43 protein-coding genes (2 of these 43 only partly in view) are annotated in these 57,671 nt (G+C 65.3%); 19 read left to right on the forward strand and 24 right to left on the reverse strand.

From position 1 onward, the window contains the following. From ACNFH5_RS15205 to ACNFH5_RS15215, 3 genes are all read right to left on the reverse strand, one after another. A protein-coding gene (locus tag ACNFH5_RS15205; protein ID WP_416747202.1) for a TonB-dependent siderophore receptor crosses the window boundary here: on the reverse strand, positions 1-1,568 show its 5' portion. 844 nt of this gene lie to the left of the window's left edge; the window shows 1,568 of its 2,412 coding nt (coding positions 1-1,568); its start codon is at positions 1,566-1,568; its stop codon lies beyond the left edge, outside the window. Between the two features lie 439 nt (positions 1,569-2,007). Continuing rightward, positions 2,008-2,943: a FecR domain-containing protein gene (locus ACNFH5_RS15210; protein ID WP_416747204.1), complete on the reverse strand. Its 936-nt coding sequence runs from the start codon at positions 2,941-2,943 to the stop codon at positions 2,008-2,010. Further along, positions 2,943-3,446 (reverse strand): sigma-70 family RNA polymerase sigma factor, encoded by a 504-nt coding sequence (locus ACNFH5_RS15215; protein WP_416747206.1) that lies wholly within the window; start codon positions 3,444-3,446, stop codon positions 2,943-2,945. The genes ACNFH5_RS15210 and ACNFH5_RS15215 overlap by 1 nt, the downstream gene beginning before the upstream one ends. 258 nt (positions 3,447-3,704) lie before the next feature. Between ACNFH5_RS15215 and fusA the strand changes: the two genes are divergently transcribed. Continuing rightward, entirely contained in the window at positions 3,705-5,813 is a 2,109-nt protein-coding gene (gene fusA / locus ACNFH5_RS15220) for an elongation factor G (RefSeq protein ID WP_416747208.1), read from the forward strand. 306 nt (positions 5,814-6,119) lie between these two features. On the opposite strand, the gene ACNFH5_RS15225 is transcribed toward fusA, so the two are convergent. Next, entirely contained in the window at positions 6,120-7,595 is a 1,476-nt protein-coding gene (locus ACNFH5_RS15225) for an ATP-binding protein (RefSeq protein ID WP_416747210.1), read from the reverse strand. Positions 7,596-7,822: 227 nt separating this feature from the next. Between ACNFH5_RS15225 and ACNFH5_RS15230 the strand changes: the two genes are divergently transcribed. The 10 genes from ACNFH5_RS15230 (at position 7,823) to ACNFH5_RS15275 (ending at position 16,536) form a co-directional block, all read left to right on the forward strand. Next, entirely contained in the window at positions 7,823-8,974 is a 1,152-nt protein-coding gene (locus tag ACNFH5_RS15230) for an acyl-CoA dehydrogenase family protein (RefSeq protein ID WP_416747213.1), read from the forward strand. Between the two features lie 37 nt (positions 8,975-9,011). Further along, a complete protein-coding gene (locus ACNFH5_RS15235; RefSeq protein ID WP_017516776.1) occupies positions 9,012-9,383 on the forward strand; it encodes a hypothetical protein in 372 nt (123 codons plus the stop codon). A 3-nt stretch (positions 9,384-9,386) separates the two neighbouring features. After that, positions 9,387-9,887, forward strand: a complete 501-nt coding sequence (locus ACNFH5_RS15240) for a nuclear transport factor 2 family protein (protein WP_416747215.1) — start codon at positions 9,387-9,389, stop codon at positions 9,885-9,887. Next, entirely contained in the window at positions 9,884-11,035 is a 1,152-nt protein-coding gene (locus ACNFH5_RS15245; RefSeq protein ID WP_416747216.1) for an amidase, read from the forward strand. Before ACNFH5_RS15240 ends, ACNFH5_RS15245 begins: the two co-directional genes overlap by 4 nt. A 10-nt stretch (positions 11,036-11,045) precedes the next feature. Beyond that, positions 11,046-12,329, forward strand: coding sequence for an aromatic ring-hydroxylating oxygenase subunit alpha (locus ACNFH5_RS15250; RefSeq protein ID WP_138216521.1), 1,284 nt, complete (start codon positions 11,046-11,048; stop codon positions 12,327-12,329). Beyond that, on the forward strand, positions 12,326-12,823 hold the full coding sequence (locus ACNFH5_RS15255) for an aromatic-ring-hydroxylating dioxygenase subunit beta (RefSeq protein WP_416747217.1): 498 nt from the start codon (positions 12,326-12,328) through the stop codon (positions 12,821-12,823). The genes ACNFH5_RS15250 and ACNFH5_RS15255 overlap by 4 nt, the downstream gene beginning before the upstream one ends. Positions 12,824-12,833: 10 nt before the next feature. Then, positions 12,834-13,574: an SDR family NAD(P)-dependent oxidoreductase gene (locus tag ACNFH5_RS15260; RefSeq protein WP_416747218.1), complete on the forward strand. Its 741-nt coding sequence runs from the start codon at positions 12,834-12,836 to the stop codon at positions 13,572-13,574. Positions 13,575-14,213: 639 nt separating this feature from the next. Next, on the forward strand, positions 14,214-15,164 hold the full coding sequence (locus ACNFH5_RS15265; RefSeq protein WP_416747220.1) for a PDR/VanB family oxidoreductase: 951 nt from the start codon (positions 14,214-14,216) through the stop codon (positions 15,162-15,164). Between the two features lie 299 nt (positions 15,165-15,463). Next, positions 15,464-16,168 (forward strand): ferric reductase-like transmembrane domain-containing protein, encoded by a 705-nt coding sequence (locus ACNFH5_RS15270; protein ID WP_416747222.1) that lies wholly within the window; start codon positions 15,464-15,466, stop codon positions 16,166-16,168. Positions 16,169-16,263: 95 nt separating this feature from the next. After that, positions 16,264-16,536, forward strand: coding sequence for a cytochrome c3 family protein (locus ACNFH5_RS15275; protein ID WP_416747224.1), 273 nt, complete (start codon positions 16,264-16,266; stop codon positions 16,534-16,536). A gap of 108 nt (positions 16,537-16,644) precedes the next feature. Here the strand turns inward: ACNFH5_RS15275 and ACNFH5_RS15280 are convergent, their stop codons facing one another. Together ACNFH5_RS15280 and ACNFH5_RS15285 are read right to left on the reverse strand one after the other, a co-directional pair. After that, entirely contained in the window at positions 16,645-17,430 is a 786-nt protein-coding gene (locus ACNFH5_RS15280; protein WP_416747226.1) for a carbon-nitrogen hydrolase family protein, read from the reverse strand. A 92-nt stretch (positions 17,431-17,522) separates the two neighbouring features. After that, positions 17,523-19,205: a flavin monoamine oxidase family protein gene (locus ACNFH5_RS15285; protein ID WP_416747227.1), complete on the reverse strand. Its 1,683-nt coding sequence runs from the start codon at positions 19,203-19,205 to the stop codon at positions 17,523-17,525. Between the two features lie 215 nt (positions 19,206-19,420). Here ACNFH5_RS15285 and ACNFH5_RS15290 point away from each other — a divergent pair, with 215 nt between their 5' ends. Then, a complete protein-coding gene (locus tag ACNFH5_RS15290) occupies positions 19,421-19,870 on the forward strand; it encodes an Lrp/AsnC family transcriptional regulator (RefSeq protein ID WP_416747229.1) in 450 nt (149 codons plus the stop codon). An 86-nt stretch (positions 19,871-19,956) separates the two neighbouring features. Here the strand turns inward: ACNFH5_RS15290 and lysA are convergent, their stop codons facing one another. Next, positions 19,957-21,201: a diaminopimelate decarboxylase gene (gene lysA / locus ACNFH5_RS15295; RefSeq protein ID WP_416747231.1), complete on the reverse strand. Its 1,245-nt coding sequence runs from the start codon at positions 21,199-21,201 to the stop codon at positions 19,957-19,959. A gap of 79 nt (positions 21,202-21,280) precedes the next feature. After that, positions 21,281-22,216: a LysR family transcriptional regulator gene (locus tag ACNFH5_RS15300; RefSeq protein ID WP_416747233.1), complete on the reverse strand. Its 936-nt coding sequence runs from the start codon at positions 22,214-22,216 to the stop codon at positions 21,281-21,283. A 111-nt stretch (positions 22,217-22,327) separates the two neighbouring features. Here ACNFH5_RS15300 and ACNFH5_RS15305 point away from each other — a divergent pair, with 111 nt between their 5' ends. Then, positions 22,328-22,702, forward strand: a complete 375-nt coding sequence (locus ACNFH5_RS15305) for a hypothetical protein (RefSeq protein ID WP_416747235.1) — start codon at positions 22,328-22,330, stop codon at positions 22,700-22,702. A 117-nt stretch (positions 22,703-22,819) separates the two neighbouring features. Here ACNFH5_RS15305 and ACNFH5_RS15310 read toward each other — a convergent pair whose 3' ends face one another. From ACNFH5_RS15310 to ACNFH5_RS15340, 7 genes are all read right to left on the reverse strand, one after another. Continuing rightward, on the reverse strand, positions 22,820-25,912 hold the full coding sequence (locus tag ACNFH5_RS15310; RefSeq protein WP_416747237.1) for an error-prone DNA polymerase: 3,093 nt from the start codon (positions 25,910-25,912) through the stop codon (positions 22,820-22,822). After that, positions 25,909-27,318 (reverse strand): Y-family DNA polymerase, encoded by a 1,410-nt coding sequence (locus tag ACNFH5_RS15315; RefSeq protein WP_416747239.1) that lies wholly within the window; start codon positions 27,316-27,318, stop codon positions 25,909-25,911. The genes ACNFH5_RS15310 and ACNFH5_RS15315 overlap by 4 nt, the downstream gene beginning before the upstream one ends. Before the next feature lie 7 nt (positions 27,319-27,325). Continuing rightward, positions 27,326-27,940, reverse strand: coding sequence for a translesion DNA synthesis-associated protein ImuA (gene imuA / locus ACNFH5_RS15320; RefSeq protein ID WP_416747241.1), 615 nt, complete (start codon positions 27,938-27,940; stop codon positions 27,326-27,328). A gap of 271 nt (positions 27,941-28,211) precedes the next feature. After that, positions 28,212-29,507: an NAD(P)/FAD-dependent oxidoreductase gene (locus ACNFH5_RS15325; RefSeq protein ID WP_416747243.1), complete on the reverse strand. Its 1,296-nt coding sequence runs from the start codon at positions 29,505-29,507 to the stop codon at positions 28,212-28,214. 14 nt (positions 29,508-29,521) lie between these two features. Beyond that, positions 29,522-30,607: a polyamine ABC transporter substrate-binding protein gene (locus tag ACNFH5_RS15330; RefSeq protein ID WP_416747245.1), complete on the reverse strand. Its 1,086-nt coding sequence runs from the start codon at positions 30,605-30,607 to the stop codon at positions 29,522-29,524. A 41-nt stretch (positions 30,608-30,648) separates the two neighbouring features. Beyond that, entirely contained in the window at positions 30,649-32,007 is a 1,359-nt protein-coding gene (locus ACNFH5_RS15335) for a glutamine synthetase family protein (protein ID WP_416747247.1), read from the reverse strand. Positions 32,008-32,216: 209 nt separating this feature from the next. Next, positions 32,217-33,311: a polyamine ABC transporter substrate-binding protein gene (locus ACNFH5_RS15340; protein WP_416747249.1), complete on the reverse strand. Its 1,095-nt coding sequence runs from the start codon at positions 33,309-33,311 to the stop codon at positions 32,217-32,219. Between the two features lie 221 nt (positions 33,312-33,532). Here ACNFH5_RS15340 and ACNFH5_RS15345 point away from each other — a divergent pair, with 221 nt between their 5' ends. Next, entirely contained in the window at positions 33,533-34,306 is a 774-nt protein-coding gene (locus ACNFH5_RS15345; RefSeq protein WP_416747251.1) for a helix-turn-helix domain-containing protein, read from the forward strand. Positions 34,307-34,323: 17 nt separating this feature from the next. Here ACNFH5_RS15345 and ACNFH5_RS15350 read toward each other — a convergent pair whose 3' ends face one another. The 4 genes from ACNFH5_RS15350 to ACNFH5_RS15365 form a co-directional block, all read right to left on the reverse strand. Then, positions 34,324-35,610: an NAD(P)/FAD-dependent oxidoreductase gene (locus ACNFH5_RS15350; protein ID WP_416747253.1), complete on the reverse strand. Its 1,287-nt coding sequence runs from the start codon at positions 35,608-35,610 to the stop codon at positions 34,324-34,326. Next, positions 35,607-36,350: an amino acid ABC transporter ATP-binding protein gene (locus ACNFH5_RS15355; protein ID WP_416747255.1), complete on the reverse strand. Its 744-nt coding sequence runs from the start codon at positions 36,348-36,350 to the stop codon at positions 35,607-35,609. The genes ACNFH5_RS15350 and ACNFH5_RS15355 overlap by 4 nt, the downstream gene beginning before the upstream one ends. Continuing rightward, positions 36,347-37,003, reverse strand: a complete 657-nt coding sequence (locus ACNFH5_RS15360) for an amino acid ABC transporter permease (RefSeq protein ID WP_138520933.1) — start codon at positions 37,001-37,003, stop codon at positions 36,347-36,349. Before ACNFH5_RS15360 ends, ACNFH5_RS15355 begins: the two co-directional genes overlap by 4 nt. A gap of 108 nt (positions 37,004-37,111) precedes the next feature. Then, positions 37,112-37,870 (reverse strand): ABC transporter substrate-binding protein, encoded by a 759-nt coding sequence (locus ACNFH5_RS15365; RefSeq protein ID WP_236174127.1) that lies wholly within the window; start codon positions 37,868-37,870, stop codon positions 37,112-37,114. Between the two features lie 177 nt (positions 37,871-38,047). Between ACNFH5_RS15365 and ACNFH5_RS15370 the strand changes: the two genes are divergently transcribed. The 3 genes from ACNFH5_RS15370 to ACNFH5_RS15380 all read left to right on the forward strand — a co-directional run bounded on the left by ACNFH5_RS15370 (position 38,048) and on the right by ACNFH5_RS15380 (position 45,912). After that, positions 38,048-38,824 (forward strand): IclR family transcriptional regulator, encoded by a 777-nt coding sequence (locus ACNFH5_RS15370; protein WP_416747258.1) that lies wholly within the window; start codon positions 38,048-38,050, stop codon positions 38,822-38,824. A gap of 251 nt (positions 38,825-39,075) precedes the next feature. Then, entirely contained in the window at positions 39,076-40,023 is a 948-nt protein-coding gene (locus tag ACNFH5_RS15375; protein ID WP_416747260.1) for a hypothetical protein, read from the forward strand. A 423-nt stretch (positions 40,024-40,446) separates the two neighbouring features. After that, a complete protein-coding gene (locus ACNFH5_RS15380) occupies positions 40,447-45,912 on the forward strand; it encodes a YadA-like family protein (RefSeq protein WP_416747262.1) in 5,466 nt (1,821 codons plus the stop codon). Positions 45,913-46,126: 214 nt separating this feature from the next. On the opposite strand, the gene ACNFH5_RS15385 is transcribed toward ACNFH5_RS15380, so the two are convergent. The 3 genes from ACNFH5_RS15385 to ACNFH5_RS15395 form a co-directional block, all read right to left on the reverse strand. After that, a complete protein-coding gene (locus ACNFH5_RS15385; protein WP_416747264.1) occupies positions 46,127-50,092 on the reverse strand; it encodes a response regulator in 3,966 nt (1,321 codons plus the stop codon). Positions 50,093-50,134: 42 nt separating this feature from the next. Next, a complete protein-coding gene (locus ACNFH5_RS15390) occupies positions 50,135-51,277 on the reverse strand; it encodes an HD domain-containing phosphohydrolase (protein WP_416747266.1) in 1,143 nt (380 codons plus the stop codon). Between the two features lie 118 nt (positions 51,278-51,395). Further along, positions 51,396-51,962: a cysteine dioxygenase gene (locus ACNFH5_RS15395; protein ID WP_416747268.1), complete on the reverse strand. Its 567-nt coding sequence runs from the start codon at positions 51,960-51,962 to the stop codon at positions 51,396-51,398. Positions 51,963-52,383: 421 nt separating this feature from the next. Here ACNFH5_RS15395 and ACNFH5_RS15400 point away from each other — a divergent pair, with 421 nt between their 5' ends. After that, a complete protein-coding gene (locus ACNFH5_RS15400; protein ID WP_416747270.1) occupies positions 52,384-52,815 on the forward strand; it encodes a DUF1090 domain-containing protein in 432 nt (143 codons plus the stop codon). A gap of 75 nt (positions 52,816-52,890) precedes the next feature. After that, positions 52,891-55,254: a fimbria/pilus outer membrane usher protein gene (locus ACNFH5_RS15405; RefSeq protein WP_416747272.1), complete on the forward strand. Its 2,364-nt coding sequence runs from the start codon at positions 52,891-52,893 to the stop codon at positions 55,252-55,254. 9 nt (positions 55,255-55,263) lie between these two features. On the opposite strand, the gene cobF is transcribed toward ACNFH5_RS15405, so the two are convergent. Both cobF and metE read right to left on the reverse strand, forming a co-directional pair. Then, the gene (cobF, locus tag ACNFH5_RS15410; protein ID WP_416747274.1) at positions 55,264-56,028 is read right to left on the reverse strand and encodes a precorrin-6A synthase (deacetylating); all 765 of its coding nucleotides are present in this window, start codon (positions 56,026-56,028) and stop codon (positions 55,264-55,266) included. A 242-nt stretch (positions 56,029-56,270) separates the two neighbouring features. Next, a protein-coding gene (metE, locus tag ACNFH5_RS15415) for a 5-methyltetrahydropteroyltriglutamate--homocysteine S-methyltransferase (protein ID WP_416747276.1) crosses the window boundary here: on the reverse strand, positions 56,271-57,671 show its 3' portion. It continues 897 nt past the right edge of the window; only the last 1,401 of its 2,298 coding nucleotides appear in the window; the start codon falls outside the window, past its right edge; the stop codon is at positions 56,271-56,273.

Here is a 57,671-nt window from a genome sequence, read left to right on the forward strand (position 1 = left end):
AGGCTCTTGTTCAGTGTCTTGCCGACGATACCCGGGTCGCTGTAGTCGCCGCCGGTCAGGGTGGGCGCGGGCTTGGGCGTCTGCACCGGGTTATAGATGTCGGTGGGGTAGCGCTTGGTGATCATGGTGTAGGCGCTGCGTTGTTCGGCCCAGATGCCGGCGACGCTGAGGTTCATCTGGTGGGTGACCGGCCCGGTGGCGAAGTGGCCGTTCAGGCCCGCCATGGCGCTCTTGTTGTCCTCGTCGTGGGTGGCGTCCATCATGCCGCCGCCCGCGGCGCCGTTGTTGTCGCTGAGGGTCAGGGCCGAGTAGGAGCCGTTCTCGCGGGTGTGCTTGGCGCCGCCGGAGAGGTAGGCAGTCCAGTTGTCGTTGAGGTCGTACTCGGCGCGGAACATGCCGAAGGTGTCTTCGAGCTGCGAATAGCTCCAGGACTGCGCGTAGTTGTCGTCGGCGTCCGGCGCGTGAGGGATGCTGGTGACACCGGTGCCGACGTAGACCACCGGGCGGCCCTGGTTGATGCGCTGCTTCTGGTAGCCGAAGTCGGTGTTCAGGCGCAGGCGTTCGCCACGGTAGTCGAGGTTGACGGTGGCCAGCTTGTAGCGCTGGTTCTCGTCGTCGACGCCGGTCTCGCCCTCGCGCTGGGCGAGGTTGACCCGCGCGCCGAAGCGGTTGTCCTCGCCGAAGCGCTGGCCCAGGTCCAGATGCTCGCCGATCTGGTTGTCGCTGCCGTAGCCCAGGGTCACGCTGCGGGTGGGAGTGTCCTCGGCGCGCTTGGTCTGCAGGTTGACCGCGCCGCCGATGCCGGAACCGCTGGGTGTCACGCCGTTGATGAAGGCGTTGGGACCCTTGAACAGCTCGACGCGCTCCAGCGACTCGGTGCCGATGATTTGCCGCGGGGTGACGCCGTACAGGCCATTGAGCGAGACGTCGTCGGTGCTCAGCGGCAGGCCGCGGATGACGAAGATCTGCGAGAAGTTGCCATAGCCGTTGCCCTGGCGCACCGAGGCGTCGTTGAGCAGCACGTCGCCTACTGTCTGGGCCTGGGAGTCCTGGATGGTCTTGGCGGTGTAGCTGGCGAAGCTGAAGGGCACGTCCTGGATGTCCTGGTTGCCCAGCATGCCCAGTTGCGCGCCACGAGCGACCTGGCCGCCGGCGTAGGCGGGTGGCAGGTCGCCAGGCTGCCGCGCCGCGCCGCTGACGGTGGTGGCGTCCATCTCCAGGGCGCCGCTGTCATCGGGGGTGGCCTCTACGCCATAGCCGCTGTTCTTGCGTACCAGGCGGTAGCCGCTGCCCTGCAGCAGGTGCTCCAGGCCCTGTTCCGGCGCGAAGCTGCCGTTGAGGCCCGCGCTCTGCTGGCGATTCAGCGCCTGCGCTTCGAAGGCCAGCGGCACGCCGGCCTGGGCCGCAAAGCGCGCCAGCACCTCGCCCAGCGGGCCGGGGGCGATGTCGTACTGGCGCTGCTGGCTGGCGGCTTCGGCGGCCAGGGTTGGCAGCACCGCACCGCTAGTCAGTGCCAGGCCGACGGCCAGGGCGAGGGAGTGGGGGCGAAGTCGGGAGCGGAGGAGCATGGAGTGTTCCTGTCGGCAAAAGAGGTTGTCTTCCTCTTCACCGGGTGAGTGCGGAAAAGGTGTCAGGGGTAGGCGAAAACTTTTCAGCCGGCGTTCTTGTAGGAGCGAGCTTGCTCGCGAACCGCCCAACGCCAGTGCGGCCGGAGAGTCTGTTCGCGAGCAAGCTCGCTCCTACAGATGACCGGATATTCGGAGTGGGGCGTGCCCTCACCCCAGCCCTCTCCCAGGGGGAGAGGGAGCAGATCGTGCCGGCTGATGCAGCGGGTCTTATCCTGCACCGAACGGCCCCCTCTCCCTGAGGGAGAGGGCTGGGGTGAGGGGGACGCGCGGGCACAGGGGTAGCCGTTGGTAGGGCGCATAATGCACCAGCGTTATCCGCCGTCGTGGCAGCGGGGCATAACCTGTTCCAGGTTTTGCGCCCCACGCGGGTGCTGGCCATTCACGCCGGCTCCACCGTCACCCAATACCGCGTCATCCGCCGCAGCTTCACCGGCAGCATGTCCGCCAACAGCGCCAGCCCGGCGTCGCTGTCGCCCAGCGGGATCGCCCCGGTCACGCGCAGGTTTGCCAGGCGCGGGTCGCAGCGCAGGAAGCCGCTGCGGTAGCGCCCCAACTCGCCCAGCAGATCGTCCAGGCGCATACCCTGGGCCAGCAGCATGCCGTTCTCCCAGGCGCTGGCGTTGGCGTCCGCCGTCTGCAGTGGCTGGAAGCCCTGCGCGCCGAACACCAGTTGCTGGCCGGCGCCGACCGTCTGGCTCGCATAGCCAGGCAGTTCGACGCTCACTTCCTTGTCGAGCACCGCGACCCGGCACGCATCGCCCAGGTCACGCAGGCTGAAGCGCGCGGCGGAGGTGCGCAGCAGGCCGTGGCGGCTGTCGACGAGGAAGGGACGTGGGTCGGCCAGGGCGTCGACGAGGATTTCGCCTTCGAGCAGGCTCAGGCGCCGCTCGCGGGCGTTGAAGGCCACGTTCACCGCGCTGTCGGTATTCAGGGTCAACTGGCTGCCATCGGGCAGGCGCAGGTGCTTGCGCTCGCCGACGGCAGTGCGCAGGTCGGCGTTCCATTCCGCCCAAGGCATCTGCCGTGCCACTAGCCAGGCGGCCGGCGCCACGGCCATCAGCACGCCCAGGCGGTTGAGCATCTGCCGGCGGCTCAGGCCTGTGCGTTGCAGACTTTGCCGGCCGAGCCCCGGCGGCAGCTGGCGCAGGCCCAGCAGAGCTTCGGCGCGGCGCCAGGCTTCGGCGTGCTGGGCGCTGCGCGCGCGCCATTGTTCGATGGCCTGCAGGTCGGCATTGCTGGCCGGGTGCTCATTCAGGCGCACCAGCCAGTCGGCGGCTTCGCCGAGGATGCCGGGGTCCAGCGGTTGTTCGCGCATCAGGCGACGCTCAGGCAGGCGACAAAACCGGCGCGCATGTAGCGCTTCACGCTGGCCAGGGAAACGCCCAGGCGCTCGGCGATCACCGGGTAGGTCAGGCCATCCAGTTGCGACAGCAGAAAGGCCTCGCGGGTCAGCGCCGGCAGCTCGCTCAGGGCGGCGTCGATGCGCTCCAGCGCCTCGAGGATCAGCTCGCGGGTCTCCGGGCCGGGCGCCATTTCCTCGGGCAGTGCGGCGACGCTGTCCAGGTAGGCGCGCTCGATCTCCTGGCGCCGCCAGCGATCCACCAGCAAGCCCTTGGCAATATGGGTGAGGAGGGCACGCGGACGCTCGCCGAGGTCTTCCAGCGGCCGCCGCAGCAGGCGCAGGAAGGTGTCATGGGCGAGATCGGCGGCATCCCAGGCGTTGCCCAGCCTGCCGCGCAGCCACTGCTGGAGCCAGCCGTTGTGCTCGTTATAGAGAGTGTGCAGATGCTGCGGGGACGGGGTCTCGACGAGAGCCACGATGCGTGCGTCAGATTTTCATTTGAGAATGCCTATCATTTTAGGGTTTTCCCATCGTGCAGTGCAATGCCGGAGCGACGCAGCCGGTCGGACTGCGACATCCGCGCCCCTGCTGCACTGGAATTGCCACGAAGACGCGCTACCTTGAGCCTGTTGCACTCAGAAATTTCTGACGCTGCACTTCCTCTCGCCGTCCCGCGCAGGCAACGGACCCGCAGCAGCAGGCCCGGCAGTCACCCAGCAGATACGGAGCACACCATGGCTCGCACCACGCCCATCGAGCTTTACCGCAATATCGGCATCGTCGCCCACGTCGACGCCGGCAAGACCACGACGACCGAGCGCATCCTTTTCTACACCGGTGTGAACCACAAGATGGGCGAGGTGCACGACGGCGCGGCGACCATGGACTGGATGGTGCAGGAACAGGAGCGCGGCATCACCATCACCTCGGCGGCTACCACGGCGTTCTGGCAGGGCTCGTCCAAGCAGTATCCCAACAAGTACCGCTTCAACATCATCGACACTCCCGGCCACGTCGATTTCACCATCGAGGTGGAGCGCTCCCTGCGTGTGCTCGATGGCGCAGTGGTGGTGTTCAGCGGCGCCGACGGCGTCGAGCCGCAGTCCGAGACGGTCTGGCGCCAGGCCAACAAGTACCACGTGCCGCGCCTGGCCTACGTCAACAAGATGGACCGCCAGGGCGCCGACTTCCTCCGCGTGGTGGCGCAGATCAAGCAGCGCCTGGGCCACACCCCGGTACCGATCCAGCTGGCCATCGGCTCGGAAGAAACCTTCTCCGGGCAGATTGACCTGGTGAAGATGAAGGCCATCGTCTGGAACGATGCCGACCAGGGCACCAGCTACACCGAGGAGCCCATCCCGGCAGAGCTGCAGGCGCTGGCGGACGAGTGGCGCGCGCACATGGTCGAGGCTGCGGCGGAAGCCAACGATGACCTGATGAACAAGTACCTCGAAGGCCAGGAACTGACCATCGAGGAGATCAAGGCCGGCTTGCGCCAGCGCACCCTGGCCAACGAGATCGTCCCGGCGGTGCTGGGCTCATCGTTCAAGAACAAGGGCGTGCCGCTGGTGCTCGACGCGGTGATCGACTACCTGCCGGCGCCCACGGAAATCCCCGCGATCAACGGCACCGACCCGGACGACGAAGAGAAGCACCTGGAGCGCCACGCCGACGACAGCGAACCGTTCTCCGCGCTGGCCTTCAAGATCGCCACCGACCCCTTCGTCGGTACCCTGACCTTCGCCCGCGTCTATTCCGGCGTACTGAGCAGCGGCGACGCGGTGCTCAACTCGGTGAAGATCAAGAAGGAGCGGGTCGGCCGGATGGTGCAGATGCACGCCAACCAGCGCGAAGAAATCAAGGAAGTGCGCGCCGGCGATATCGCCGCGTTGATCGGCATGAAGGACGTCACCACCGGCGACACGCTGTGCTCCATCGACAAGCCGATCATCCTCGAGCGCATGGACTTCCCCGACCCGGTGATCTCGGTGGCCGTGGAGCCCAAGACCAAGGCCGACCAGGAGAAGATGGGCATCGCCCTGTCCAAGCTGGCCCAGGAAGACCCCTCGTTCCGCGTCAAGACCGACGAGGAAACCGGGCAGACCATCATCTCCGGCATGGGCGAGTTGCACCTGGACATCATCGTCGACCGCATGCGCCGCGAGTTCAACGTCGAGGCCAACATCGGCAAGCCGCAGGTGGCCTACCGCGAGGCGATCCGCAAGAAATGCGAGATCGAAGGCAAGTTCGTCCGCCAGTCCGGTGGCCGTGGCCAGTTCGGTCACTGCTGGATTCGCTTCGAGCCGGGCGATGAAGGCAAGGATGGGCTGGAGTTCGTCAACGAGGTGGTTGGCGGCGTGATCCCGCGCGAATTCATCCCGGCGATCCAGAAGGGCATCGAGGAGCAGATGCAGAACGGCGTGCTCGCCGGCTACCCGCTGATCGGCCTGAAGGCCTCGGTGTTCGACGGTTCCTACCACGACGTCGACTCCAGCGAGATGGCGTTCAAGATCGCCGCCTCCATGGCCACCAAGCAGCTTTCGCAGAAGGGCGGCGCGGTGCTGCTGGAGCCGGTGATGAAGGTCGAGGTGGTGACGCCGGAGGACTACATGGGCGACGTGATGGGCGACCTCAACCGCCGGCGCGGGCTGATCCAGGGCATGGAAGATACGCCAGCGGGCAAGGTCATCCGCGCCGAGGTGCCGCTGGGCGAAATGTTCGGCTATGCCACGGACGTGCGCTCGATGTCCCAAGGGCGGGCGAGCTATTCGATGGAGTTCACCAAGTACGCCGAGGCGCCGGCGAACATTGCCGAGGCGATCATCAAGAAGGCCCACGGCTGAGGTTCCTGGCTGAGCCGACAACGGCGCCCGCGGGCGCCGTTGCTTTTGCTTTTTGTAGGAGCGAGCCTGCTCGCGAACCGCTCTGCTTCGTAGGGCGCATAACGCGCCAGCGTTATGCGCCCTACGCTCCTGAACCCACAACGGTGCCAGAGAGCGCCGTTGCTTTTGCTTTTTTGTAGGAGCGAGCTTGCTCGCGAACCGCTCCGCTCAGCTCCGAAGCTCCCGGCAGAATGGTTCGCGAGCAAGCTCGCTCCTACAGGGAATGCCGGCCCTTGGATTTCGGGGGTGTGAAGCGCTAGCGGTCAATCACTCCGCCACCGGCAACCCGAAACAGAACATCGCCCCGCACGGCTCGACGTTCTCCGCCCAGATATCCCCGCGATGCCGCGAGACGATGCTCTGGCACAGCGCCAGGCCGATGCCGTTGCCGCTCACCTTGGAGGTGAAGAAACCATCGAACAAGCGCTCCTTGGCGCCGGCATCGATGCCGGGGCCCTGATCGAGCACGCACAGGCGCGCGCTGTCGCCCTCGCGCGAAGTGCGGATGCGCAGCAGGCGGCGCTCCTCGGGGAGGTTGAGCATCTCCTCGATGGCGTTGAAGGCGAGGTTGAGGATCACCTGGCCGACCAGCACCTTCTCGCAGCTCACCCACAGCGGTTCGTCGCAGCGCTCCAGTACCACGCGCACGTTGCTTGGCTGGGCCTTGAGGCTGATGAAGTAGAGCGTCTCGCCGAGCAGTTCGTTGAGGTCGATGCGCTGCTCGGCCTGCTCCAGTTTCACCACGTACTCGCGCACGCTCTTGATGATCAGCGAGGCGTGTTCGATCTGCCGCACGGCGCTGTCCAGGCCCCAGGCGGCGGAAGCTTCGGCCTTCTGTTCGCGGTCCAGGCGGATCAGCGCGCCCTCGATGAAGTTGCGCGTGGCCGCCAGCGGCTGGCTGAGTTCGTGGGCAATCGCCAGGGCCATCTCGCCCATGGCGTTGTAGCGCGCCAGGTACTCCAGCTTCTGGTCGCTCTGCCGTTGCGCCTGGGCGGCGCGGACCTGCTCGGTGACGTCGCGGAACAGCAGCAGGTGGCCGACCAGGTCGTCCTCGATCTCGATGTAGCGGCAGGTCGCGTGGTGCCAGCGCCATTCGCCATCCAGGCGCTGCAACTGATAGCTGACGGAGTACGGCTCGCGGCTGGGCGGCTGAATCGCCAGGTGGTGTTCCAGGCGCGGGCGCGTGGCGCTGTCGCAGCGGCCGAGGAAGTTGTGCGCCATCCAGTCGTCCTGGCTGCCGCCCAGCAAGGGCAGGGCGGATTCGCTGAGAAAGCGCAGGTTGCCATCCGCATCGAGCACCGCCACGCCTTCGGCGAGGTCCTGCATGAAGGCCTTCAGGCGGCTCTCGAAACGCTGCAGGTCGCGCTCGACCTGCTTCTCCCTGGAGATATCGCGGAACTGCACCATCAGCACGTCGCGCTCCTGCAGGTGCACGCGGGTGGCAACAGCCTCGGAGAGGATTTCCACGCCCTGCTTGGAGCGGTAGCACCATTCGATGGTGCGCTGGCCGGTGCGCGCGGCGCCTTCCAGCCAGCGCAGGCCGACCGAGCGGCGGTACTGCGGCGCCTTGGCAGTCATGTCCGGGGCCTTGAGCGGCACCAGCTCTTCCAGGGTGAAGCCGAGCACGGCCAAGGCGGCGTTGTTGGCCCAGAGGATTTCCTTGGTCTGCGCATCGTGAAGGATCACGCACAGCGGCATGGCCTGGAGCAGGGCGAGGAAGTCGTCGGGCTTGGGCTGGAACATCGAAGCTCGCTCTCGATTGCAGGGACGGGTAGGCAGTGGCGCCTTTATACCGCGCAGCGTAGCGCGAAGGGACTGCGGAGTAACTCGCCGCCGACTAGGGGATTTCCTTAGGCGCGGGGCTGCACGCCCCAATAGTTGGGCGTGCACGGCGGTTCATACACTGGCCCCAACGACGACCGACCCGCATCGAACGGGCCGGCCCTACAAGAACAACCGGAGATGACGCCATGCTGCGTGCCGCCCTCGCCGAACCGCTCGATGCGGACGGCCGTGCCCTCGAATTCCAGCGCGTGCTCGACGAAGTCCGCCAACGCCGCGACGAGTTCGACAGCCGCTCCCACGTTCCCCGCGACATGATCGAACGCTTCCGCGATGTGGGCATCTACCGCGCCGCGACCCCGCGCTGCTTCGGCGGCGACGCGCTGCCGCCGGCACAGTTCCTGCGCCTGGTCGAACGCATCGCCGAAGCCGATGGCTCCGCCGGCTGGGTGGCCAGCTTCGGCAGCGCCAGCACCTACCTCACCGCACTGCCGCGCCACACCCTCGCTGAACTCTATGCCGACGGCCCGGACCTGGTGTTCGCCGGCGGCCTGTTCCCGATCCAGCCGGCCACGCAAGTGGAAGGCGGCTGGCGCGTCAGCGGTACCTGGAAGTTCGCCAGCGGCTGCAAGGGCGCCGATGTGCTCGGCGTCGGCATCGGTATCGGTGGTCCGGGCGGCAAGCCGCGCACCGCGCTGCTGCGTGCCAGGGACGTGGAGATCGTCGAAAACTGGAACGTGGTCGGCCTCAAGGGCACCGGCAGCCACGACCTGAAGCTGGACAACGCCTTCGTCGCGGACGACTGGACCTTCATCCGTGGCGGCGAATCGAACATCGACGAGCCGCTGTACCGCTACCCGACCATCGCCTACGCCGCCCAGGTGCTCGCCGTGGTCAACCTCGGCCTGGCCCGTGCGGCGCTGGACGAGATCACCCGCATGGCGTCTTCCAGCGGCGTGACCGGCGCGCCCAAGCTGGGTGATCGGGCCTACGTACGCATCGAGATCGGCAAGGCCGAAGCCGAGTTGCAGGCCGCGCGCGGCTTCTTCTATGACGCCACCGAGAGCGTCTGGGAATCCATCCTCGCCGGCAACGTCGTGACGCCCGAGCAGGTCAGCCAGCTGCGCCTGGCCGCCGTGCACGTATCCCGCGCCGGTGCTGACGTGGTGCGCCGCGCCTACAGCCTGGCCGGCACCACGGCTATCTACCTCAACCACCCGCTGCAGCGCTACTTGCGCGACGCCATGGTGGTGACCCAGCACGCCTTCCTCAGCGATGGCATGTACGACGGCGCCGGCGCGGTGCTGCTCGATGTGCCACCGTTCCCCGGATACATCTGATTCTCCTGAATACAAAAGCAAAAAAGGACCCGGAAACATGACTCGTCCGACCACCGAACCCTTGCGCGTACTGTTCTGCATCGGCATCGCCCAGCCGTTCTTCGACCTGCCCACCGGTGAAGGCATCACCGTGTGGAAAGGCTTCTCGCAGATGATGAGCGACCTCGGCGCGCTGCCGGGCATGAACGTGCTCGGCGTGCTGGACGACGACCGCCTGATGGTCGGCCCGTCCACCACCTCACCGTGGACCGTCTACATCATGGCTGACGTCGATTGCCACCAGACCGTGATCGACGCCTGCAACCTGTTCCGCACCACCCCGGTGGGCGAGTACAGCCTGTGGAAGTACGCCAAGGTCGAAGCCCGCATCGGCCGCCCGCTGACCATTCCCGAAGCCGCGCGGACCTGAGCCATGAGCAGCCTGAGCATGGCCGAGCTGAACCGCCGCCTGGAGACCCTTGAAGGGGAAAGCCAGGTGCGTCGGTTGATGGCCCGCTACATGGACCTCTGCGACGTGCCGCACGCGCCGGTGGCGATGAGTGAGCTGGCCGAGCTGTTCAGCGAGGACGCGGTGTGGGAGGGCATTGGCACCTCCACCGCGCAGACCTTCGGCCATCACCAGGGCCGCGAGGCGATTGCGGCGTTCGTCTTCGGCTATCTGCCGCCGTCGCCGCACTTCACGCTGAACCTGCACTTCCTCACCAGCGAGTCGATCCGTGTCGACGGCCGCACCGCGCGCGGGCAATGGATCATGCAGCAGCTCTCGACCTACGCCGAGGGCCACACCGAGCTGTTCGGCACGCGCCTGGACATCGATTTCCGCGAGATCGACGGGCGCTGGCAGATCAGCCACTTCCGCACCCAGCGCCTGTCGCAACGTTTGCTGAGCGGCGCCGAGGAGAATCGCGCATGAGCACCTTTGTCAGCGAATTTCTCCTGGGCGGCAACGGCAAGCGCGTCGCGGTCAAGGACAGCATCGACATCGCCGGCCATCCGACCCGTTGCGGCACCCGCGCGCTGGCCGATGCCGCGCCGGCCGAACGCAATGCCTTCGTGGTCGATGCCGTGCTGAATGCCGGCTGGCAGATCGTCGGCAAGACCAACCTTCACGAACTGGCCTTCGGCGTCACCGGTATCAACGACTGGACCGGTACGCCGATCAACCCGATGGCGCCGGACCGCGTGCCCGGCGGTTCCTCCAGCGGTTCCGCGTCCGCCGTGGCGGCGGGGCTGGCGGATATCGCGCTGGGCACCGATACCGGTGGTTCGGTCCGTGTGCCGGCGGCCTGCTGCGGCATTGCCGGGTTGAAGCCGACCTTTGGCCGCGTCAGCCGCGACGGCGTGCACCCGGCGCAGAGCAGCCTGGATTGCGTCGGCCCGTTTGCCGCCACTATGGCCGACCTGATCGCCGCCATGCAGGTCATCTGTCCCGGGTTCGGCGACGTGCAGCTGCCGGGCGAGGGCGCCCGCGTGGCCTTCCTCGAAGTGCCGTCGGCTCCGCACATCCAAGCTTGCCTGGGCGCCGCCGCCGACCGCGCCGGCTGGCGCCGCAGCCACCTGTTCCTCGGCGAGTTCGAGGCGGCCTTCCAGGCCGGGCTGGTGGTGATCAATCACGAGAACTGGGCCGCCTACGCGGCGCTGACCGGCAAGGGCCTGATCGGCGCCGATGTCGAGCAGCGCCTGCTGCTGGCCAGCCGCACCACCGACGCCGAGCGCGCCGAGGCGGAGAAGGTGCGCGAGCACTTCACCCGCGCTATCGACGCCGCGCTGGCGGACTTCGAAGTCCTGCTGCTGCCGACCATGCCCGACCTGCCGCCGCTGCTCACTGATGCGCGCAACGGCAAGTCGGTGGCCGGCATGACGCCCCTGGTACGGCCTTTCAACCTCAGCGGACACCCGGCGCTGACCGTGCCGGTAGACCTGGATTGCGGCGGGCTGAAAGTCGGCCTGCAGATCGTCGGCCGCAAGGGCGACGACGAACGCGTATGCGCCTTCGGCGCGCAACTCGAACACAGCCTGGCCGCCACGCGGCCTGCGCAAAAACATAAGAAATCGGCATGAGGAGATGGGCATGAGCGCTCACGAATACCGGCTGATCGCCCGGTCGCGCAGCGTCGAAGAGCTGGTCGGCGACGACCGCGTCGATGTTTCGCTGTACAACGACCCGCAGCTGTTCGAAGCGGAGATGGACAAGATCTTCTACCGCACCTGGGTGTGGGTCGCCCACGAAAGCGAAGTGCGCAACGCCGGTGACTTCAAGACCACCAGCGTCGGTCGCCGCCCGGTGATCGTGGTGCGCGACAAGAAGGGCAACATCAACGTCCTGGAAAACCGTTGCCGCCACCGTGGCGCCACCGTCTGCGAGAAGCACAAGGGCAACGCCACCGGCTTCACCTGCCCGTACCACAGCTGGTCCTACGCCCTGGACGGCAAGCTGCGTGCGCTGCCGTATCCGGACGGCTACGAGGACATCCTCGACAAGTCCGAGCTGCCGCTGACCAGCCTGCGCGTGGAAAGCTACGCCGGCATGGTGTTCGCCACCTACAACGACGAGATCGAGCCGCTGGAAGACTTCCTCGGCGGGGCGAAGCACTGGATGGACCTGTTCATGAAGCAGGGCGCCGGCTACCCGATCAAGACCCAGGGCGAACACAAGTTCACCTTCCGCGGCAACTGGAAGATCCAGCTGGAAAATACCACCGACGGCTACCACTTCCCCATCGTGCACAAGTCGTTCATGTCCTCGGTGGATGAAGAGACCGAAGAGATGCTCTCGTTCATGAGCGACGAGCAGGCGGTCACCCACGCCCTGGGCAACGGCCACAGCGTGATGGTGATGGTTCCCGAGCACGTCGACCTCGACCACGACGACGGCACCGAGCAGCTCCAGGAGCGCTTTGCCCACGTCACCGAGGAATTGTCGAAAACCATGCCACCGGAGCAGGTGCGCCGCATCGTCCGCTCGCTGCATGGTGCCGGCTTCAACCTCAACCTGTTCCCCAACGTGGCCATGTCCATGTCGTTCTTCCGCGTGCTGCGGCCGATCTCCGTCACCGAGACCGAGATTCGCCACGTCGCCCTGGGCATGGACGGCGGCCCGGAAATCGCCAACCGCGAGCGCATGCGTATCCACGAGCACTTCCAGGGTCCGTTCGGCTTCGGCAGCCCGGACGATGCCGAAGCCTGGGACCGCGTGCAGCGTGGCTCCTACGCCGGCGTCGACGCACCGATCCTGGTCAACCGCGGCCTGAACCGCGAAGTGGTCGCCGAGAACGGTGACAAGGTCTCCCACGCCACCGACGAAGGCGGCATGCGCGAGGCGTACCAGATGTGGAAAAGGATGATGAGCCAATGAGCAACGACACCTTGAACGGCTTCTCCGGCCCGCTGGCCAAGGCCATCGAATTCGTCTGGCGCGAAGCCGAACTGCTGGACCGCAAGGATTACGCGCAGTGGTCGCAGCTGTGGAGCGAGGACGGTATCTATGTGGTGCCGATCGACGGCGAGGGCGATGACTTCGCCGCGCGCCTGAACTACGTCTTCGATGACGCGCGCATGCGTGCGCTGCGCATCGAACGCCTCACCGGCGGCCATTCGCCGTCGGCGGTGGATGCGGCGAAGACCGTGCGCACGGTTTCGCGCTTCAGCCTGGTGGAAGCGGCGGGCGATGTGGTCGAGGTGAACTCGGCGCAGGTGCTCTACGCCTACAAGCGCGGTGTCGCGACTCCTTTCATTGCCGACCTGAACCACCGTATCCGCTTCACCGACGGGCAAGCCCGCCTGGAGCGCAAGGTGATCCGCCTGATCAACGCCGAAGACGCGCTCAACGCGCTCGGCTTCCTGCTCTGAGGGCCGCGCCATGCAACGAGTTGCCCTGGTAACCGGCGCCGCACGCGGCCTCGGCGATGTCATCGCGCGCCGCCTGCACGCTGCCGGCCTGCGCGTGGCGCTGGCCGATCTGAACGAGGACGCAGTGCAGCGTCTGGCCGATGAGCTCGACCCGGAGGGCCGCACGGCCCTTGGTTTGAAGCTGGATGCGCGGGAGAAAGCCGATTTCGAACGCGCTCGCGATGTGATTGCCGAGCGCTGGGGCGGCACCGACATCCTGGTGAACAACGCCGGGATGTCAAAGGTGGCCGGGCTGATGGATATCAGCCCGGAGGACTTCGATGCCTCCATGGCGGTGAACCTGCGCGGCACCTTCGTCGCCTGCCAGGTGTTCGGCATGCACTTCGCGGCGCGTGGTTTCGGTCGCATCGTCAACATCGCCTCGCTGGCCGGGCAGAACGGCGGCACCGCCACCGGCGGCCACTACGCCGCGGCCAAGGGCGGCGTGGCGACCCTGACCAAGGTGTTCGCCCGCGAACTCTCGGCGCAGGGCGTGACCGTCAACGCGATCTCGCCGGGGCCGCTGGACTTGCCGGTGGTCTACGAGAGCGTCGCGCCCGAGCGCCTGGAACAGATCCTCAAGACCATCCCCGCCGGCCGCCTGGGCGACCCGACTTTCATCGCTGACAGCGTGCTGCTGCTGTGCGCGGAGAACGCCGGGTCGGTGACGGGCGCCTGCTGGGATATCAATGGTGGGTTGTTCATGCGCTGAGATTTGAACCTTGGGGACGGGGTGTGTTTGAGAGCCCCTCTCCCCAGCCCTCTCCCTGAAGGGAGAGGGAGCTGTCCGTACCGGCTGACGTTGTGGATTCATCCTGTACCGAACGGTCCCCTCTCCCTGAAGGGAGAGGGAGCTGTCCGTACCGGCTGACGTTGTGGATTCACCCTGTGCCGAACGGTCCCCCTCCCTGAAGGGAGAGGGAGCTGTCCGTACCGGCTGACGTTGTGGATTCATCCTGTGCCGAACGGTCCCCTCTCCCTGAAGGGGGAGGGAGCTGTCCGTACCGGCTGACGTTGTGGATTCACCCTGTGCCGAACGGTCCCCTCTCCCTGAAGGGAGAGGGGGCTGTCCGTACCGGCTGACGTTGTGGATTCACCCTGTGCCGAACGGTCCCCTCTCCCTTCAGGGGAGGGAGCTGTCCGTACCGGCTGACGTTGTGGATTCACCCTGTGCCGAACGGTCCCCTCTCCCTTCAGGGAGAGGGTTAGGGAGAGGGCAAAGCTGCCCGCTCCGATATTTCAGGAGTGAGCCCCGGCTCGCTCCGACATCAAACCGAAAACCCGTCCGCTCGTAACAAAGAGGCCGGTAAGGGGCCACAGAGCCCGCACTCAACGCCTTGCAGGTAACGCCATGATGAAGGTCAGAATCGAGAGAATCGTCGAGGAAGCGCAGGACATCCGTTCCCTGCGTCTCGTACGTTGTGATGGCCAGCCGTTCGACGCCTACGAGCCGGGCGCCCACGTCGATGTCACCGGGCCCACCGGGGTGACGCGCCAGTATTCGCTGTGCAGCCCGCCGGACGATCGCGCCGCCTACCTGGTGGCGATCAAGAAGGAAGGCGCCTCCCGTGGCGGCTCCAGTGCGCTGCACGAAGTGCGCGAAGGCATGGAGCTGGACATCGGCGCGCCGCGCAACCTGTTCCGCCTGGCAGAGGAAGCCCGCGAGCACGTGCTGTTCGCCGCCGGTATCGGCGTCACGCCGCTGCTGAGCATGGCCTACCGCCTGAACGCCAAGGGCGAGCCCTATCGCCTGCACTATTTTGCCCGTTCCGCCGAGCACGCGGCCTTCGTCGAGCTGCTGGCCAGCGAGGCGTTCGCCGGCAAGGTGGAGCTGCACTACGGTGTCGAACCTGCCGACCTCGACCGCGTGCTGGGCGAGTGCCTGGAACGCGCACCGAAGCAGGCCCACGTCTACACCTGCGGCCCGGCACCGTTCATGAACAAGGTGGTGGAGATCGCCGCGCGCAGCCGCCCGGAAGACGCCATCCATCTGGAGCACTTCCAGGCCGATCCGGCCGCCAACGCGGCGCCGGCCGGTTCCTTCGACGTGGAGCTGGCCAGCTCCGGCGTGGTGCTTCACGTACCGGCGGACTCGACGCTGGTGGACGTGTTGCAGGCCCACGGCTGCGACATCGACACCGAGTGCCGCGAAGGCATCTGTGGCACCTGCATCGTCGAAGTGCTGGAGGGCGAGCCGGAGCACCGCGACAACTGCCTGTCGAACAAGGAAAAGGCGTCCAACAAGCAGATCTGCGCCTGCGTTTCGCGGGCGAAGTCGGCGCGGTTGGTGCTCGACCTGTAACGCAGATCGCTCTGCGTATGATGGTGTGGAGCGAAGCGATAACCACCAATCTGCGCGCCAGCAGCATGGGTATCGCAAGCTCCACCCATCCTACGGACATGGATCATGTAGGAGCGAGCTTGCTCGCGAACCCGCTTGATGCGGGTGCTATGGGGATACTCCGTTCGCGAGCAAGCTCGCTCCTACAAAATCAGGGCGGTGCGCGGTGGCACAGCGGGCAATTCGTCTGGCAGGCAGCGACACTCGCACGCCGCCGGCAGCTGCTAGCCTCCGGCGATAGTCCCTCGCTGGAGTCCCCCATGCCTGCGCTGATCGCGCGCCTGGCGCTCGGCTGTCTGCTACCGATCGCCATTCTGCTCGGGCTCGGCGCAATGCCGGGGCTCGGCTATGCCTGGGATTTCGCCAACGCTGCCGGGCTGCTCGGTGCCTGCCTGCTGGGGCTGCTGTTCGTCATCGGCGGCCGGCCGCAGCCGCGTCCGTTGTATGAAGGCAAGTTTTTCCTGCGCCTGCACCGCGACCTGGGTTTTGCCGCCGTCGCGCTGCTGCTGGTGCACATCGTTGTACTGCTGATCGATGAGCCGCTGCTGATCGAGGACCTGCTGCCGTCCGCGCCCGGCTATATGCTGGCCGGGCTGGCTTCGGCGGTCTTGATGCTGGTGCTGGCGGCTTCCAGTTTGAGTCGTGTGCGCTCACGCTGGAGCAGTGGTGCGGCTTCGTTCCGCCGCTGGCATTACGGCGGCAGTCTTTTTGCCCTGTTGCTAATGGCCGTGCACATACTCGGCGCGGGTTACTACAGCGGGGGCGTATGGAAGGGCATACTGCTGGGGGCGTTGATGCTGGCAGTGGCTGTGTGGCCGCGCTTGCCTAAACCAGCCAATGGCATCAATGGGCGCAAACGAAATACGGCGCAGCGCGCGACCTGGCTCGCGCTGGTGGCCAGTGGCGTGGTCATCGGGTTGTCGGCCCTCTACAGCCTGCTGGCGAACCTGGAGCTGCCGCTGTGAGGCGCGCCTGGATTGGCCTTTCCGTTGCGGCGATCGTCGCGCTGTCGGCAGGGGCGTGGTTTGTCCACGATCATTGGCAACGCAGGCGACCTTTGATGCCGCTGGTGTTCCCTCATGAGCCGCACGCTTCGGTGAACTGCATCACCTGCCACCACGACTACAAGGACCAGTCGCCTTCGGTTTCCGGCAACCGCACCTGCATTCTCTGCCACAAGCAGAGCCCGGCGCTGGCCGTGCGTATCGAGGCGGATTTCCATCAGCTCTGCCAGAGCTGCCATCTCGAACGCTTGCAGGCTTTCCATGCCAGCGGGCCGGTGCGCAGCTGCCAGGCGTGCCACCGCAATACTAGGGAAATGCCGAACCTGTAGGAGCGAGCTTGCTCGCGAACCCGCCTGATGCCGAAGCTGCGGGCAAAACTGTTCGCGAGCAAGCTCGCTCCTACAAAAAACAAAGCCCGGCGGAGTGCCGGGCTTTTTTCAGCTGCGATAGAGCACCGGCCGCCGCAGGTGCACATAGCTGTACCCCTCGCGCGCCAGGGCGATGCGCTGCGGGTCCAGTTCGGCTACCAGTAGCTCCTCGCTGTGCTTGGCCTTGGTCAGTACCTGGCCATCCGGAGCGACGATGCTGCTCAGCCCGCAGTACTCGATCTCGCCTTCGCTGCCGACATAGTTGGCATAGGCGAGGAACACCTGGTTCTCGTAGGCGCGGGTGGGCACCAGTACCTGGGCGACGAATTCGTAGGGGCGCATGTTGGCGGTGGGCACCAGCACCAGGTCGGCGCCAGCCATCGCCAGGCTGCGCACGTTTTCGGGGAACTCGACGTCGAAGCAGATCAGCAGACCGACCTTCCAGCCGTCCAGCTCGAAGATCGTCGGCGGCTCGTCGGAGGCGCTGAACTGGCTGCGGTCGAGATCGCCGTAGAGGTGGGTCTTGCGGTAGTTGGCGCGGCGCTCGCCCTGGCGGTCGATCAGCTGCACGCTATTGAAGATGGCGTCACCGTCGCGCTCGGGGTAGCCGTAGAGGATGCCGAGCTTGTGCTGGCGGGCAATCTCGGCGATGCGCCGGGCCGACGGGCCGTCACAGCTTTCCGCCAGCTCCGCGACACGCTTGGCGCCGATGTTGTAGCCGGAGAGGAACATCTCGGGCAGGACCAGCAGGTCCGCGCCGTTCTGCACCGCCTGCTGCGCGGCCTGCTCCAGGCGCTGCAGGTTGCCGGCGACGTCCTCGGGGCCGGGTGGGCACTGGTAGAGGGCGAGGTACATGGTGTTCTCCTTCGAAATGCGCAGGGCCGGGACCAGGCAGTGTGCACCCGTTCCCGGCCCCGCGCGAGCCGCTCTTCAATGAGTGGAATGAATCAGTCCGGCAGTTCCATCGGGCCCAGTTCGGCGAAGCGATCGCCCGGGCCAGGGTTCTGCGGATGGGTGGCGCCACCGAAGTGCTTCATGATGCCCCACACGGCGTTGAGCGAGGTCTGCACCGCGCCTTCCACCCAGGCCGGGGTCCAGGACACATCGTCGCCGGCGATGAAGATTCCACGCTGTTCGGCGGGCATGTCGTCCTGCATGAAGTGCGCATACATGCGCTGGTTGTAGCGGTAGTGGCCCGGCAGCGCGCCCTTGAAGGCGCCGAGGAAGTGCGGGTCGGCCTCCCAGGACACGGTGATCGGGTTGCCGATGATGTGGCCGGCGATGTCTACCTTCGGGTAGACCTTCTTCAAGGCATCCAGGGCCAGCTGCACGCGTTTCTCCACCGGGTGCGGGAGCATCTTCATGGCGTCGCTCATCCAGGAGTAGGACAGGCAGATCACCCCCGGCTTGTCGTCGCCGTTGTCGAACAGGTAGGTGCCGCGGGTGAGGCGATCGGTGAGGGTCATGCTCATCACGTCGCGGCCGGTCTGCGGGTCCTTGTCCTTCCAGAACGGCCGGTCGACCATCACGAAGGTCTTCGACGACTGCATGTAGCGGGTGCGGTCCAGGGCCATCCACATCTTCTGCGAGAACAGGGCTTCCTCGCATTCGATCTGGGTGGTCAGCAGCCAGGTCTGGCAGGTCGCCAGGACGGCCGCATAGTGGCGGGTATCGCCCCAGTAGTCGGTGACGGCGAAGGTGCCGTCGGCGGCGCGGGCGATCTTCTTCACGCCCGGACGCGGCGCGCCGTTGTGCAAGGAGGCGAGAGAAGTGCCGGCCGGCCAGTGCGCGCAGTTTTCCGGCACGTGGCTCCAGATGCCGCGCGGTACCTGCTCGACGCCGCCCACGACCAGATGCTGGTGGTCGTCGCAGTTGGTCATCACAACGCGGAAGATTTCCAGCATGGAGTTGGGGAAGTCCGAGTCCCAGCCGCCAGTACCGAAGCCGACCTGTCCGAAGATTTCGCGGTGCTGGAAGGAGAGCCGGGAGAAGGCCTTGGAGGATGCGACGAAGTCGTAGAAGGTGCGGTCGTCCCACTTGGGCACCAGTTCGTCCCACAGGGCCTTGAGCTTGACGGTGTCGCGCTCGCGGATGGCGTCCTGGATCTCGGAGAAGCGCGCGCCGTCCTCCAGCGCGTCGGCCCAGGCCTGGGCCACTTCACGGAAGATTTCCGGCAGGTCGTCGATCTTCTCGGCGTAGTGGCTGGTGCCTTCCAGGTCGACCACGGTGCTGCCCGAGGCCGGGGTCAGCGGGTTGGGGAAGGGCTTGGTTTCAAGGCCGAGCTTGTCGACGTAGTGGTAGAAGGCAGTGCTGGATACCGGGAAGCGCATGCCGCCCAGCTCGGCGATGATGCCGTCGGCACCTTCGAAGGTTTCCGAACGCAGGCGGCCGCCCATCTTCGAGGCTTCGTAGACCACGGGCTTCAAGCCCATTTTCATCAGCTCGTAGGCCGCCACCAGCCCGGAAATGCCGGCGCCGACGATGGCCACTTCCTGGCCGTGGTTCTCGGCGGGGATGCTGCCCAGGCCGGCGGGGTGCTCGATCCAGTCGTCGAAGGCGAAGGGGAAGTCCGGGCCGAAGATGGTCACCGGTTTCTTGCCGGGGGTGTGGGGGTGGCGGTTCTTGTGCATGGAAGGCTCCCTTCAATCTTATTCGACTTATGCGGCTCGCCGGCCTGTATCACCAGCTTGGCAAGGCAATGCAGCGCCCGCTGAAACCAGTCGATGAGTGGCGTGCGGGCAAAGAAATGGCGAGCTGGTGGGCTCGCCTTGGTAATCACTATTGCAAAGCTCGTCGTTGAAATGAACCTGGCAATCTGCAAGATTGGCTAGAGCTTTCAGGCAAATTGACCAATACCATGAGCAATATGACGAAAAAAGCCGATGCGGCCTTGCTGAATCTGTTGCGTGCCAATGCCCGCGAGTCGATCTCCGAGCTGGCGCGCAAGCTCGGGGTGTCGCGCTCCACGGTGCAGAGCCGTATCGAAAGGCTGGAGCAGCAGGGGATCATCAGCGGCTATTCGATCAAGGTGTCGGACAGCTACGCGCAGTCGCTGGTGCGCGCCCACGTGCTTGTGACGGCGCTGCCCAAGCTGTCGCACCAGGTGGTACAGGCGCTGGAGAAGATTGCCGAGGTGAAGACGCTGCATTCGGTGAGCGGCAACTTCGACATGATCGTGATCGTCGAGGCGCTATCGATCCGCGACCTGGATGCGGTGCTGGATCGCATCGGCGCGCTGGATGGGGTGGAGCGGACGATGTCGTCGATCATTCTGTCGACGCGTATCGATCGGTGAGGGAGTTGTTGCCTGGGTAGGTGCGGAGCTTGCCCGCTCCTCCGCCGGCAGGGCCGGCGTCTCTTGCGACGAAGAGTAGCCGGCGATCAGCCCAGCTCTTCTTCCAGCGCCAGCAGCTCTTCCACGCGCTGGCGGCGGCGGATCAGCTTGGCTTCGGCGCCTTCGAGCAGCACTTCGGCGATCAGCGGGCGGCTGTTGTAGTTCGACGACATGGACGCGCCATACGCGCCAGTGTCTTCGATCAGCAGCAGGTCGCCGACCTGGGCACGCGGCAGGGCGCGGGGGATGACCACGCCGCCGTCGCCCTGGGTGAACACGTCACCGGACTCGCACAGCGGGCCGGCCACCACGGTATCGATCACCTCGCGGCTGGCCACGTCGCCGGCCAGTACGCGGATGCCGTGGTAGCTGCCGTACATGGACGGGCGCATCAGCTCGTTGAAGCCGGCGTCCACCAGTACGAAGTGGTTGCGGCCGGCGTCCTTGGTGGCGCGCACTTCGCTGAGCAGGCAGCCGGACTGGGCGACCAGGTAGCGGCCCGGTTCGATCTCCAGGTGCAGCGAGTGGCCGACCACGGCCTCGGCGGCCTTGCGCGCCTTGTCCCACAGCTGGAAGTAGTGCGCGGTGTCCACTTCCGGGTCGCCGGCGCGGTAGGGGATGGACAGGCCGCCGCCGGCGGAGATGCCGGAGATGTCGTGGCCGGCATCCTTCACCTGTTGTACCAGGCCGAGCATGGCTTCGCCGACCTGGGCCAGGTGGCCGTAGTCGACGCCCGAACCGATGTGCATGTGCAGGCCGACCAGGCGCAGGCCGCGCTCGCGGATCACGTCCAGTGCGGCACGCAGGTCGCTGTGCCAGATGCCGTGCTTGGAGTGCTCGCCGCCGGTGTTGGTCTTGTTGCTGTGGCCGTGGCCGAAGCCGGGGTTGATGCGCAGCCACACCGGGTGTCCAGGGGCGACTTCGCCCAACTGGCGGAGCATGTCGATCGAGCCGGCGTTCACCGGGATGCCGTGCTCGACCACGGTTTCCAGGGTGGTGCGGTCCAGCAGGTCGGCGGTGAATACAATCTCGGATTCGTCGTTGCGGCACGAGTAACCGGCAGCCAGGGCACGCAGCAGTTCGCCCTGGGAAACGGCGTCGACCTTCACGCCCTGTTCGCGCATCAGGCGCAGGATGTGCAGGTTGGAGCAGGCCTTCTGGGCGAAGCGGATGATGTCGAAGCTCTTCAGGCTCTCGATCTGGCCGCGGATGGTGGCTGCGTCGTAGATCCACAGCGGGGTGCCGAATTGCAGGGCGAGCTGTTCGGCGCGGGGCAGGGCGAGGTAAGTCATGAATGGGCTCCGAAGGTAGATGGCGCTAGTCTACCGGCCCTTTGCATGACTGAATAATGCCGCTTGTTATCTGGTCAATTCAATTTTGATATAGGGTGCAGCCGACGCTGGCTTCGCGCAGGCGCTGCACCAGTACGCCAGCTTCGGCCTGAAGAGCCACCACGAAGCGCTCGCGCAGTGGTGTAGCGGGGCGGTAAAGGGGTTTAGCCACGCTCACCTGGAACGGCAGTGAGAAGGCCAGCGGCCGCAGCTGGATGCCCTGGCCCTGGAACATCAGCGCGGTGATCGGGTTGACCACGGCCAGGCCCAGGCCGGCGCGGACCATGCTGCACACCGAGACGGCGCTGTGGGTTTCCACCTGCATCTGCCGCTGCACGCCGGCGCCGAGGAATACCGCGTCGATCAGGTGCCGATAGCGGTCGCTGGTGGCCAGGCTGACAAAGGGCTGCCCGGCGAAGTCCGCCGCTTCCAGGTGCTCGCGGGCCAGCAGCGGATGGCCGTCCGGGAGGATGCACACCTCGTCCACCGCCAGCAGTGGCTGCAGTTCGGTGCCGCGCGGGGCGTCGTCGTTTTCGATCAGGCCGATATCGTGGTGCTGGGCGCTGAGCGCCTCTTCCAGATGCGGTGATTCCAGCGCCGCCACTTCCAGGCTGATCGCCGGATTCTCCCGGCTGAAGCGCTTGCAGGCTTCCGGCAGCAGTGCCTGGGACAGCGCCGGCAGGCAGCCGATGGAGAACTTGCCCTCGGCGAACTGCCCCAGGCTCCCGGCGAAGGCGACGATGCGGTCCAGGCCGGTGAAGGAGCGCTCCACCTCCTCGAACAGCATCAACGCCCGCGCCGTCGGCGCCAGCCGCCCGCGCTCGCGCAGGAACAACTCGAAGCCGACCAGTTGCTCCAGCCTCGCCAGCTCGCGGCTGACCGTGGGCTGGCTGGTATGCAGGAACGCCGCCGCGCGGGTGACGCTGCCGGTGGTCATGACCGCGCGGAAGACTTCGATGTGGCGGAGGGTGATCATGCTCGGGGCCGCAGAAAGGAATGGCGGCAGCGTAAGGCGTCCGCGCGGTCTTTCGCAAATCGGCCGGGGTTGTGTAGTGTCAGGCGGTTATGCAAAGGAGCGACAAGGCTGATGGAATGCGAACAATCCGTGCCCGTTGAACCCGGACTTTTCCGGCTGGCGTGCCGGGTACTGGTGGGGGCTCTACTGGCCCTGGCGCTGGGTGCCGCGGGAATGGCGCTGGCGATGTTCCTGGTATTGGGCAGCAGTTTCGCGGCGCTGAGCGACTACGCCCGGTTCCATGCCATCTTCGATCCCGCCCTTGTGTGCAGTGCGTTGTTCGCACTGGGGCAGATATTCTGGCTGATGCTCCGCAGCCGTAGCGCCCGCACGCTGCTGGTGCTGCTCTATACGCCCATTGCGCTGCTCGTCTGGGTGGGGTTTACCGGGCCGTACCTGTTCTCGTTGTCGGTGATTGAGCTGGTCCTTTACCTGCTGGGTGGATGAACTTGCTTTGTACGGTGGGTTCGCGAGCAAGCTCGCTCCGACAGGCTCAGGTTTGCACCGAGCGCTTTTCGTAGGAGCGAGCTTGCTCGCGAACCGTGTGGCGCGGCAAAGCGCGTATCAGTGGAAATCCCGACTCCGCACATCCAGCCCCTCCAGCAATCCACTCAGATCCAGCAGCCTTCCAGCGATTACATGGCGCACGCCGTCCTTGGCTTCCAGGGTGCCGTCCACCTGCATCAGGCGGGCGCTGAGGAAGGGGCGGCGCTGCTGTTCGGCGAGGTCGCGCCAGACGATCACGTTGATCATGCCGAATTCGTCTTCCAGGGTGACGAAGGTGACGCCGCTGGCCGTGCCGGGCCGTTGCCGTCCCACCACCAAGCCGGCGACGCGCACCGGGCGGTCGGCTTCCAGCGTCGCCAACTCTTTTGAACTGCGGCAGCGCCGAGCCTTGAGGGCGCCGCGCAGCAGGGTCATGGGGTGTGGGCCGAGGGTGGTGCCGAGGGTCGCGTAGTCGGTGAGCAGGTCTTCGCCGCGGCTGGGTAGCGGCAGGCTGACCGGCGCTTCCTCGGTGACCTGCCCGGCGAACAGCGGCAGCTGCGGCTCGACCCCGGCAATCGCCCAGCGCGCCTTGTGCCGGTGGCCGGCGAGGCCGCGCAGGGCGCCGGCGTTGGCCAGCTGTTCGCGGGCGCGACCGTCGAGATGGGCACGCAGGCAGAGGTCGGCGACATCGGCGAAGGGGCGCTGTCCGCGCGCCTGGGCGATGCGGGTGGCGACGTCTTCGCGCAGCCCGCGCACCATGCGCAGGCCGAGACGGATGGCCGGCTGGCGTTCGGCGATGGGTTCAAGGGTGCAGTCCCACTGGCTGTGGCGCACGTCCACCGGACGGATCGCCAAGCCATGGCGGCGAGCGTCCTGCAGCAACTGGTCGGGGCTGTAGAAACCCATGGGCCAGCTGTTGATCAGCGCGCAGGTGAAGGCGGCCGGTTCGTGGCATTTCAGCCAGCAACTGGCGTAGGTGAGCAGGGCGAAGCTGGCAGCGTGGGATTCGGGGAAGCCGTAGCTGCCGAAACCCTTGATCTGCTCGAAGATGCGGTCGATGTATTCCTGGGTGTAATCCTTCGCCAGCATGCGCTCCGAAAGCAGCTTGCGATGCGGTTCCAGCCCGCCGTGGCGCTTCCAGGCGGCCATCGAGCGGCGCAACTGGTCGGCTTCGCCAGGTGTGTATTCGGCGGCGATGATCGCCAGTTGCATCACCTGTTCCTGGAACAGCGGCACGCCGAGGGTGCGCTCGAACACCGGCTCCAGCTCCTTGGAGGGATACACGACCGGCTCTTCCTTGTTCCGCCGGCGCAGGTAGGGATGGACCATGTCGCCCTGGATCGGGCCGGGGCGGACGATGGCGACCTCGATCACCAGGTCGTAGAAAGTCTCGGGTCGCAGGCGCGGCAGCATCGCCATCTGCGCGCGTGACTCGATCTGGAACACGCCCACGGTGTCGGCACGGCTGATCATGGCGTAGGTCTCCTTGCACTCCTGCGGTAGCGAGGCGAGGGTGTAGTGTTCCCCGCGATAGCGTTCGATCAGGTCGAAACAGCGGCGCAGGGCGCTGAGCATGCCCAGGGCGAGCACGTCGACCTTGAGCAGGCCGACGGCGTCGAGGTCGTCCTTGTCCCACTGGATCAGGGTGCGCTCGGGCATCGCCGCGTTTTCCACCGGCACCAGGGTTTCCAGTGGCTGCTGGGAAATGACGAAGCCGCCGGGGTGCTGCGACAGGTGCCGGGGGAAGCCGACCAGTTGCCCGGTCAGGGCCAGCACACGGCGCAGGATCGGGCTCTCCGGGTCGAAGCCGGCTTCGCGCAGGCGGTCGGCGTGCGGCGCCTCGCGGCTCCAGGCGCCGCAGCAGTCGGCCAGCGCGCCGACCTGATCCGGCGGCAGTCCCAGCGCCTTGGCCACATCGCGCACCGCGCCGGCGCCGCGGTAGGTGCTGGCCACGGCAGTGAGGGCGGCGCGGGTGCGGCCGTAGCGACGGAACACGTACTGGATGACTTCCTCGCGGCGGTCGTGCTCGAAGTCGACGTCGATATCCGGCGGCTCGTTGCGTTCGCGAGAGATGAAGCGTTCGAACAACAGGTGCACGTGCTCGCGGGTCGGGTCCAGTTCGGTGATGCCGAGGGCGAAGCAGACCACCGAGTTGGCCGCCGAGCCGCGTCCCTGGCAGAGGATGCTCTGTGTGCGGGCGAAGGCGACGATATCGTAGACCGTGAGGAAGTAGCTGTCGTACTTCAGCTCGGCGATCAGTGCCAGTTCATCTTCGACGCGTTTGCGAACGGCGGGTGTGGCACCGTCTTTCCAGCGCAGAAGAATGCCTTCCTCGGTCTTCTCCCGCAGCCAGGTGGTGGGCGTGTGGCCTTCGGGCACCAACTCGCGGGGGTACTGGTAATCCAGTTGACCGAGATCGAAGGTGCAACGCTCGGCGATCTTCGACGTCTCCGCCAGCAGTTCGGCTGGATAGATCGCCGCCAGCGCCTCTTTCGGCCGCAGATGCCGTTCGCCGTTGGCGTAGAGGTACTGACCGGCCTCGTGCACCGGCAGGTGCTGGCGGATGGCGGTCATGCAGTCCTGCAGGGCGCGGCGGCCGCGGATGTGCATATGCACGTCGCCGCAGGCCACGGCGGGAATCTCCAGGCGAGCAGCCTGGCTCTGCAGGTCGCGCAGCCTGCCGGCGTCGTCCGGGCCCTTGTGCAGTTCGACGCCCAGCCATAGGCGCTTGGGGAAGCGCTCGCGCAGCCAGAGGCCGTCGTCGTCCTGGTCGTCTCGCGGCAGCCAGATCGCCAGCAGGTGGTCGAGGTTGCCGTCGAAGTCCGAGCGCACCAGGCGATAGCTTCCCTTTTCGGCGCGTCGGCGGGCGTGGGTGATGAGGCGACAGAGGTTCTCGTAACCCGTGAGGTTCTCGGCCAGCAGCACCAGCTTCGGGCCTTGCGAGAGGCTCAGTTCGCTGCCGGTGATCAGCGGCAGCTCGTGCTCCTTCGCCGCCTGCCAGGCACGGACAATGCCGGCGAGGCTGCATTCGTCGGTGATCGCCAGGGCGCGGTAGCCCAGCTTCTTCGCTCGCCCGAACAGCTCGTCGGCACTGGAGGCCCCACGCTGGAAGCTGAAGTTGGACAGGCAGTGCAGCTCGGCGTAGCCGATGCCTTGATCCGGCGTGCTCATGCAAACCAGCCGTGCAGCAGCAGTGGCCCATCGTCGCCCACCGGGCGGAACACCCAGGCGCGCTGGCCGCTGCGGGTGCGTACCTGGTAGTAGTCGCGGCGGATGTCCTCGCCGTCCCACCAGCCGGATTCGATGCGCTCGGGGCCTGCCAGCAGGGTCGGAGCGAACTCGCGTAGTGGCTGGGGCTCCGCCAGCAGCCAGCCGGGGCGCGGAATGTCGGCGACTTGTCGGTGCGGGGTGGACTGATCCTGCCAGGCACGCTCCGGACGGTGGTCGGCGCGAGCACCGAGACTGTGCACGGCGTCGTCGCCGAGCCGCGCGCGCAGGCGTTCGCGCAGTTGTTCCCAGGGCTGCGATTGCTGCGGGCGGTCGTCGAACAGCTCACGGTGTTGCGGCACGAAGGGCGGCAGGTCGTCGGCGATGAGTCGCACGCTGTGAACCGCGGCGCGCAATTGCAGTTGTTCCAGACGACCCCGACTCAGTTCGAAGAGCATGGCCGCCTCGCGCTCGGCGCTGAGCAGGCCGACGGGCATCTGCGTGTCGCTGCCTTCGTGGTGTTCCAGATGGAGGATGAAGCGCTGCACGCCGCTGTCGCGCCCGGCGAGGAAGGCGGCGAGATCGGCGGTCAGGCGGCGCAGCGGGAACAGCAGTGCCTGGGTGGATTCCACGTCGAAGTTCAGTTCGATGCGCGATTCGAAGCGATCTGGCGGCCGGTAGAACTCCAGGGCCAACGGCCGTTGGCCGAGCAAGGTGTCGACCTGCCGCAGCACCTGTGGTGGGAAGCGCCGGGCCAGGCTTTCGCGGGGCAGGGCGAGCAGTTGCTGCAAGTTGCGCAGGCCCATGCGGCTCAGCGAGGTGGCGGCATCGCGCTCCAGGCCAAGGCGCTCCAGCGGCATCCTGCCCAGGTACGAGCGCAACTGGTCGTTGTCGTGGATGGCCAGGCCATCGTGGCCGTTGGCGAGGATGCGTGCGGCCGCCGGGTTGGGTGCGGCGGTGATGCGGTGGCGGAAGCCCAGCCCGTTCAGCTCCTCGCGCAGACGAGCTTCGAAGCGTGGCCAGGGGCCGAACAGCTGCAGGCTGGACTGCACCTCCAGCAGCAGCGCGCGCGGGTAATGCTGGCTGACCTGCGAGCTGAATCCGTAAGCCCAGGCGGCCAGCAGGTTCTGCCCGTGCTGCACTTCACGCAGGTCGTACTCGGCGGTTTCGAAATCGCGACTCAGTGCGTGGGCGGCGGTGAGCGACTGGCCAGGTTTGAGGCCCAGCGCCCGCGCCGCCGGGTTCACCGCCTGCAGCACACGGCGTTGGGTTGGCCCGGCGAGCAGTGCCAGGGCGGCGTCCGGCTCGGGACGACCACGGAGCACGCCGTCCATCGCCAGTTGCGGCAGGAGAATGCAGGCCCAGAGCATGCCGGCCTCAGTGCCAGGGCAGCGGAATAGGCCGCGCCGGCGCCAGGCCGCCACGGCACTTGAGTACGCGCAACTGCGCCGGGTTGGCGTCCAGCGCCAGGCGCAACGCGGCGGGCGACGGGTTGAGCGCTTCACGCTGCGAGCGGTAGGCGATAGCCAGGGTCTGCCCGGTTTCGGCGGCTACCTGCAGGCGACGCAGGGCGCGGTCGTCGGCCTGCTGCGGCCAGCACAGTACGGCGCCGCAGCTGCCCGAACGCAGACACTGTTCGGCGGCCCAGAGCGCATCACGGCCACTGGCCTGGACGATGGCGAGCTGGTTCAGAGCAACGCCGGCGGCCTGCCAGGCGGCCGGATAGGGCACATGGGGCGGTGCGACCAGCACGATGCGCTCGCCTGCTGCGCTGAGTCGCGCAAGGGTCGGCCAGACCAGTTGCAGTTCGCCGGTGCCTTCGGCAGCCAGGAGAATTTCACTGAGCGCCGCTTCCGGCCAGCCGCCGCTGGGCAGGGCTGCGTCCAGCGATGCATGACCGGTGGGCTGCTGGCTGGGTGGCAGCCCCTGGGGCTGGCCCTTCCAGACCTGGCGCTGGTGAAACAGGGTATCGAGTGCGACCACGCTACCCATCACGGCCTCCCGGCCGGCAAGCGGCGACAGTCATGCGCCCGGTGGCAGGGCCGGGGGAGGGGGATGGGGTGGCAGGGCATGGGATAGCTCGAATAATGCTGTATGGATATACAGTTTATCCGGTGGAAAGGCGCCGTCAATGGCGGTTGGTCTGGAGTCTTCTGTAAGAGCGGACTCCGTCCGCGATTATCCGATCCCACGGCCGAGATCGGCAGAGATCAAAGGAAAAGCCCCCGAATCGGGGGCTTTTCCTTTATAGCAGCGCGATTGATCAGCCAATCAGCTCGCGCACCCGATACCACGCCATGCCTAGCGCCAGCAGCGGCGAGCGCAGCAGCTTGCCGCCGGGGAAGGTCAGGTGGGGCACGGCGCTGAACAGGTCCAGCCCCTTGCTCTCGCCCTGGTGGATGGCCTCGGCGAGCAGCTTGGCCGACCAGTGCGTGACGTTCAGCCCGTGGCCGGAATAGCCCTGAGCGAAGTACACATTGGGATGCGACTTCAGCCGGCCGACCTGGGGGAAGCGGTTGGCGGTGATGCCGATCATGCCACCCCACTGGTAGTCGAGCTTCACCTGTTCCAGTTGCGGGAACACCTTGAGCACCTTCGGCCGCATGTAGGCGCCGATGTCCGCCGGGTCGCGCCCGGAGTAGTGACAGGCGCCGCCGAACAGCAGGCGGCGGTCGGCCGTCAGGCGGTAGTAGTCCAGTCCCACTTTCTGGTCGCACAGCGCCATATTCTGCGGGATCAGCTGTGCCGCCAGTTCCTCGGACAGCGGCTCGGTGGCCACCACGTAGCTGCCGGCGGGGAGCACCTTGCCGGTGAGCTTGGGTTCCAGCTCTTCCAGGTGCGCATTGCAGCCCAGCACCAGGGTCTTCGCCAGTACGCGGCCCTGCGCACAGTGCACGACAGCGGTCGCACCGTGCTCGATACGCAGCACCGGGCTCTGTTCGAAGATCTGCGCGCCGAAGGCCTTGGCCGCGCGGGCTTCGCCCTTCACCAGGTCGAGCGGGTGCAGGTGGCCCGAGCCCATGTCGACGTGTCCGCCGGCGTAGCAGTCGCTGGCGACCACTTCGCGCATGCGCTCCGGCGGCACCAGCCGGGTCTCGTGCGGGTAGTCCGAGGTGCTCAGCGACTCCTGCTCGCGGACCATGGCGGCGTATTGCGCCGGGGTATTGGCCAGCTCGCAGAAGCCCCAGCGCAGGTCGCACTCAATATCCAGCTCACGGATGCGTTCGGCGACCAGGGCCACCGAATCGACACCCGCCTGCTCTAGATACTGCACGCCTTCTTCGCCGACGTACTTGGCGAAGCCGCTGACGTCGTGGCCGATGCCACGGATCAGCTGCCCGCCATTGCGCCCGCTGGCGCCCCAGCCGATGCGCCGGGCTTCCAGCAGCACCACGGAGTGGCCACGCCGGGCCAGCTCCAGGGCTGCGTTCACGCCGGTGAAGCCGCCGCCGATCACGCAGACGTCCGCCCGCACATCCCCCGTGAGGGAAGGGTAATGCTGACGGTCGCGGGCGGTCGCGGCGTAATAGGACGCGGCGTGCTCCTCGGTGTGCTTCATGGGACTGTCTCGTTTCATTGGTTGAACTTGATCTTGCTCCAGCTGCGGGTCATCAGGCGCATGATCTTGGGCGGCGGCGCCTTGGCGATGTACAGCTTGTCGAGCACGGCCTGGCTCGGGTAGACCTCGGGGTTGTTCTGCATTTCCTCGGGCAGCAGGGTCTTGGCGTCAGCGTTGGCGCTGGGGTAGCCGACGTACTCGCTGATGCCGGCGATCACCTTCGGATCGAGGATGTAGTTGATGAACGCCAGGGCCTGTTCCGGATGGCCGGCATCCGAGGGGATCGCCATCAGGTCGAACCACAGGTTCGCGCCTTCCTTGGGAATGCTGTAGGCGATCTCGATGCCGTTCTTGGCTTCCTTGGCCCGCGCTGCCGCCTGGAACACGTCGCCGGAGTAGCCGAAGGCCACGCAGATGTTGCCGTTGGCCAGGTCCGAGATGTACTTGGACGAGTGGAAGTAGGTGACGTACGGACGCACCGCCACCAGCTTGGCCTCGGCCTTGGGGTAGTCCGCCGGGTTGGTGCTGTTGGGGTCCAGGCCCAGGTAGTTGAGCACCGAGGGGATCATCTCGTCGGGCGAGTCCATGAAGGCCACGCCGCACGCGCTGAGCTTCTTGATGTTCTCCGGCTCGAACAGCACGGACCACGAATCGATCTTGTCGACGCCCAGCACCTGCTTGACCTTGGCGACGTTGTAGCCGATGCCGTTGGTGCCCCACAGGTAGGGCACCGAATGCTTGTTGCCCGGGTCGTTCTGTTCCAGCAGCTTGAGCAGCGTCGGGTCCAGGTGCTTCCAGTTCGGCAGCTTGCTGCGGTCGAGTTCGAGGAACACGCCGGCCTGCACCTGGCGGGTCAGGAAGTGGTTGGATGGCACCACCACGTCGTAACCGGAGCGGCCCGCCAGCAGCTTGCCTTCCAGGGTCTCGTTGGAGTCGAAGACGTCGTACACCGGCTTGATCCCGGTGGTCTTCTGGAAACCGGCGAGGGTGTCCGGAGCGATGTAGTCGGTCCAGTTGTAGATGCTGACCGTCGGTTCAGCGTGCACGGCCGAGGCCATCATGGCCAGGGCGAAGGGCGCAAGGGTGCGCAGCAGTCTCATGGGGACTCCCGAATTGTTGTTGTGAAGTCGGTTGAGAGGGATCAGACGCTCAGCAGGAGGAACTCGCGCTCCCAGGAACTGATCACCCGCTTGAAGTTCTCGTGCTCGGTGCGCTTCACCGCCACGTAACCCTGCACGAACTTCTCGCCGAGGAATTCCTTGAGCACGGCGCAGTCTTCCATCTGCTGCAGCGCATCCTCGATGGTGATCGGCAGACGCAGGTTGCGGCGCTCGTAGGCGCGGCCCTGGACGGCGGCGCTGGGGTTGATCTGCTCGATCATGCCCAGGTAGCCACAGAGCAGGCTGGCGGCCAGCGCCAGGTAGGGGTTGGCGTCCGCGCCCGGCAGGCGGTTTTCCACGCGCATGGCGATCGGCGGAGCGGCGGGGACGCGCAGACCCACGGTGCGGTTTTCTTCGCCCCATTCGACGTTCACCGGCGCGGAAGTGTCCGGCAGGAAGCGGCGGAAGGAGTTCACGTTGGGCGCGAACATCGGCAGCACTTTCGGGATGTACTTCTGCAGGCCGCCGATGTAGTGCAGGAACAGCTGGCTCATGGAGCCGTCTTCGGCGGCGAAGATATTCTTGCCGGTGGCAATGCCCAGCACGCTCTGGTGAATGTGCATGGCGCTGCCGGGCTCGTCGGTGATCGGCTTGGCCATGAAGGTGGCGCTGACGTCATGCTTGAGCGCGGCTTCGCGCATGGTGCGCTTGAACACGATGATCTGGTCGGCCAGGCTCAGCGCGTCGCCGTGACGGAAGTTGATTTCCATCTGCGCCGGGCCGTCCTCGTGGATCAGCGTGTCCAGGTCCAGGCCCTGCAGTTCGCACCAGTCGTAGACGTCTTCGAACAGCGGGTCGAATTCGTTGGCGGCGTCGATGGAGAAGCTCTGGCGACCGCTTTCCGGGCGGCCGGAGCGGCCGACGGGGGCTTCCAGCGGGAAGTCCGGGTCGCTGCTGCGCTTGGTCAGGTAGAACTCCATTTCCGGCGCAACGACGGGGCTCCAGCCCTTGTCGGCGTACAGCTTGAGCACGCGCTTCAAGACGTTGCGCGGAGACAGCTCGATGGGGTTGCCGACCTTGTCGAAGGTGTCGTGGATGACCATCGCGGTCGGCTCTAGCGCCCAGGGCACCAGGAAGATGGCGTCCGGGTCGGGGCGGCAGACCATGTCGATGTCCGCTTCGTCGAGCAGGTCGTAATAGACGTCGTCATCGACGAAATCGCCGGTGACGGTCTGCAACAGAACACTTTCGGGGAGACGCATGCCCCCCTCGCCGAGGAACTTGTTGGTGGGGGAAATCTTGCCGCGGGCGATGCCGGTGAGATCGCTCACCACGCATTCGACTTCGGTGATTTTCTGTTGCTTCAGCCGTTGCTCCAGTTGCTCGGCGGGGGTGGTCATACAAGCCTCGGTTTTTTGGTTTTGTAGTGAATGCACATGCAGCGGGGGTGCTGCCAGGCGAGGCTAGTGTCGGCTGGAGGCACGAGTGCGTTCTATCCACTTTGCGCAAGGCTTGGAAATCGCTTTGAAAAAGCTGCCTTCTGAAATGCAGTCAGCCCCGGACACCGAGGGTGTCCGGGGCTGCCGGTGTGAGTGGAGAGTCTGGGGAATCAGACGCCGGATTTGATCCGGCTCCAGTCGCGGGTGATCAGGCGCAGGATCGAGGGGCTCGGCGGCAGGCTGACGTACATGCCCTTGACCAGTTGCGCGTCCGGATAGACCGCCGGGTTGCCGCGGACCTTCTCGTCCATCAGCGCCTTGGCCGGTACGTTGGCGTTGGCGTAGTGCAGGTAGTCGCTGGTTTTCGCGATCACGTCCGGGCGCATCAGGTAGTTGATGAAGGCATGGGCGCCCTCGGGATTGCGCGCGTCCTTGGGAATGGCCAGGTTGTCGAACCAGATGTTGGTGCCTTCCTTCGGCACGCTGTACTCCACCTGCACCGAACCGCCGGCTTCCTGGGCGCTTTTCTGCGCCTGCAACACGTCGCCGGAGAAGCCGATGGCGATGCAGACGTTGCCGTTGGCGAGGTCGGCGATGTACTTGGTGGAGCTGAAGTAGGTCACCGAGGGCTTGAGGCTTTCCAGCAGCCTGGTTCCGGCTTCGTAGTCCGCCGGGTTGTTGCTGTTCGGGTCCTTGCCCAGGTAGTGCAGGGCCAGTGGCAGGATCTTCGCCGGCGAGTCGAGGAAGGCCACGCCGCAGCCCTTGAGCTTGGCGAGGTTCTCCGGCTTGAACACCAGGTCCCAGGAATCCAGTGGTGCGTCGGCGCCCAGCGCCGCCTTGATTTTCGCCGGGTTGTAGCCGATGCCGACGGTACCCCACAGGTAGGGGACGGCGAAGCGGTTGCCGGGGTCGGACTGGGCCACGCGGGCCAGCAGGTCGGAGTTGAGGTTCTTGCGGTTGGGCAGCAGCGCGTCATCCAGCGGGCGGTAGACGCCGGCCTTGAGCTGCCGGGCGAGGAAGTCCGCCGAGGGCACCACCACATCGAAGCCGGAATGCCCGGTGAGCAGCTTGGCCTCCAGCACTTCGTCGGACTCGAAGGCGTCGAGCACCACCTTGATCCCGGTTTCCTTCTGGAAGTCCGCCAGCACGGTGGGCCCGATATAGTCGGCCCAGTTGGCGAAATGCACCTCTTGCGGCGCCGCCATTACCGGCAACGCGGCGCCGGCCAGCAGACCGGCCAGACAACCCAAAGCACGCTTGTTCATCTTCACTCCTGGGGGCGTCGGCTAGCGCGGCGCCCATGCGATCGGCAGGTGGGAATCGGGCCTTGTTCTGTTGTTGTCGGCCCTGGCCGAAAACTAGGCGCGGCGCGGTCTGGCGTCGTTCTTCCGTGCACGGGCGGAATCGGTCATGCTCCTGCGGACCCGCGACACTGTGCAGCGCGCTGACGGCGCCCTACGCTGCGGGCCCAGGCGGAGGGAAAACCATGAATGATGAAACCGAGCGCACCCGCGAAGTGGTCACGCGCTACCACCAGTGCTGGATGAACCGCGACGTCGAGGGCGTGCTGGCGATGTTCCATCCGCAGGTTCAGTACTGCGACTTCTACAACGACCTGGAAATCCCCGCCAGCGAGCTGCCCGGCTATATTCGCACCGCCATGCCGCGCAGCCCGCAACACCATATCGAGCACATCGACCAGATTCGCGCCGATGGTGACACCGCCTTCATTCAGTACCGCTCGCGCCTGACGCTGCGGCGCAGCAGCCGGCTGGCGTCGTTCCGCGCCAGCGAAGCGATTACCGTGCGCGACGGGCTGATCTGGCGCGTCCACGAGTACGCCACGCCGGTGCGCGAGCAGCGCGAGGAGGGCGTCAAGGACCAGCGCCGCCTGGGGCTGAACTCCGCGCAGGTGGGGAAGATGCTGCTGGATATCGAGTCCTACTTCGGCAGCGCCCATCCCTATCTCGACCCGGAGATGGACCTGGAGCGCCTGGCGCGGGCCACCGGCTACACACGCAACCAGATTTCCTATCTGCTCAACCAGGTGCTCGGCCAGAGCTTCTATCGCTACCTGAACCAGGCGCGTATCGGCCATCTGCTGGAGCGTCTTCGGGACGAACCGACGGCGCGCATCGACGAACTGGCGTTCGCGGTGGGCTTCAATTCGCTGTCGGTGTTCTACCGCTGCTTTCGCGAGCACACCGGTCAGCCACCGCGCGCGTACCTGGCGGCGCTACAGGAAGGACGCCCGGCCTGAGCGGCCGGGCGTGTCGCTCAGAGCACCGCGTCGAGCAGTCGATACCAGGCAATGCCTACGCCCAGGTACAGGCGTTGCAGCCCGTGGAAGGGGATCGGCCGCACCGGCGTGACCGGGAAGGGGAAGTCCTTCTCGCGGTCCAGCAAACGCTCTGCCAGGTGCCGGCCCAGGGTCGAGGCCATGGCGATGCCCCGACCGTTGTAGCCCAGCAGGATGCTGAGGTTGGGTGCCGGTTCGTGCAGGCGTGGCATGAAGTCCGGCGTCAGCGCCACGCGGCCACTCCACTGGTACTCGAACTCGACCTCCGCCAACTGCGGGAACAGCCCCAGCAGCGAGCGCTTGAGATGCAGCCAGTCACCGGGTGAGCGCGGCTCGGCGAACGGGCCGCGACCGCCCAGCAGCAGCCGGCCACGGGCGTCCTGCTTGAAGTACAGCAGCAGCCTCCGCGCATCCGAGCAGACCTCGCCACCGGGCAGTACGCTGCGCCGCAGGTGCTCCGGCAAGGGTTTGGTTGCAACGATGAAGCTGTTGGCGGCGATCACCGTCTGCCGCAGCTTCGGCCAGAGGTCATCGCTGTAGCCGTTGGTGGCGAGGATCACCCGCTCGGCGGTGACCGTGTGCCCCGCGGCGGTGGTGAGCTGCCAGCCGCTGCCATGGCGGCGCAGGTTGGTCACGCGGTTGTGTCCGTGGATGTCCGCGCCTTCGCTCAGCGCTGCTCGCGCCAGGCCGCGCACGTAGCTCAGTGGCTGCACGCTGCCGGCGCGCGGGTCGACCCAGGCGCCGAGGTAGTCGTCGCTGCCGATGCGCCGGGCGACGTTGCTCTTGTCGAGCATCTCCACCGGGACGTCGAGCTGGCGCCACTGCTCGGCGCGTTTCTCGATGGCGCGCAGGGCGGCCGGCGAGGCAGCTGGTTGAATCCAGCCCTTGCGAGTGGCTTCGCAGTCGATGTCGTAGCGGCGGATCAGTTCGAAGACTTCATCGGCAGCGCCGCCGGCGACGTCGATCAGGCGCTCGGCCTTGTCGCCGCCGAACATCCGGCGCAGGTCATCGGGGTCATGCTTGAGGCCGGGAATCACCTGCCCGCCGTTGCGCCCGGAGGCGCCCCAGCCCGGCTCGCCGGCATCCAGCACGCAGACGCGCACGCCGTGGCGGGCCAGGTGCAGGGCGGTGACCAGCCCGGTGTAGCCGGCACCGACGATGGCGACGTCGACCTGTTTGTCTTCAGTCAGCGCCGGTGTGGCCGGGCTGGCGCTCGCGGTGGCCGCCCAGAGCGAGGGCGGCAATGCCAGGGGGTGGGCACTCATGCCTGGCCTCCGTCGGTGTTGAGCAGGCGGCGGAGGAACTCCTGGGTGCGCGGCTGGCTCGGCGCGCCGAGCACATCCTTGGCCGCGCCTTCCTCGACGATCCGGCCGCCATAGAGGAAGCACACCTTGTCCGCCACTTCGCGGGCGAAGCCCATCTCGTGGGTCACCACGACCATGGTCATGCCTTCGTCGGCGAGCTTGCGCATCACCGCCAGGACTTCACCCACCAGTTCCGGGTCCAGCGCCGAGGTCGGCTCGTCGAAGAGAATCGCCTTGGGCCGCATCGCCAGCGCACGGGCGATGGCAACGCGCTGTTGCTGGCCGCCGGAGAGCTCGTCCGGGTAAGCGTCCATGCGGTGGCTCAGGCCGACTTTTTCCAGCAGCGCGCGAGCGTGCTCACGGGCCTGGTCCGGGCGTTCCTTCTTCACGTACACCGGGCCTTCCATGACGTTCTGCAAAGCGGTGCGGTGCGGGAACAGGTTGAAGCGCTGGAACACCATCGCCACCTGGGTGCGGATTTCGTGGATGGAGTTGGCGTGGCGATCGACGCGCTCCTGGCCGACCAGGATGTCGCCACCCTCGTAGGTTTCCAGGCCGTTGATGCAGCGCAGCAGGGTGGACTTGCCCGAGCCGGACGGGCCGATCAGGCACACCACCTGGCCGCTCTCGACCGACAGGTCGATACCTTCGAGGACGCGGGTGCTGCCGTAGCTTTTGTGCAGCGACTGGATGCGGATCATGCTTTCTTCCTCGTGGCGATGCGCGCTTCGAGGCGGCGCAGGGCGAACGACAGCGGCAGGCTGAGGGCCAGGTAGAGCAGGGCGACCAGGGTGTAGACGGTCATGTTCTCGAAGGTCGAGGAGGCGATCAGCTGGCCGGCGCGGGTCATCTCGGCGACGGTGATGGTGGACACCAGCGAGGAGTCCTTGAGCATCATCACCAGGGTGTTGCCGTAGGGCGGCAGGGCGATGCGGAAGGCCTGCGGCAGGACCACCCGGCGCATGATCATGGGACCGCGCATGCCGAGGGACTCAGCCGCTTCGATCTGCCCCTGCTGGATGGCCTGGATGCCGGCGCGGAAGTTCTCCGCCTGGTACGCCGAGTAGGCGATACCCAGGCCGATGATGCCGGCCTGCATGGCGCTGAGCTGCACGCCGAAATCCGGCAGCACGAAGTAGATGTAGAACAGCTGCACGATGATCGGCAGGCCGCGGATCACGTTGACCACGGAGATGCCGAACAGCGCGACGGCGCGGACTTTCGACACCATCATCAGGGCGAAGGCCAGGCCGATGAGTGAGCTGAGCAGGAAAGAGGCAATCGTGACTTGCACGGTGACCACCGCGCCATTCAGGAGAATGGGCAGGAAGTCCAGGGCATTCTGGAAAAACATGGGCTTGTCCGTGGGCGGAAATCAGGGGCGGCCGTCACCCTTCACCGGGCGCGAGGCTCCGGCGAAAGGCGCGGGTGATGCTTGGGAAAGGCGTGAAGCAGGCGGACGTCAGTCCAGGTGCCACTTGCCGATGATGCCGGCCAGGGTGCCGTCGGCCTTGATGCTGGCGATGCCCTTGTTCACCTGGGCGAGCAGCGCTGGGTCGCCCTGGCGCAGGATCAGGCAGACCTCGCCCTTGATCTGCGGCTGGTAGCTGTCCACCAGGCGCACCTTCTTCAGCGTGCCCTTGGCCATCTGGTAGGCAAGGATCGGGTGGTCGCCGAAGCCGGCCTTGATGCGCCCCAGGGCCAGGTCGCGGGTGAGGTCGGCGAGGGAGTCGTAGCCGCGCACCTCCTTGAAGATGCCACGCTGGTTGAGCTTGTCGATGAAGATGGTGCCAACCTGGGCGCCAACGATCTCGCCCTTGAAGTCATCCATGCTGGTGTAGGCCTTGTCGTCGTCGGCGCGCACCACCAGGCCTTCGCCGTACTCGAACACCGGGTCGGAGTACTGCACCACTTTTTCCCGCTCGGGGGTGCGCAGCATGGCGGCGGAGATCAGGTCGATCTTCTTCGCGGTGAGCGAGGGGATGAGGGCGGCGAAGGTAGTCTGGGCGATTTCCACGTCGAAGCCGCCGGCCTTGGCCACGGCCTGGGCGGAGTCGACCATCATGCCCTGGATGCTGTTGGTCTTGACGTCGAGGAAGGTGAAGGGAACGCCGGTGGCGGTGGCGCCAACCTTCAGCGGTTCGGCCTGGGCAGCCAGGGATGCGGCGCAGCTGGCGACGAGCGCGATAGCGCAGGAAAACACGCGGAGGCGAGGATGCATGGATGAACTCCCATTTGACGCGGATTGTTGTCTTTATGCGTTATGGATAGCCTCGAGTATCGGCAGGAGGCGTTGGTCGCAATATAAATGATTTACAAGAATCGTAAAGAGATTTATAAATATCGCATATCGATATTTATAGCCTGATCCAAGGCGTTCCCCTCGCAAGGACGAGACATGAGCGACAACGAAAACAGCCTGTTCAACCAGTCGTTGGAAAAGGGCCTGGCGGTGCTGCGCGCCTTCAATGCTCGCAACCGCACCATGAACCTGGCGGAGGTGGCCGAGGCCGCGGACATCACCAAAAGTTCGGCGCAGCGCATGATCCACACGCTCGAAGCGCTGGGGTACGTCAACAAGCACCCGCAGACCAAGCGCTTCCAGTTGACCCCGCAGGTGATGGAGATCGGCTACAACTACCTCGCCGCCGATACCCTGGTGGACGTCGCCAATCCCTTTCTCGCCGAGCTGGCGCAGACTACCGGCGAGACCACCAACCTCACCGAGCCGGTGCGCACCGACATGCTCTACGTCGCACGCTTCGTCGGGCCGAAGTTCATCCCCATCCATCTGCCCATCGGCAGCCGCATCCCCATGTACTGCACCGCCTCGGGCCGCGCCTTCCTCAGTGCGCTGAGCGACGATGAGGTGCTGGAGTTGCTGCAGGACAGCGACCTGTCCAGCCACACCCAGTACACCCGCACTTCGCTGGAGGAAATCCTCAGCGAGATTGCCGAAATTCGGCGCAAGGGTTATGCGATCAACAGCGAGGAACTGTTCCTGGGAGACATGGCGGTGGCTGCGCCGGTACGCAACAGCCAGGGCCGCCCGGTCGCTTCGGTACACGTGGTGGCGCCCACCAGCCGCTGGACCCGCGAGGACGCTGAACGCCGCCTGGCGCCAGCGGCCATCGAGTGCGCGCGGGCAATCAGCACCTCGATCAGGACTTTGTGATAACCGCAGTGATCGGTCGCCGGTCAGTGCGGATCGGAGGTGAGTGCGGCAGCGATGAAGCGGACTTCAGGCACGTCTGTCTTCCGAAGACGCGAGCATCGAAATCGGCCATGCAGATTGCCTACGTATAGGACTTTTCCGACAGAAGCCTAGGAGTAAGACGACCGCCACCCCCAACGTCGCTCCCTAGAATTCGGCGGGTGTCGCAGGCCATGCCTGCGAAAACTTCCCACTGATTCGAGGCTGTGACAATGAAACTCCGTGTGTTGGTGGTAGCGATCGGCGCAATCACCGGCCTGGCTGGTTGCGGCCAGGGCGAACCCTCCAAGGCCCAGGTCCAGGCAGGGTGGGTTTCCACCCCCGCGCTGCCGATTATCAAGGAGGCGGTCCGTTCGCTGTCGCCGACCTTCAATGGCAAACGTGTTCCGGTGCTGGTCAACCAGCTTTGTTTACTGGCGGCGGGGCAGGTGAGTGCTGAACAGAACCGCGCCCAACTCGCCTCGATGGGCTTCGTTCCGGAGCAGATGCCGCACCAGGGCGGTGATGGCCTGGCCCTGCTGGTGAATGGCGACCGGGCAGCCCAGGCAACCGCCTGCGCCGCCTACCAGGCCAGTGCCGCGCTGGTGCCGGTGAATCCCCAGGAGCTGATGCGTGATGTGGTGACCAAGCCCAAGGCGGCCACCCCTTCGACGGCGGAAGACAAGGCGCACACCTCAAAGGAGCATACGCAGAAGGGTGAGGCCGAGAGCCCTGCCGTCGCCAGGGCCGAGCACGAGCGTGAGCTCGATCCCCAGGCGCTGAATCGCCTGCTGCCGTTGCGCATGGCCCAGGCGCGCGCGGATGCGGATATCTTCGCCTATATAGCCCAGCGGCTGGCGGAACAACCGGGGCTGAGCGTGGCGCAGTATGGCGACCAGGCCCGCCGGCTGTTCGCTACCCTGGCGCCGTCCTACCTCCGACTGGTGCAACAGCATCTGCCGGCCGCCAGCGCGACGATGCGCCTGAACCAACTGGATGCCTACCACCTGAGCTTCGATAGCGACGAGGGTGCCCGCTACAGCGCGGCGAGCTTCGGTGGTATGACGCTGGAGCAGGACGGGCAGCTCTGGCTCGGCCGTGGCCTGATCCAGGGGACTGATTATCGGGTCCAGGCGACCTACATCGTCCCTGGAGCCGTTGGCCCCCAGAGCACGCATTGACGTCCCCGGGCGGGCGCGCGCCCCGCCCGCTTCGTCGCTTCCCCGAGCGCCACGCGTACGATTTATCTGCCTTGCCAGCTGAGCGGCGCTCCAGTTGTCGTCGTTTCAACCGATACCCACACCCGCTTCCTCCAGCCCGCGGTTTGCGTGCCTGCTCATGCAATCTTTTTCCGTTCGCGACGGCGCTCTGGCAGATGTCGCTCGCGCACGCCGGAGACAGAGCAGCCGCGTATCCCCACCGGTAGCAATTGTTCGAAATCGGTGATGACAGGGCTTTCCGGGATTAGGAAATACCCTACGCCGCCTTCAGGGGGTCCTGAGTTCTCTGAAGTCCCTCGCTCCTTAGCATCTGCGCACCCGCCCACCAGACGCTCGCGATGTCTCGGTTGACAGCGGCTACCAACTGCTAACTGGAGACATTTCATGAATTTCGTATATCGCAGCGTCTGGTGTGAGAAGACGGGCACCTATGTGGCTGCATCCGAATTGGCGAAAGGTAAAACTAAGTCGCCAACCTCCTCTATTCGCGCCTTGTTGCTGGCTGCACTAGCGGCGGGGGGGACGGGTTTTGTGGGCTTGGCGTCGGCAGATTCCTTTGAGGCCGGCACGTCTATTAGCAATGGCCTCGCAGTCGGGACAGGCTCCTACGCGGATGCGTCGGGGGCAGCAAACGCTGCCGTTGCCGTCGGCATTAATGCCAACGCTGTCGGTAATGCCGCCGCACTGGGCTCCAACAGCAAGGCAGTTACTCGCGCCACAGCGGTCGGTGGTGCCGCGACTGCCGATGGCAATCGGACGACAGCGCTGGGCTACTATTCCCACGCCACAGGAGACTCTTCCATGGCGCTAGGGCCAGCAGCTGTTACCACCGTTGACGCAGTCAATGCGGTCGTAGTTGGTGTCAGTGGCTCTGCAAGCGCAGCAAATGCGGTGGCCATCGGCGCATCTGCATCTGCCACCGCTGCGAACTCTGTTGCGCTGGGTGCTGGCTCTACAACTACCGCCAACCTGAGCCAAGCAGGATGGAATCCTGGCAGCGGCACCCTGGCAGGGACCGCGTCAACGAACAATGGCGAAGTCTCTATCGGCTCTGCTGGCGCCGAACGTCGTCTGACCAACCTGGCTGCCGGCTCGGCGGCCACCGACGCGGTCAACGTCAGCCAACTGCAGTCTGAAGATGCCAAGGTCAACCAGATCGGTAATGACACAGCCAGCGCTCTGGGCGGTGGCTCTACCTACAATGCCTCGACAGGGCAAGTCGGTTCACCCAGCTATAGCGTTACCAATGCTGACGGCTCGACTTCCACAGTCAATAACGTGGGGGATGCGATTACCAAGCTGGACGGTCGCACTGTTCAAAACACGACGGACATCAACAACCTCTCCACCAGCATCAATAACGGGTCTGTCGGTCTGGTCCAGCAGGCTGGCGTGGGCGCCAACCTGACCGTCGGCAAGAGCACCGATGGCGCAGCAGTGGACTTCGCCGGCACCGCCGGTGCGCGCAAGCTGATCAATGTCGCTGATGGCACTGTTGCCAGCGGCAGCAAGGACGCCGTCAACGGAGGTCAGTTGTTCGCCGTCAGCAATCTTGCCACCACCACCAATCGTTACTTCAAGGCAGGTGGTCTGAATGACGGCACCGACGATGCCGCTGCCACTGGCAAAGGTATTGCCGTCGGTGCCGGGGCGACCGCCATCTCTAACGGTGATTCGACTGCAGGCCCGATTGCAATCGGCGCGCGGTCCAGGGCAGCGGCTGTTGCCTCGCAATACAACAGTTTCTTGAATCCGGACGGATCAGGCGTTGTAGATTCCGTTGCAATTGGTTCGGATTCTGCGGCCTCTGGTGCCGGAGCGTTGGCAGTTGGTGTGGGCGCCAAGGCCAATTTCACCAACATCGCCATTGGTGAGTTTGCCGATACCAGTGGCGGCGCACGCAACACGATGGCTGTCGGACAAGGTGCCACTTCCACCGGATTCAACTCCGCGGCGATTGGCTTGAAAGCGACTACCTCAGGCTCTTCCTCGGTTGCCTTGGGGGACTCCGCCAATGCATCGGCTTCGAACTCGGTCGCACTGGGTGCCAACTCGACCACCACCGCCAACCTGGCTGCGGCAGGCTACAACCCGGGTAGCGGCACCTTGTCGGGGATCGCATCTGCTTCCAAGGGCGAAGTCTCCATCGGCTCGGCGAACAATGAACGCCGTCTGACCAATCTTGCGGCCGGCTCTGCGGCGACCGACGCGGTGAACGTGAGCCAGTTGCAGTCCGAGGACGCCAAGGTCAACCAGGTTGGCAGCAGCACCGCCAGCAGCTTGGGTGGTGGCTCCAGCTTCGATGCTTCGACCGGGCAGATCAGCGCGCCGTCCTACGCTGTTACCAATGCCGATGGCTCGACCTCTACCGTCAACAACGTCGGGGATGCAATCACCAAGCTGGATGGTCACACCGTACAGAACACCACGGATATCACCAACCTCACCACCAACATCAACAACGGCAGCGTGGGCCTGGTGCAACAGGCCGGTGCAGGCGCCAACCTGACCGTAGGCAAGGACACCGATGGCGCGGCGGTGGACTTCGCCGGCACCGCCGGTGCGCGCAAGCTGATCAATGTCGCCGACGGCACCGTCGCCAGCGGCAGCAAGGACGCCGTCAACGGTGGCCAACTGTTCGGCGTGAGCCAGTCGGTGGCCACTGCCATGGGCGGCGGTTCGACCGTCAACAGCGACGGCTCGATCTCCGCGCCGAGCTACGCCGTGACCAACCCGGATGGCTCGACCAGCACCGTCAACAACGTGGGCGATGCGATCAGCAACCTGGATGGCCGTACTACCCAGAACACCACCGACATCAACAGCCTGAACACCACCGTCAGCAACATGAGTGGTGTGATGGCCGATGCGGTGACCTACGACTCGTCCGCCCACGACAAGGTAACCTTCGGCAACGCCGGCACTCCGGTTCAGCTGACCAACGTCAAGGCGGGTGAACTGAGTGCCGCCAGCAGCGACGCGGTCAATGGCTCGCAGCTGTTCGCGACCAACCAGCAGGTGGGGCAGAACACTGCCGATATCAGCTCGCTGGATTCGCGCGTGACCACCAATGAAGGTGACATCAGCAATCTCGACGGCCGTGTGACCAACGTCGAAGGCGACGTCAGCAGCCTCACCACCAACATCAACAACGGCACCGTGGGCCTGGTGCAACAGGCCGGTGCAGGCGCCAACCTGACCGTAGGCAAGGACACCGATGGCGCGGCGGTGGACTTCGCCGGCACCGCCGGTGCGCGCAAGCTGATCAATGTCGCCGACGGCACCGTCGCCAGCGGCAGCAAGGACGCCGTCAACGGTGGCCAACTGTTCGGTGTCAGCCAGTCGGTGGCCACTGCCATGGGCGGCGGTTCGACCGTCAACAGCGACGGCTCGATCTCCGCGCCGAGCTACGCCGTGACCAACCTGGATGGCTCGACCAGCACCGTCAACAACGTGGGCGATGCGATCAGCAACCTGGATGGTCGCACCTCCCAGAACACCACCGACATCAACAGCCTCACCAACAACATCAACAACGGTTCGGTCGGCCTGGTCCAGCAGTCCGCTGCGGGCGAAAACCTGACCGTAGGCAAGGACACCGATGGCGCGGCGGTGGACTTCGCCGGCACCGCCGGTGCGCGCAAGCTGATCAATGTCGCCGACGGCACCGTCACCAGCGGCAGCAAGGACGCCGTCAACGGTGGCCAACTGTTCGGTGTCAGCCAGTCGGTAGCCACTGCCATGGGCGGCGGTTCGACCGTCAACAGCGATGGCTCGATCTCCGCACCGAGCTACGCCGTGACCAACCTGGATGGCTCCACCAGCACCGTCAACAACGTGGGCGATGCGATCAGCAACCTGGATGGCCGTACTACCCAGAACACCACCGACATCAACAGCCTGAACACCACCGTTACCAACATCGGCAGCACGTTGGCCGATGCGGTGACCTATGACTCGTCCGCCCACGACAAGGTGACCTTCGGCAACGCCGGCACGCCGGTGCAACTGACCAACGTCAAGGCGGGTGAACTGAGTGCCGCCAGCAGCGACGCGGTCAATGGCTCGCAGCTGTTCGCGACCAACCAGCAGGTTGGCCAGAACACCACCGACATCAACAGCCTCACCAACAACATCAACAACGGTTCGGTCGGCCTGGTCCAGCAGTCCGCTGCGGGCGAAAACCTGACCGTAGGCAAGGACACCGATGGCGCGGCGGTGGACTTCGCCGGCACCGCCGGTGCGCGCAAGCTGATCAATGTCGCCGACGGCACTGTCGCCAGCGGCAGCAAGGACGCCGTCAACGGTGGCCAACTGTTCGGCGTGAGCCAGTCGGTAGCCACTGCCATGGGCGGCGGTTCGACCGTCAACAGCGATGGCTCGATCTCCGCACCGAGCTACGCCGTGACCAACCTGGATGGCTCGACCACCACCGTCAGCAACGTCGGTGATGCGATCAGCAACCTGGATGGCCGTACCACTCAGAACACCACTGACATCAACTCCATCAATACCGCCATCACCAGCATGACCGGCGTGATGGGTGATGCGGTGATGTACGACTCGGCGGCCCACGACAAGGTGACCTTCGGCAACGCCGGCACTCCGGTGCAACTGACCAACGTCAAGGCTGGCGCCCTGACTGCGGACAGCACCGATGCCGTGACCGGCGCACAACTGTTCGCCACCAACAACCAGGTGTCGATCATCGATGGCCGTGTGACCAACCTGGAAGGCAGCGTGACCAACATCGTCAATGGCGGTGGCATCAAGTACTTCCACACCAGTTCCGGCAAGGCCGACTCGGTGGCCAGTGGTGCGGATGCGGTCGCCATTGGCGGCGGTGCCCAGGCGGGCGGCAGTGGTTCGGTGGCGCTGGGTGACAACGCGCAGGCGACCGGCAACGGCAACGTGGCGCTTGGCCAGAACGCCAGCGATGCCGGGCGTGGTGCGGAAACGCCCTATGTCGGCAAATACTCCGGCGCGAACAACGACAATGTCGTGGGCACCGTTTCCGTGGGCAATGCGGCCACCGGTGAAACGCGCACCATCAGCAACGTCGCCGATGGCGTGGCGGACAACGATGCAGTCAACCTGCGCCAGCTCGATGGCGCAGTGGCCGAGTCCAAGTCTTATACCGATGGCAAGGTCGATGGCCTGGCCGGCAGCGTCAGCAACGTGGTGGGCGACGTCAACGAGGTCAAGACCCGTGTCACCACGATCGAGAACAACGTGACTAACCTGCAGAATGGCACGGACGGCATGACGCAGGTGAACGACACCTCCCATCGCGGCAAGCCCAAGGTGACCGGCACCGACTCGGTGGCGGTCGGTGCTGGCGCCGAGTCCTCCGGCGCCAGCAGCACGGCCCTGGGCAACGGTGCTCGCGCCAAAGGCAAGAACTCGGTGGCTATTGGCACCGACTCCGTGGCTACGCGCGACAACTCCGTGGCAGTGGGCAGCGCCGGTAATGAGCGGCAGATCACCAGTGTGGCCGCCGGTACCGAGCGCACCGATGCGGTGAACCTGGGGCAGATGAACGACGCCCTGAGCGACTTCGCCAGCCAGTCCGACTCGCGCTACAACGCCCTGCGCAAAGACCTGCACGAGCAGGACGATCGCCTGAGCGCCGGCATCGCGGGTGCCATCGCCATCGCCAGCTTGCCGCAACCGATGGTCAACGGTGGCAGCACTACGTCGGTGGGCATCGGTAACTTCAATGGCCAGTCGGCGGTGTCGGTCGGCGTTTCGCACACCACCAACGACGGCAAATGGACCGCCAAGCTTGGGGGCAGCGTCGATACGCAGAACTCCTTCTCGGTAGGTGCAGGCCTGGGCTACAACTGGTAACACAGAGCAGACCGGGCCACCGTCAACCGGTGGTCTGGACTGTACGCAAATGAAAGCCCCGCCGTCGGCTCCGACGGCGGGGCTTTCTGCTGTTGGCGGGCGGGTGATGGTTGAACAGGTGAATATCCATGATCCCGCCTTTGGTTGCCGCGAGGCTGCCGCCCGACACCGGCGGCCTTCGAGTGTGCGGGCAATCAGAACGTTGCGAGGCCGATCAGGCGTTCGTTTGCAGTTGTTCGGGTGCCTCGTCGATGAGCCGATGCAACCGCGCCAGAGCCAGTTCGTAGTCGAAGCCATCAATGGCCGCGGCGATATCCCTCAGAGCGCCCGCGCAGGGCTGATCCCGATGGAATCCCAGCAATCTGCTGATCAGGTCGCCGGCACTGGTGTCGTTTGCTTCCAGTAAGTGCTGTAGCTGCCGAAGAGCGGCGGCGGCCTGTTCTTGCGTCATATCGGCCGCGGCCGATGGCGCCGACTGCACCGTGCGGAGCGATGTCAGACCTGTTTGTACGGTCTCCAGCCGAACTTGCAGGTCGAGCAGCAGATTCGAGATCACTTCCTCCGAGGCGGAGTTCCGGCAAGCGTCTTCCAGCGCCGCGGCAGCCTTGGCCAGCTCCAGGGCGCCGATGTTGGCAGCTGCTCCCCGCAGGGTGTGCGCCAGGCGCTGGCGGGCTGTCGAATCATCTGCCAGGGCCGCGACGCGGAACTGGTCAATGAAGTCCTGGTAGCCGGTGCGAAAACGCTGCAGTAGTCGTTCGTAGAGTGCCGCCTTGCCGGCACAGGTGGCCAGCCCGGCGCGGCTGTAGATACCCGGCAGGTCGAACTGGCTGGCAGCCGCTGCCGCCGGCGGCGCGCTTGCAGTGGCCGGGCGCTGCCGTGGTTCGATCCAGCGTGACAGGGTGAGGAACATGGCGGGCGGGTCGATGGGCTTGGCGATGTGATCGTTCATGCCGGCGGCCAGCGCCAGTTCGCGGTCCCCGGCCATGTTGTTGGCGGTCATGGCGATGATCGGCAACTGCGCCAGTTCCGGGCGCAGGCGCAGCGCCTGGGTGGCCGCGTAACCGTCGAGCACGGGCATCTGGCAGTCCATCAGCACGCAGTCGAAACACCTGTCGACGGCCAGCCGGTCCAGTGCTTCCTGGCCGTTGCCGGCCAGCACGACTTCGATGCCAACGTCGCCCAGCAGCTCCATCGCCAGCTCCTGGTTCAGCTCGTTGTCTTCCACCAGCAACACCCGGCTGCCGGCGATGCGGGCCACGGCCTCGTCGGTGGCGCTCTGGCGTTCGCGGCTACGCGGCTCAATGGCGCTCAGCTTGCCCAGGGCGATGTTGATCGACTCCAGCAGGGTGGAGGGCGTCACCGGCTTGGTCAGCACCGTGCCCAGCTCAACGCCGCGCTGCTGGGCGGCATCCAGCGCCTCATCGCGTCCGAAGGCGGTGACCATGATCACCGCCGGCACGTCCTTGCAGTGGCCGTCGTGGAGCCGCGCGACTACCTCGATGCCGTCCATGCCCGGCATCTGCCAGTCCACCAGAATCAACTGGTATGGCAACTGCCGCTGCTCGGCTTCGCTGATCCATTCGAGGGCTTCGTCGCCATTGCGCGCGACATCGACTTCCAGCCCGTAGCTCAGCGCCATGCCCGAGAGAATCTCGCGGGCCGAAGCGTTGTCGTCAACCACCAGGGCGCGCACGTCGAGCAGTTCGTCCGCTCGCAGCATGCGCCGCGGGGTAGCGGAGGAGGGGATGCCGAAGTGCGCGTGGAAGTGGAATACCGAACCCTTGCCCGGTTCGCTGTCCACCCAGATCTTTCCGCCCATGAGCTCCACCAGACTCTTGGAGATCGACAGCCCCAACCCCGTGCCGCCGTAACGGCGCGAAGTGGAGGAATCAGCCTGGATGAAGGACTGGAACATGCGTCCGCACTGCTCGGCGGTCATGCCGATGCCGGTGTCGCGCAGCCAGAAGTGCAGCTCCGCTTCCTGAGAGCCGAGCGTCACCGGCTCGATACCGAGGACGATTTCCCCGTGCTCGGTGAACTTCACTGCGTTGTTGCCCAGGTTCAGCAGGATCTGCCCCAGGCGCAACGGGTCGCCGACCAGGGAGGTCGGCAGGTCCTGGCTGAGCTGGAAGAGCAGTTCCAGGGATCGCTCCTCGGCCTTGAAACCGACCATCGCGGAAAACTGTTCGAGCACGTCTTCCAGGCGGAACTCGACATGCTCCACGCTCATCATGCCGGCCTCGATCTTCGAGAAGTCGAGGATATCGTTGATGATGCCCAGCAAACCCTCGGCGGAACGGTTCACCTTCTGCACATAGTTGTGCTGCCGCGCGTCGAGCCCGCTTCTGAGGGCCAGGCTGCTCATGCCGATGATCACGTTCATCGGCGTGCGAATCTCGTGGCTCATGTTGGCGAGGAACTCGCTCTTGGCGCGGGTCGCTTCCTCGGCCAGCTCTTTGGCGCGGCGCATCTCTTGCTCGACCAGCTTGCGCTCAGTGATGTCGTACAGCCAGGCAAGCATGGCGGGCTCGCCCTGGTGGATCATCGGCAGGTACGTGGCGAGAATGTCGCGCACGTTGCCCTGGCTGTCATACAGGCGAACCTCGCGCTCGAGCATTCGAGCGCCGGCTGCCAGCTCGTTCCAGATGGTATCTCGCTCCGTCTCGTCGACGTACAGCCCGGCAGCCTCGTCGCCGGCTCTGAGGCCGAAGCTGGTGGCGAACGCCGGGTTGACCAGGTGCAGGTGACCGTGCGTGGAGATGGCGACGCTGACCGGACTGCAATCGAGGATGTATTGCAGCTGCCTTTCACTTTCCAGCAGGGCCGAGGCCTGGCATTCCATCTGTTCGGCCTGCGTGCGGGTTTCCTTGAGCAGTTGTTCGGTGCGCGACGTGCGTTCGAGGATTTCCAGGTTCATGGCCAGCAGCGGGACGAATTCATCGAGCAGGGCGAGCTGGCTCGAGCCGAATTCCTGCAAGCTCTCCAGTGCCAGCACGCCGACCAGGCGGTCGCCATGGATCAGCGGCTGCAGGTCGAGCACCCGCGGCGGGGAGCATTCGCCTTCCACCTGAGGTTCGGGCAACAGCAGGTGGATCGCCGTACGCTGCTTCGCGCACTGACCGATCAGACCCTGGCCGATAGGCACTCGCGCCGGTGAGTCCGGGCCCGGCGCGTAGTTGCCCAGCAACACCAGCTCGGCGCTCTTCTCATCGTGAACATGCAGGGTGGCGCGTCGCAGCGCCAGGGGCGGGGCGAGCGTCTCCAGGGTGCGGTTGCCCAGCTCGCTGGATCCAGCGACGGATTGCATGGCGGTGCTGAGTGTTGCCACCTGCGTTTTTACCCAGCGCTGGTCCGCCATCTGGCGGGCTTCGGACTGCAGCGCGGTGATCGCGCGCGCCATCTCGCCGATTTCATTGGGGTAATCCTGGAAGGGCACCATCACGTTCAGCTCGCCCTTGCTCAGCGTGTCGACCGAGTGCCTGAGCTTCTCCGCGGGGCGGCGAATGGACAGGCTGATGAGAATGCCGAAGAGGAACCCGCCGCCTACGCATAGCGCGAGAAGCCAGAACGTCAGCTCGACACTGCGCAGAAAGTGCTCGGAGGCGCGATTGACCTCCAGGTCCGCGCCTGCGCGTTTGATTTGCCCGACCTCGGAAAGGGCCAGGTTGGCGACCTCGGCAGGGCGCTGGAGCTCAGTGGACGACAGCAGGGCAATCGCCGCGAGGTCCGAGGAGCGGCCCGCGCTGGCAGGTTGGTCGTTGAGTTGCAGCACCCGGTCGATCTGGCCCTGGTATTCCTCGTAGGCGACCTCGAAACGTATCAGTTCCTGCTGCGCGCGGGTGCGGTAGATGAGCGGGCGCGCCTGTTCGATCTCCTCGCGTAGAATCGCCTGGGTTTCCTTGAGTTGCTCCAATGCCTGTTCCCTGGCGCCGGGGTCCGCCGCGAGCACCGCCTGGCGAACGCTCCTGCCGAGGCTGGCCAGCGCGACACGGGCGGCATCGATATGGGCGAGGCCGAGCATTTCCTTTTCGTAGATCTGAGTGATCCGCTGAGTCTGCTCTCGCTGGACGTACAGGCTGTACAAGCCCATGAACAGGGCAAGCAGCAGTATGCCGCCAAACCCGAGCACCAACCGGGTCCTGAGCTTCAGTCGCTGTAGAAAGCCGAGTGGAGTTACCATCAAGCGGCCTCCTGGCAAACCTGCCTTGCTGCAGGGAGAGGTTTACGCCTTTCGGCCCGGCATGACGGCGGCGTCCGCTGATGCTTCCTTGTCACCGAACTGCTCGGCAATGCGGCGGAATTCGTCCTGCAATGTGAGGAAGGCATCCACCACGTCCGGATCGAAATGCAGGCCGCGCTGGCTGCGAATGTGCTCGACGGCGGCCTCGTGGGGCATGGCGTTCTTGTAGATACGCCGGCTGATCAGCGCGTCATAGACATCGGCCACCGCCATCAGCCGGGCCGACAGCGGGATCGCGTCGCCGGCCAGGCCCTGGGGGTAGCCGGAACCATCCCATTTTTCGTGGTGACCGTATGCGATCTGCTTGGCCAGACGCAGGAAGGGCACGTCCATGCCAAGGCGTTCTTCGGCCTTCTCCAGGGCATCGAGCCCGAGCGTGGTGTGCGTCTTCATGACTTCGAATTCATCGGTGGTGAGCCGGCCCGGCTTGAGCAGGATATAGTCCGGGATGCCGACCTTGCCGATGTCGTGCAGCGGGGCGGACTTGAACAGCAGCTGCCGGGTTTCCTCATCAAGATCAGCGGCGAAACGCGGGTGCTGCTGCAGGTGCTCGGCGAGCGTGCGGACATAGTGCTGGGTCCGGCGAATGTGGTTGCCGGTTTCGTTGTCACGGGTTTCGGCCAGGGAGGCCATGGCGATGATGGTGACGTCCTGGATGGCTGCCAGCTCGCGTGTGCGGCGCTGCACTTCCTGTTCGAGGAAGTCGTTCTGGTCGCGCAGGAAATCGGCGGCGGCCTTGATGCGCAACTGGTTGTCCACGCGCATCAGCACGGTCGGCGGGTTGATCGGCTTGGTCAGGTAGTCCACTGCGCCCAGCTCCAGGCCGCGAATCTCGTCGTCGGCCGCGCCCTGGGCGGTGATGAAGATCACCGGGATATGGCGCGTACGGGCCTCGCCGCGCAGGCGCCGGCAGACCTCGAAGCCGTCGATGCCGGGCATCATCACGTCCAGCAGGATAAGGTCAGGCGGCTCATCGGATTGGGCGATCTGCAATGCCTTTTCGCCGGTGCGTGCGGCCTTGACGCGGTACAGCAGCTTGAGCAGCTCCGAGAGGAGCGTCAGGTTCTCGGGGGCATCGTCGACGATCAGAATCGTCGGGCGAACAACGGGACCAGGTGCATTCATTGACCTTCCTCCGCCGATGGGGGCGCGCCACAGCACTTCCTTCGCACGCGCCGGGATCAGTATAGACCGCGCCGAGCGAGCCCCTGGGAGCATTCGGGGGGCCGGCTCGGGCGGCAATTCAGCCGTTGTGCTCCACCTCGACGAAGTGCCGTGTGCCGGCCTCGACGTCATAGATGTGGTAGTTGTTCATCATCCGTCCATAGAGATGCAGGCTGACCGCGCGCGGACGGTCGGCGGGGACGCCGGTGACGTGGATGTGGTCGGGATTGGGGACGAAGCTGGTGACCGCGCCGGGTGGCAGCAGGATCATGCCGCCCTTGACCAGCTCGATGCCTTCGTCGCGGTTGCGGTCGGCGGACAGGCACACGTAGCTGCGTTCCTCCAGCACGCCCTCGACTATGCCCACCACGCCCCAGCTGCCGTGGTCGTGTACCGGCGTCCACTGGCCCGGCGACCAGACCAGGGCGTAGAGCGACAGGTTGTCGTCCGGCGCCTGGTAGATCAGGTTGCGCGCATAGTGGAACGGGTCGCTCTGGTAGTGGTGCGCTTCGAGGAAGTCGCCGGCATGGGTCAGCAGCTCCATCATGAAGGGCGCCAGCGAGGCCACGCACTGGCAAGGTTCGGATTCCTGCCGGCTGAGCTGGGTGGCGTGTTCGATGAAGCGGGTGAGGGTGGCGTTGGGCATGAGCGGAGCGCTCCGGCGGGTGTTGTCGACACAACGAAATCACTCTAGCCGCTTTTGCGCCGGCTGCTCAGGCGTTCTTCGGCGCGCGCCGCAGCGGGTAGGTCTCCCTGTTGAGACCCCGCAGGCCAATCCGTATTGGCGGGAAATACCGATTAATTGATTGTTCTTCTGCCGATCGTATGGCCAATGGCCTTTTATTTTGGGGGCAATTTGATAGATGGTTTTAGTGAAAGTTGCAAGGGGTGCGGATTATTAGGCGAGGCTTTGTAACAAGATAATATGGAGATATTTCCCACGGGTGCCACGGGTGTTTCCATAAGGCATTTGGCTTTCGGGCGGTACCAATAAAATTCCAGGTCCCTAACATGTTCGTGGGAGTGGCCACTTCCGCTCAATTAAGGATTGATAAAAGGAATTCATGATGAACAAGATTAAATTCGCTGCATTGCCGCTTGTGCTCGCCCTGGGCGCAGGTTTCACCACGGTGGCATCGGCAGATTGTTCAGCAAAACGCGCTTCTATCGAAAATCAGATTCAGCAAGCACAGAAGTATGGCAACGCCAACCAACTTGCTGGCCTGAAAAGAGCGCTCAGTGAAGTGAATGCTCACTGCACCGACGCCAGCGTTTCCAAGGATGCCGAGAAGAAAGTCTCCAAGCTCGAGAGCAAGCTGCGCGACAAGCAGGACGACGTTCGCGAAGTTCAGGCTGACCTCCGTGAGGCCCAGGCCAAGGGCGACGCCAAGAAAGTCGACAAGTACCAGAGCAAGCTGCAGGAGAAACAGGCTGAAGTGAAGGAAATCACCGCTGAGCTGCGTCAGGCTCAGGCGGAGTTGGCCGCACTGCGCGGTTAATCAGCCCTGCAATAGGGAAGAAGGCGCTTCGGCGCCTTTTTCTTTCCTTGGACTTTGATGTGAAGTTACTGGTGAATGAATTACTTCACGCGGTTATCGTTATTCATTGTTTCATGCTTGGCCGGCTCGTGCTGGGCCGATATGAAGGCGGCCCATGTGATGGTTAATGATACTTACAAGGGGCGTCTGGATATCGAGTTCGATAATGATCTGGATGCCTGTATTTCACCGCACTTATTGCGGCAGTTAAAGGTAAGGCAGGCAAGTGCCAAAAGCGCGGAGTTAACCGAAGGCGGCTGCCTGACGGCGCCGGCGTTACAGCGGCGCCATATAAGGAAGTCCTACGACGAGAGTACGCAGTTATTGAGGATAACGCTGCCAGGTTCGCAGGTGGAAGATGGGGATAATGAGCCTGATACGCGTCGCTGGGACAACGGGGTCACGGCGGGATTCGTTGACTATCGCCTCAACTACGCCCGTTATGGCGGTAGCCAGTATGCCGACGCGGATCGGCAGGCAAGCCTGTATGCCGACTTGAACACGGGGGTCAACCTGGACGCTTGGCGCTTGCGGTATGAGCCGGTCTATCAGCAGGAAACCTGGGGTAAGGCGCAGTGGTACACCGAACGGGCGTTGGCGTACCGGGACATTCCCGACTGGCGCAGCCAGCTCTCGATCGGCGACGGTGCGACGGCCTCGACGCTGTTCAACAGCATCCGCTTTCGCGGCGCCAGCCTGGCTTCGGATGAGCGCATGCTGCCGAACAGATTGCGCGGCACATTCCCCTGGATCAGGGGGTACGCGCACAGCAATGCCGAAGTGAAGGTTCGCCAGAACGGCGAGGTGATCTATCAGACCTTCGTTTCACCGGGAGCCTTTGTGCTCAAGGATGTCTATCCCCCCGATCACAGCGGCGACATTGAAACCACGATCAAGGAGAGCGACGGCACCGAGAGCGTGCGCAGGGTGCCTTATTCGGTCATGCCGAACCTGGTGCATGACCGCCAATGGAAGTACGACGTGACGGCGGGGAAGGTTCGTCCTTACCACGGCATCGATCAGGTGGAACCGACCTTCTACCAGATCGGCGTGGGGTATGGCCTGCCGAGCAATTTCACGCTCTTTGGCGGCTTCCTGGCGGCGGACATCTACCGCAGCGCTGCGCTGGGCATTGGCAGGAGTTTGGGGGAGTGGGGCACGCTATCCGTGGACTACAGCATCTCCAGCGCCGAGGACCCGCGACGAACCGAAAACGATCGTGGCGGCATGGCACGGCTGCGCTATGCCAAGGCATTCCCGACCCTGGAATCCTCCCTGAATGTGCTGGCGCAGTATTACCCCGACCAGCGCTATCGCACATTCGGCCAGACGGTGTCGCAACAGCAGACCTACTGGTGGGACTGGGAGGAGGGTGTCTTCATTGGAGTATTCGATGCAGAGAAGAAGTACCGATTGGAGGCCAGCTACAACCAGTACTTCTCGGAATCGGACAGCCTCTACCTGACGGTGGTGCGCGAGGCGATGCGAGGAAAGGACAGGGGCGAGACTTCCCTCGAGTTCGGCTACAGCGCAACCTGGGGTGACGTGGATGTTTCGCTTTATGCCGAATACACAGACAGCCTGTTCAACCAGGCGCAGAGCCAGCTCGGCGTCTCCTTCAGCATTCCCCTGGGCGCGTTGGGCGTGCCGCGGGTGAAGCTCAATCTCGACGAGACACTGGCACATAACGACTCCAGCAGCCGTCGCGCTGGCGTCAGCGGGACCCTGTTTTCCGACTTCAGCCTCAGCTATGACGCCAGTGCCAGCCAGAGCCAGCGCTCAGGGGAGGGCCAGGACGTGAGCCTGGATTACCAATACAACGCGGGAGAACTGCGCGTCGGTTACTCGCGGGGGGACGGGTATCGCATGCAGACCGGTGAGCTTTCCGGGAGCGTCGTGGCGCATTCGGGCGGTATCACCCTGGGCCAGAGCCTGGGGGAGACAGTGGCGATCGTCAACGTGGCGGACTCCCCAGGTATCGGGGTCGACAACCAGTACGGAGTCACCACCGACCGCTGGGGCAACGCGATCGTCACCACCCTCACGCCGTATCGTCTCAATCGGCTGACGCTGGGTACCTTCAGCCTGCCGGACGATACGCACCTGGCCGAATCAGAGGCTGAAGTGGTGCCCACCGCTGGCGCCATCGTGTTCACTCGGTTTCCGGCCGCCCGCCGCGGCGACGGCATGCTGGCGACTACTGCGCCGGAAATTGTGCGCGAGGCGGCGCCAGCTCTGCAGGCGTTGCCGCTGCCCGCAGCCGACAGCTCTGCGAATAGCTCTGTGCGCACATCGATGGCCCAGTCGGATGCCGTGAAGGGCGACCTGGTATTCACCCGCTTGCCATCCCACCCAGTCAATGCCGCGACGGCCACCCGGAGCTTCTCCAGCTCGCGCTGAACAGCGCCATCAGTGCTCGGCAGCGGGGCGACGCAGCAGGTAGGTATCCATGATCCAGCCGTTTGCCTCGCGGGCTGCCTGGCGGGTGCGCTGGATGTCTTCGCCAACCTCGGTGAGCCGCCCGCTGCGCAGGATTTCGTCCGGCGTACCGACGTAGGCGCCCCAGTAGATTTCCAGCTCCGGGTCGTCCAGCTGGCGGTAGGTGTCCTCGGCGTCGAGCATCACCACGACGCTCTCGGCGTTATCCGGGAAACCTTCAGCCAGACGCCGACCGGTGGTGATCAGCACCGACTGGCCGATGGCGTTCAGCGGTACCCGGTGGCGCGCAGCGAGGGCCTGCACGCTGGTGATGCCAGGGATCACCCGATGATCGAAACTCACCCGGCCCTCGCGCAGGATGGCGTCGAGGATGCGCAGGGTACTGTCGTAGAGCGACGGGTCGCCCCAGACGAGGAAGGCGCCGCACTGGCCCTCCTGCAGTTCGTCGGCGATCAGGCGTTCGAACACCTGCTGCTTGGCCTGGTTGAGGTCACGCACCTGCCCGGCGTAGTCACCTTCGCGGATGCGTTCGGGGCTGTCGGCTTCAACGATGCGGTAATCGGTACGGGTGACGTAGCGCTCGAGAATGTCCCGGCGCAGCTGGAGCAGCTTGTCCTTGCTCGCGCCCTTGTCCATGAGGAAGAACACATCCGCGCGGTTCATCGCGTTGATCGCCTGCACGGTGAGGTATTCGGGGTCGCCAGCACCGATGCCGATGATGAGCAGCTGCTTCATGTCTGGTCCTGCATCCGGTTCGTTGGGCTTCAAGACTACGCCTGTCCGGCGACGCGCTCATCTGCCGGATCGACACGCCGTTGCGGGAGATTGCCGATGGTCCGCTGCGGGCTGAATCCGATCGCGGACAGAGTCCGCTCCTACGCGCGAAATCGGATTCGTAGGAGCGGCCTCTGTCCGCGATGTTTCATCGCCGCAACGAGGTTTGCATCGCTCACCTTCGGCGCGGCGGAACCCGCCGGTCAGCCCAGCAACGCCGCGTCCTTGCGCAGCTCGCGGGCCGCCGCGACCATGTTTATCAGCGCTGCTTCCGTCTCCGGCCAGGCGCGGGTTTTCAAGCCACAGTCAGGGTTGACCCACAGGCGCTCGGCGGGAATACGCTGCGCCGCCTTGCGCAGCAGCTTGACCATCTCGTCCTTGCCCGGCACGCGCGGCGAGTGGATGTCATAGACGCCCGGGCCGATCTCGTTGGGGTACTCGAACTTCTCGAAGGCCTCCAGCAGTTCCATGTCCGAGCGCGAGGTCTCGATGGTAATGACGTCGGCGTCCATCGCCGCGATGGATTCGATCACGTCGTTGAACTCGCTGTAGCACATGTGGGTATGAATCTGGGTTTCGTCGCGCACGCCGGAGGCGCACAGTCGGAAGGCCTCGGTGGCCCAGTCCAGGTAGCGGCCCCAGTCGCTGCGGCGCAGCGGCAGGCCCTCGCGGAAGGCGGCTTCGTCAATCTGCACGATGCGGATGCCGGCGGCTTCCAGGTCCACCACTTCGTCGCGGATCGCCAGGGCCAGTTGGCGTGCCTGCACCTCGCGGGAGACGTCCTCGCGCGGGAAGGACCACATCAGCATGGTCACCGGGCCGGTCAGCATGCCCTTCATCACCTTCGCGGTAAGGCTCTGGGCGTACCTGATCCAGTCCACGGTCATCGGTTGCGGACGGCTCAGGTCGCCAAAGATCACCGCTGGCTTCACACAGCGCGAGCCATAGCTCTGCACCCAGCCAAAGCGGGTAAAGAGGTAGCCGTCGAGTTGCTCGGCGAAGTACTCAACCATGTCGTTACGTTCGGCCTCGCCGTGCACCAGTACGTCCAGGCCCAGATGCTCCTGGATCTCCACGGCGTGGCGGATTTCGCTGTGCATGGCCTCGGTGTAATCAGCGACGTTGAGCTTGCCCTGCTTGAACGCCTGTCGTGCTAGACGGATGGCGGAGGTCTGCGGGAAGGAGCCGATGGTGGTGGTGGGGAAGTCCGGCAGGTTCAGGCCGGCGCGCTGTTTGACGATACGCGCGGCAAAGGGCGAATGTCGCTGGCTGTCCTGCGCCTTGACGGCGGCCAGGCGGGCTTTCACCTCCGGTTTGTGAATACGCGGCGAGGCGGCGCGGCTGGCCTGCACGGCGCGGCTGCGCTGCAGTGCGGCCAGGACTTCCGGGGCTTCGGGCTGGTTGACGGCGCGGGTGAGCAGGGCGACTTCGGCGCACTTCTGCACAGCGAAGGCCAGCCAGCTTTTCAACTCGGCATCCAACTGGTCCTCGCGCTCCAGGTCCACCGGGCTATGCAGTAGCGAGCAGGACGGCGCGACCCACAGACGATCCCCCACGCGGTCATGGGCGTGGCGCAGCACTTCCAGGCTCTTCTCCAGGTCGCA

The sequence above is a fragment of the Pseudomonas sp. NY15435 genome (assembly GCF_048068295.1).
Lineage (GTDB): Bacteria > Pseudomonadota > Gammaproteobacteria > Pseudomonadales > Pseudomonadaceae > Pseudomonas.

What these genes read in the sequence shown, in the direction of transcription:
- ACNFH5_RS15255 (WP_416747217.1), top strand. Translation starts at nt 12,326, where the DNA reads ATGAGCAACGACACCTTGAACGGCTTCTCCGGCCCGCTGGCCAAGGCC.
- ACNFH5_RS15335 (WP_416747247.1), bottom strand. Translation starts at nt 32,007, where the DNA reads ATGACCACCCCCGCCGAGCAACTGGAGCAACGGCTGAAGCAACAGAAA.
- ACNFH5_RS15210 (WP_416747204.1), bottom strand. Translation starts at nt 2,943, where the DNA reads ATGCGCGAACAACCGCTGGACCCCGGCATCCTCGGCGAAGCCGCCGAC.
- ACNFH5_RS15315 (WP_416747239.1), bottom strand. Translation starts at nt 27,318, where the DNA reads ATGCTCTGGGCCTGCATTCTCCTGCCGCAACTGGCGATGGACGGCGTG.
- fusA (WP_416747208.1), top strand. Translation starts at nt 3,705, where the DNA reads ATGGCTCGCACCACGCCCATCGAGCTTTACCGCAATATCGGCATCGTC.
- ACNFH5_RS15305 (WP_416747235.1), top strand. Translation starts at nt 22,328, where the DNA reads ATGGAATGCGAACAATCCGTGCCCGTTGAACCCGGACTTTTCCGGCTG.
- ACNFH5_RS15395 (WP_416747268.1), bottom strand. Translation starts at nt 51,962, where the DNA reads ATGCCCAACGCCACCCTCACCCGCTTCATCGAACACGCCACCCAGCTC.
- ACNFH5_RS15240 (WP_416747215.1), top strand. Translation starts at nt 9,387, where the DNA reads ATGAGCAGCCTGAGCATGGCCGAGCTGAACCGCCGCCTGGAGACCCTT.
- ACNFH5_RS15365 (WP_236174127.1), bottom strand. Translation starts at nt 37,870, where the DNA reads ATGCATCCTCGCCTCCGCGTGTTTTCCTGCGCTATCGCGCTCGTCGCC.
- ACNFH5_RS15330 (WP_416747245.1), bottom strand. Translation starts at nt 30,607, where the DNA reads ATGAGACTGCTGCGCACCCTTGCGCCCTTCGCCCTGGCCATGATGGCC.
- ACNFH5_RS15350 (WP_416747253.1), bottom strand. Translation starts at nt 35,610, where the DNA reads ATGAGTGCCCACCCCCTGGCATTGCCGCCCTCGCTCTGGGCGGCCACC.
- cobF (WP_416747274.1), bottom strand. Translation starts at nt 56,028, where the DNA reads ATGAAGCAGCTGCTCATCATCGGCATCGGTGCTGGCGACCCCGAATAC.
- ACNFH5_RS15390 (WP_416747266.1), bottom strand. Translation starts at nt 51,277, where the DNA reads ATGAATGCACCTGGTCCCGTTGTTCGCCCGACGATTCTGATCGTCGAC.
- ACNFH5_RS15250 (WP_138216521.1), top strand. Translation starts at nt 11,046, where the DNA reads ATGAGCGCTCACGAATACCGGCTGATCGCCCGGTCGCGCAGCGTCGAA.
- ACNFH5_RS15325 (WP_416747243.1), bottom strand. Translation starts at nt 29,507, where the DNA reads ATGAAGCACACCGAGGAGCACGCCGCGTCCTATTACGCCGCGACCGCC.
- ACNFH5_RS15375 (WP_416747260.1), top strand. Translation starts at nt 39,076, where the DNA reads ATGAAACTCCGTGTGTTGGTGGTAGCGATCGGCGCAATCACCGGCCTG.
- lysA (WP_416747231.1), bottom strand. Translation starts at nt 21,201, where the DNA reads ATGACTTACCTCGCCCTGCCCCGCGCCGAACAGCTCGCCCTGCAATTC.
- ACNFH5_RS15275 (WP_416747224.1), top strand. Translation starts at nt 16,264, where the DNA reads ATGCCGCTGGTGTTCCCTCATGAGCCGCACGCTTCGGTGAACTGCATC.
- ACNFH5_RS15285 (WP_416747227.1), bottom strand. Translation starts at nt 19,205, where the DNA reads ATGCACAAGAACCGCCACCCCCACACCCCCGGCAAGAAACCGGTGACC.
- ACNFH5_RS15260 (WP_416747218.1), top strand. Translation starts at nt 12,834, where the DNA reads ATGCAACGAGTTGCCCTGGTAACCGGCGCCGCACGCGGCCTCGGCGAT.
- ACNFH5_RS15370 (WP_416747258.1), top strand. Translation starts at nt 38,048, where the DNA reads ATGAGCGACAACGAAAACAGCCTGTTCAACCAGTCGTTGGAAAAGGGC.
- ACNFH5_RS15380 (WP_416747262.1), top strand. Translation starts at nt 40,447, where the DNA reads ATGAATTTCGTATATCGCAGCGTCTGGTGTGAGAAGACGGGCACCTAT.
- imuA (WP_416747241.1), bottom strand. Translation starts at nt 27,940, where the DNA reads ATGGGTAGCGTGGTCGCACTCGATACCCTGTTTCACCAGCGCCAGGTC.
- ACNFH5_RS15270 (WP_416747222.1), top strand. Translation starts at nt 15,464, where the DNA reads ATGCCTGCGCTGATCGCGCGCCTGGCGCTCGGCTGTCTGCTACCGATC.
- ACNFH5_RS15405 (WP_416747272.1), top strand. Translation starts at nt 52,891, where the DNA reads ATGAATTACTTCACGCGGTTATCGTTATTCATTGTTTCATGCTTGGCC.
- ACNFH5_RS15265 (WP_416747220.1), top strand. Translation starts at nt 14,214, where the DNA reads ATGATGAAGGTCAGAATCGAGAGAATCGTCGAGGAAGCGCAGGACATC.
- ACNFH5_RS15280 (WP_416747226.1), bottom strand. Translation starts at nt 17,430, where the DNA reads ATGTACCTCGCCCTCTACCAGTGCCCACCCGGCCCCGAGGACGTCGCC.
- ACNFH5_RS15355 (WP_416747255.1), bottom strand. Translation starts at nt 36,350, where the DNA reads ATGATCCGCATCCAGTCGCTGCACAAAAGCTACGGCAGCACCCGCGTC.
- ACNFH5_RS15300 (WP_416747233.1), bottom strand. Translation starts at nt 22,216, where the DNA reads ATGATCACCCTCCGCCACATCGAAGTCTTCCGCGCGGTCATGACCACC.
- ACNFH5_RS15360 (WP_138520933.1), bottom strand. Translation starts at nt 37,003, where the DNA reads ATGTTTTTCCAGAATGCCCTGGACTTCCTGCCCATTCTCCTGAATGGC.
- ACNFH5_RS15235 (WP_017516776.1), top strand. Translation starts at nt 9,012, where the DNA reads ATGACTCGTCCGACCACCGAACCCTTGCGCGTACTGTTCTGCATCGGC.
- ACNFH5_RS15225 (WP_416747210.1), bottom strand. Translation starts at nt 7,595, where the DNA reads ATGTTCCAGCCCAAGCCCGACGACTTCCTCGCCCTGCTCCAGGCCATG.
- ACNFH5_RS15400 (WP_416747270.1), top strand. Translation starts at nt 52,384, where the DNA reads ATGAACAAGATTAAATTCGCTGCATTGCCGCTTGTGCTCGCCCTGGGC.
- ACNFH5_RS15340 (WP_416747249.1), bottom strand. Translation starts at nt 33,311, where the DNA reads ATGAACAAGCGTGCTTTGGGTTGTCTGGCCGGTCTGCTGGCCGGCGCC.
- ACNFH5_RS15230 (WP_416747213.1), top strand. Translation starts at nt 7,823, where the DNA reads ATGCTGCGTGCCGCCCTCGCCGAACCGCTCGATGCGGACGGCCGTGCC.
- ACNFH5_RS15345 (WP_416747251.1), top strand. Translation starts at nt 33,533, where the DNA reads ATGAATGATGAAACCGAGCGCACCCGCGAAGTGGTCACGCGCTACCAC.
- ACNFH5_RS15245 (WP_416747216.1), top strand. Translation starts at nt 9,884, where the DNA reads ATGAGCACCTTTGTCAGCGAATTTCTCCTGGGCGGCAACGGCAAGCGC.
- ACNFH5_RS15310 (WP_416747237.1), bottom strand. Translation starts at nt 25,912, where the DNA reads ATGAGCACGCCGGATCAAGGCATCGGCTACGCCGAGCTGCACTGCCTG.
- ACNFH5_RS15385 (WP_416747264.1), bottom strand. Translation starts at nt 50,092, where the DNA reads ATGGTAACTCCACTCGGCTTTCTACAGCGACTGAAGCTCAGGACCCGG.